Consider the following 56,024-nt stretch of genomic DNA (forward strand, 5'->3'; position numbering starts at 1 on the left):
GTGATTTCCCGTTCGACTTCGCGGCCAACGCCATCGTGACCACCGCCGCCACCATCCAGCGCACTGGCGGCTCCGCCTGGATCAGAAAGAAGACCTAAGCCATGCCCTTGTCCCTCGAAAACCTCGCAAGCATGGGCGCCTTCACCGGCGCCCTGGTGGAGCGCGAAATCACCTGGCGGCAGGGCGCGGCCGAGCACCGCGTCACCGTCTACGTGCGGCCGCTGTCCTACCTCACCACCGTCACCGACCTGCGCGCCAGCCGCGACGACAGCGACCCGGTGGCCGCGCGCATCGCCGCCAGCATCTGCAACGCCGAAGGCAAGCCGGTGTTCACCGTGGGCGACATCACCGGGGACGCCAACCCCGAGCGCGGCCCGCTCAACGACCAGCTGGCGCTGGCCCTGCTGGTGGCCATCGGCGAAGTGAACCAGCTGGGAAAGACCAAACGCTCAGCGAGCTAGACGAGCTCTGGCACGAGCTGGTGCTCAACGGCATCGGTGGGCGGACCATAGTCGAGGCCCAGCAGCGGCTCAGCTACCGCGAGTTCCTCAGCTGGGCGCGCTTTCGCAACAAGCGCGGTTCCCTGCACCCCGGCATGCGCATCGAGCGCGGCACCGCGCTGCTGGCCTCCCTCCACGCCAACACCCATGGCAGGGGCGGCTACAGCCTCTATGACTTCATGCCTCACGAGCAGGCACCCGCGCTGACCCTGGAGCAGGCCATGGCCACCTGGGCCTGACCGCCCACAACCGGAGTGATTCATGGCGACCCGATCCCTCGGCCAACTGACCCTGGACCTGATCGCCCGCATCGGCGGCTTCACCGGGCCCATGGACCAGGCCGCGCGCAACGCCGAGAAAAACGCCAGGCGCATGCGCCAGTCCGCCAAGGGGGCGGCGGTGGCCTGGGGCGAACTCACCAAGATCGCCGCCGGTGTGGCGGCCGGATTCTCGGCGCTGTCGGTCATCCGCAGCGTGATCGACAACACCCGCGCCCTGGAGCAGGAACAGGCCCAGCTCGCTGCCGTGCTGCGCTCCACGGGTGAGGCGGCCGGTTTCAACCGCGCCCAGCTCAACGCCATGGCCGAGTCCCTGGCAGGTGTGAGCGTCTACAGCACCAACGAGATCAACCAGGCGCAGACCACCTTGCTCGCCTTCAGCGGCGTGGTGGGCAATGAGTTCACCCGTGCCATGCAGGCCAGCATGGACATGGCCACGCGCACCGGCATGTCCGTCAGCGCCGCTGCAGAGATGGTTGGGCGTGCGCTGGATGTGCCATCCCAGGGCCTCACCTCGCTGAGCCGCCAGGGCTTCCGCTTCAGTGCCGAGCAGAAGCGACTCGCCGAGCACCTGGAAGCCACCGGCCGCACCGCCGAGGCCCAGGCCATCGTGCTGGAGGCACTGGAAGAGTCCTACGCCGGCTCCGCACGTGCCGCCCGCGACACCTACGGCGGTGCGCTCAGTGCGTTGCGCAACACCCTCGACGGCCTGCTCACCGGCGATGAAGCAAGCATGGAGGCCGCGCGAGAGGCGGTGGAGCGCCTCAACGACGTGCTCTCCTCGGAAGACACAAAGGTCGCCTTTGCCGACTTCATCGCCGGCGTGGCGGATGTCGCCACCGAGGTGGCCACCGCGACCGCCCAGCTCGCCGAGTTCGTGCACTGGGTGCATGCCGCGGGCGTAGGCGCCAAGGCCGCGTTCGAGCTGGCCGGCAAATCTGCAGGTGCCGTGGCGGCCATCACCGAGACGGCCACCCTGGGCACCCACTGGTGGGAATACCTCAGCCTGCAGACCGCCCCGGCTGCCATCAGCCGGGGGCTGATCAGCAACTGGAAGCAGACCCGCGAAGTCATCGACGCCGCCGGCGAAGACCTTGCCGCCACCACCGAGCACTACGCTGCGCGGATCGACGAGATCCTCGAACGGCCGGTGGACGGCTCGGCGGTCGAGCAGCACACCCGGGTCATCGACGGGCTGCTGGGTGATGTTGCCAGCAGCGCAGGGGATGCCGCCGAGGCCTTAGCGGCCATGGACGAGCAAGCCCTGCGCGCGGCACAGCGGGCCTTCGAGGCCCTGCAGAAGCAGGTGGACGCCCTCAGCCTGCAGGCCCGCACCCTCGGCATGGCGGCGGATGAGGAGAAGCTCTACCGCCTCGCCGTCGAAGGCGCCACCGAAGCCCAGCTCGCCCAGGCCAAGGCGGCCCTGGAGCAGATCAGCGCCTTCGAGCAGCAGAAGAAGATTCAGGAGGACTACCGCCGCCTGGTGGGCGAACTGCTCACCGACGAGGAGAAGCTCACCGAGCAGGCCCGCGCGCGCCTGGCCGTGCTCGATGCCATGCGTGACATCAGCGCCGAGGAGCGCGAGCAGCAGGCCGGCCGCATTGCCGCTGCCGTGGTCACCGATGCGCCCAGCTTCGGCGGCCTGGCCCCGGAGGTGGGCGGCCCCATGGGCGAACTGGGCAAGCTCGACCAGGCCGAGCAGGAGCTGGAGCGCTGGTACGCCACCCAGCTCGACATGCTGGAGCAGTTCCGCGCTGAGCGTGCCGACATGACCGAGCAATGGGATGCCCAGGAACAGGCCGTGAAAGCCCAGCATGAGGCACGGCTGGACGAGATCGAGCAGGCCCGCCAGCGGGCGCGCATGGCGTCGGGGGAAGCCTTCTTCGGCGGCATGGCCGGGCTGGCCAAGGCCTTCTTCGGCGAGCAGTCCTCGCTCTACAAGGCCATGTTCGCCGTCGAGAAGGGCTACGCCATGGCCAAGGCCATGATCAACGTGCCCAAGGCCTACTCCGAGGCCTATGCCGCCGTGGTCGGCATCCCCGTCGTGGGGCCGGTGATGGCGCCGGTGGCGGGTGCGGCCGCAGCCGTCGCGCAGATGGCCCAGGCCTCCAGCATCGGCTCCATCAACCTCGCCGGCATGGCCCACTCAGGCCTCGACGAGATCCCACGCGAGGGCACCTGGCTGCTGGACCGTGGCGAGCGGGTGGTAGACGCCCGCACCAACGCCGACCTCAAGGATTTCCTCGCCAGCCGCCAGGCCATCGACAGGCCTGCCAGTGCCCCGGTCGTACAGGTGACCGTGAACGTGGACAGAGATGGCAACTCCAGCACCGAGGCCACGGCACCGCAGGAGTACGAACGCATGGGCCAGCAACTGGGCCAACTGGTGGACGAGGCCGTGCGCCGCGCCATCCAGCAGGAGCAACGCCAGGGTGGGCTGCTCGACCCGACACGGGAGCGACGCTGATGGAAACCTTCGACTTTCCCGTTCTGGTCGGCGCCAGCGGCGAGGTGCGCCAGGCGGTGCTGGAGAACCGCTTCGGCGATGGCTACGTGCAACGCATCGGCGTCGGCCTCAACAACCAGTCGCAGCAGTGGTCGGTCTCCGTCACCGGCACCTTCGGGCAGCGCAATGACATCGCCCCGGTACGGGCCTTCCTCGACCGCCATCAGGGCTGGCGCAGCTTCATCTGGACGCCACCCGGCGGCGAACAGGGGCTGTATATCGCCAACGGCTACCGCACACGCGCGCAAGGCAATGGCGTGTTCACCCTGAGCTGGACCTTCGAGCAATCCTTTCATCCCTGAGGCAGAGCATGAGCATCGAACCCATCGACCTGGGCCTGGCCCCGGACGGTGAAAAAGGCGACAACGCCCGCGAAGCATTCGACAAGGTCAACCGCAACCTGCAGGCGCTCGAGGACGGCAAGCAGGCCAAGGCGCAGAACCTCACTGCCCTGGCGGAGCTGCAGGGCGCGGTGGACCGCCTTCCGTACTTCACGGGTGCCGGCGCACTCAGCCTGGCCGTGTTGACCCAGGCCGCGCGGGATTTTCTCGCCGCCCCCAGTGCTGCACAGCGGCAGCAGGCACTCGGGCTGGGCAGTGCGTCCCTCCACGCGATACTCGATGGCAGCGAGGATCGCACGCGTGGGCGGGTCATACGGTCCGGCGATGCAGGCATCGCCGGCTACTTCGACATGCGCGGGACGGTCTATGAAACCGGCACGCCGGCCGATGTCGCCGGCCATGGCTTTCAGGTCGGCTTTTCCCAGGGCGCCAATATCGGCGTTCGCGGAGGCTACTGGGAGGCGAGCCCCTACGGGGTACTGACGGTAGTGGCTCCGCTGCCGGGGATCACAAGCAACCCTGCCATCGGCGCGACGCATCAGCGCATCTACAGCTCCTATGACCGGACCTTCGTGCAGTACGCCGCCAGCCCCAAGGCCTGGTCTGGCTGGATGGAGACGATGCACTCGGGTAGCTACGCGCGTATCGCCAGTGACATCGCCGTCACTTTCAAGGCACGGCAGACCTTCGACGCCAGCAGCGCCAACAGGCTCGATTACTTCTGCGCGGAGTTCATCACGTCTGCCGGCACCACCAACGCGGGGAGGGTGTTGTTCAGCCAGAGATCCACCTATGGGCTGGCTCTGGCCATGAACGGCTCGGGTAGTGAGTCGGCATCTGCCACCTTCCAGTGGGTTCGTTGTAGAGATGGGGCGCTGCAATCCAGCCCGCTCACCTTCACCTACAGCGGCAACGTCCTGGCCCAGGGCTACGTGCGCCTGGGAGCGGATGCGCCGGCCATCAAGCAACGCAAGCTGACCGGTACGACGCCCGGCAAGGCCGGCACGGCCGTGGTCATTGCCCATGGCTTGCCCGTGGCGAAGATCCTGGCCGTGGAGGTGCTCATCGAATACCTGCCCAACCAGCTCATCCCGGCCCTGACCGCAGGCGCCGCTCCCGGCATGGCCGGCTTCCAGATCGAGTGGTACGTGCTGTCGAACGGTATCCAGCTGGTGGCCACCGCCGATGGGTCGGATGAGGTGCTGTCCAAGCCCGTCCGCATCCTGGTCACCTACGAGGAGTAACCGTGTTCAGCGCCGATATCCAGCGCCTGCAACCAGGCAGCCAGGTACGCCTGTTTGAAGTGGATTGCACGCCGATGGGGGGCGAGGTCCTGCGCTTCCATGGCCATGCAATCGCATCGCGGCCCGAGCAACTGGAAACAGACGAGAACGCTCTCTACGCCGGCTCGCTGCACTGGAAGGCCGGTGACTCATCCAAGCGGGCGGGGCAGGGGCGTTCCATCTCGTATGAAGTGGGCCGCGCCGTACCCATCATCTGGCAGGGCGAGACCTACAGGGCCATCAGCATCGACGCCCAGGGCTTCGACCTGCGCGGGGAAGGGCGCCAGGCTGCGCCCACGCTCAGCATCGGTAACCTCATCGACGGCGTGCAGGGTGCAGTATCGGCCTTGTGCCTGGCGCTGCGGGATCTTGCCGGCGCCAAGGTCACCTACCGCGAAACCTTCGTCCACTACCTCGATGCGGCCAACTTCGAAGGCGGCAATCCGGAGGCAGCCCACCAGGAGCGCGTCAGCATCTGGTACATCGAACAGAAGGTGGATGAAGACGAGCAGCGCGTGCAGTTCGAGCTCTCCGCCCCGACGGACCTCCAGGGCATCCGCCTGCCGCTGCAGCAGATCACCAGCCGCTGCCGCTGGGCGCACATGGGCCAGTACCGTGGCGAGGCCTGCAACTACCTGGGCACGGCGCTCTTCACCAAGCGCAACGAGCCCACCGACAACCCCGCCCTGGACCGCTGCCGGGGCGACTGGCGCGCCTGCAAGCTGCGGCGCAACACCGCCCGCTTCGGCGGCGCCCTGGCCTCCAGCCTGCTGCACAGTTCGAGGTAGCCATGATCATCAACAAGCACCTGCGTGCCGCCATCCGTGAGCATGCCGAGCGCGAGCACCCGCGCGAAGCCTGCGGTCTGCTCATCCGCAGCGCTGAGCGGCGCGAATACGTGCCTTGCGGGAACATCGCCCGTACCCCCAGCGAGCACTTCATCATCGACCCGGCCGACTGGGCCCAGGCCGAAGACCGGGGCAGGGTGCTCGCCATCATCCACAGCCACCCCGACGCAACCGCCGCCGCCAGCATGGTCGACCGCGTGGCCTGCGAGCTTCATGGCCTGCCCTGGGGCATCGTCAGTTGGCCGGGTGGGGACATGGAGTGGATTCAGCCCAGCGGCTATAGCGCGCCGCTGCTCGGCCGCGACTTCGGCCACGGCATGCTCGACTGCTGGGCCGCCTGCCGCGACTGGTACGCCCGCGAAGCCGGCATCCAGCTCCCCGACTTCCAGCGGCCCGACCTCTGGTGGGAAGACCCGCACAGCCCCAGCTTCTACGAAGACAACTACGCCGCCTGCGGCTTCGAGCGGGTCGAACAGCCCTGGCGCGGCGACTTGCTTGTGCTGCAGATCCCCAGCCCGGGACGCCCCTGCCATCACCCCAACCACGGTGCCATCTATCTGGGCGACGACCCCAGCTTCAGCAGCGAGCCGGCCCCGCCGCTGGGCGGCACCGGCCCCTTCATCTTCCACCACCTGTACGGCAGCGCCTCGCGCCGCGACGTGTTCGGCCACTCCATGGGCCAGCGCGTGCGGCTCATCCTGCGTCACAAGGAGTACCCGGTATGATGCGCACCATCCGGCTCTACGGAGTACTACGCCAACGCTTCGGCCGCGAGTACCGACTCGACGTCATCAGCCCCGCAGACGCCATCCAGGCGCTGTGCCAGATGCTCCCCGGCTTCGAGCGCTTCCTCGCCACCGCCGAAGAGCGTGGCCTGGTGTTCGCCGTCTTTGCCGGCAAACGCAACCTGGGCGAGCACGACCTCAGCCTGCAGGGCGCAGACGAAACCGACATCCGCATCGCGCCCATAGTCGCCGGCAGCAAACGCGGCGGGCTGTTTCAGGTCATCGTCGGCGTGGTGCTGATCGTCGCCGGCGTGTTCACCGGCGGTACCAGCTCGGCGGCAGGCCTGGCCATGCTCGGCGCGGGCGCCGGGCTCGCAATCGGCGGGGTGATGCAAATGCTTTCACCCACCCAGGGGCAGGTCAGGGCACGGGAGGAGGAGGGCAACGCCGCCAGCTACGGCTTCGGCGGCGCTGTCAGCACTATCGCCCAAGGCAACCCGTGGCCCCGGCTCTATGGGGAGCGGGAGATTGGCGGGGCCGTGGGGAGTGCGGGGATTTATGCGCAGGATCAGGTTTGAACTTAGACGTGTGCGACTGGATCATGCCGGAAGTAGTGCCTGGCACCGCAAACACTCTTGGGGTCGTCTTTGAGAACGGTCCAAAAGGAAGATGTCAGCGGCCTCTTTACCGTGAAAAGGCAAATGAATTGGCCTTCATCCAGATCATAGACAACTCGTTCTACGACGGGAGCCTCTTCGCCCCGGGAAGTCTCCCAAAGTGTGCAGCTTGTGCCTTGCTCAAAGCGCATCCCCAGAGAGGGGATGAATGGCAGTTCTAGATTATGGGAGTAACCACCAACTACGTCCCCATCCTCAACCAGTCGTGCTACAAACATGATCTTAAACATATGCGTTCCTGTGGCATGCATGCCTTTGTCATTGAGGGCTCATGCTAACTCAGCTTTTGAGCTTAATCGAGCGATCTGACGGCGGACTGATTTCACTTTAAGTGAACATGCTTTCTAGCTCTGAATGGCTGGTTCAGGGATACCTGATTTCACTTGTCCAGCGTGAGGCTACATGTACGCCGGGTCATGTTGGCGAATGTTATAAAAGCAAACGCCAAAACTCTCCTTGGTTGGATCGCTTTTATAGTCGAAGTCCATGCAAATATTTGTCGATCCATAACTTGCAATCCAAGTGCCGCTGGTAAAGCTGTCATCGCTGAAAATGACTCTAATTTTATCCTTGGTGAACTGTTCGTATTGCTTGAGTCCTGCTTGAAAGATTATGTTTTCTATACGTTTTCTTTGGATAATTTTCTTTTCTTGAATTCTGGCGTTTTGTCTGAGCTTTCTTGTGTGTATGAGTAGGCTGTCAACTTGAAAAGATTTTCTGAGCCACATTATTTCGAAGTAGAATACTGGGATGGCGGCGAGTATAGTTAGCGGTTTGTCTATCTTTTCAAGCAGGGTCAATATATACCAAGAGGCAGTAGAGGTGCAGAAAAGTATAAGGAATGCGTAGTTTTTGGCTATTTCTCGGTTCACGGCAGTCTGGTCAAAGCGTATGGCTTTCACTTTTAGTAAGCTGTTACGAATGCCATGACGTAAAAATTTCCTTGTAGCTATTGCCGCTCTGCTCTTGAAGGCGGGTAGATGTTTAAGAATTCGGACAGCTAGAATCCAAATAGGCTTCATCCATTGAGGAGACAAGCCGATTATGATTGGAAGCCATACTTCAGTTTTACTTAATACAGAGATGATTTCTGATATTGACACGCCTCTCTCCCTGGCTTTGTAGTGGCATGTTGATGTTATCCGTTGTGCCTTTGTGAGCCAATATGATTGGACCAGAAGCCCGCCTAGAGCGGGCTTTTTCATGCCCGCAGGAAACCCATGACCGCACTCCAAGCACCCGCCACCGGCGCCAAGGGCGGCAAGAAAAAGCAGCGCCACCCCTCCATCGCCCGCGACAGTACGCCTTCGACGGCGGTCGCCAAGCTGCTCTACATCTACAGCTGGGGCGAGATAGTCGGGCCGGTGGATGGCCTGCGTTCGGTGATGATCGACGGCACGCCCGTGATGGCCGAGGATGGCAGCCTCAACTACCCGGATGTGAAGTGGCAGTTCCGCCCCGGCGCCCTGCATCAGGAGCCGCTGGAGGGCTTCCCCGAGGTCAACAACGAGCTGGGCGTGGGAGTTGAGCTGCGCTCCGGCACCCCCTGGGTGCGTGCGGTCACCACGCCTGAGCTGAGTGCAATCCGTTTGCGCCTGTCCTGGCCGCACCTGCAGAGCCAGGACAGCGCCGGCAACATCAATGGCTGGCGTATCGCCTATGCCGTGGACGTGGCCACCGATGGCGGCCCCTTCATCACGGCGCTGGAGAGCGAGGTCAGCCGCAAGAACACCACCAAATACGAGCGCAGCCACCGCATTGACCTGCCTGCAGGCAGCCGCTGGACGGTGCGCGTGCGGCGCCTCACCGACAACCAGTTCAGCTCGCTGATTTCCGACTCCATGTACGTCGAGTCCATCACCGAGGTGATCGACGCGGACATGACCTATCCGCTTACCGCCGTCGGCGCCATCGAGTTCGACGCCGTGCAGTTCGGCGGGCGCACGCCCAAGGTTTCCGTCCTCATGCGGGGTGCGATGATCCAGGTGCCCGCCAACTACGATCCCGAGCTGCGTCTGTATTCCACCAGCGGCCCAGGCACCTCCGGCGGGGTGTGGGACGGCACCTTCAAGGTCGCCTACACCAACAACCCGGCATGGATCTGGTACGACCTGGTCACCAACCCCTACCTCGGCCTCGGCCAGCGCATCACGGCGGACATGGTCAACCGCTGGGCGCTCTACCGCATCGCCCAGTACTGCGACCAGCTGGTGCCGGACGGGCAGGGCGGCATAGAGCCGCGTTTCACCTGCAACCTCTACCTGCAGCAACAGGCCGAGGCGCATGTGGTGCTGCAGGACATCGCCGCCATCTTCCGGGGCATGTGCTACTGGGACGGCCAGCAGATGGTCGCCACCGCCGACATGCCGCAAGACCCGGTCTACAGCTACACCCGCGCGAGCATCAAGGGGCCGATCAAGTACACCGGCACCCGCTGGCGCGACCGCCGCTCCCTCGCCCTGGTCAGCTGGGACAACCCCGCCAACGGCTTCGAGACCGAGCAGGAACCGGTGTGGGACGAGGAGGCCATGGCCGACTACGGCCTGCGTGAGCTGCGCATGGGCGTTGTGGGGTGCACCAGCCTCGGCCAGGCCCAGCGTGCCGGTGACTGGGCGCTGAAGACCGAGAAGCTGCAGACGCGCCCGGTAACCTTCAGCGTCGGCCTGGACGGCCATATCCCGCGCCCCGGACAGGTCATCACCCTCAGTGACGAGCTGCTCGCCGGCCGCGCCAACGGCGGGCGCATCCGGGCCGCCTCCGGCCGCATCATCACCCTCGATCGCGAGGTGGAAGTGCCCGCCGGCTCGCGCCTGCTGTGCAACCTGCCCAGCGGCCGCAGCGAGGCGCGTGAGGTGCGCTTCGCCAATGGCAAGCAGCTCACGCTGGCCGCGCCCTATAGCGAGCGGCCACAGCCCGAAGCCGTGTGGGTGCTGGATGCCGGCGACCTCGCCGCCATGCAGTTCTACATCTACAACGTTACGCGCCCTGACTGGGGCAGCTTCAAGATCGAGGGCATCCAGTACGAGCCCGGCAAATTCGAGCTGATCGACCACGGCGCGGTGATCGAAGAGCGCCCCATCAGCATCATCCCGCCCAGCGTGCAGGCGCCGCCCGGCAAGGTGGAAATCAGCCAGCACCTGGCGGTGGACCAGGGCCTGTCCATCACCACCATGACCATCGCCTGGAGCGCCGCGCCCAACGCCGTGGCCTACCAGGTGGAGTGGAAGTGGAACGACCGCGACTGGGTGCGCGTGCCGGATACCGGCGAGCTGTTCATCGACGTACCCGGCATCTATGCCGGGCAGTACCTGGCGCGTGTCAGGGCGATCAACGCCCTGGGCGCTGCGTCCCTGCCGGCCAGCAGCATGCTCACTCACCTCGAAGGCAAGAAGGGCGCACCGCCGGTACCGAGCTTTCTCGCCACCGACAGCCTGCTGTTCGGCATCGGCCTGCGCTGGGGCTTCCCCGAGGGCACGGCCGATACCCAGTACACCGAGCTGCAGCGGAACACCTCACCCACCGAAGAGCGCGCCCGGCACCTGGGCAACTTCGCCTACCCGCAGCGCGCCCACTCGCTCACCAGCCTGGCCGCCGGCGCCGAGCTCTGGTTCCGCGCACGGCTGGTGGACCGTGCCGGCAACATCGGTGCCTGGACGGAGTGGGCGAGGGGCCAGGCCAGCAGCGATGCTGGCCCCATCCTCGACTACCTGGGTAAGCAGGTCTCTGAGACCCAGCTCGCCAAAGGGCTGCTTGAGCGCATCGAGCTGGTGGATGGCCCCGCCAGCAAGCCCGGCAGCGTCGCAGCGCGGGTGAAGTCCGAGAGCGATGCGCGTATCAGTGCCGATAGCGCCCTGGGCAAGCGTATCGACTCGGTTGCTGCCACCTCCCTGCAAGCGGCTGCCCTGGTTCAGGGTGAAGCGACCGCACGCGCGGACGCGGACGCCGCCCTCGGTCGCCGGGTCGACTCGGTGAGCGCGACTGCCCAGCAGGCCTCAGCTGCGGTGCAGGCCGAAGCCAAGGCCCGTGCCGATGCCGATGGCGCCCTGGGCCGCCGCGTCGACACCATCCAGGCGGTGGCCAACAACGCCTCGGCCAGCGTGCAGCAAGTCAGCCAGGCGCAGGTGCGCACGGATGGCCGGCTCTCGGCGATGCACACCATCAAGACCGAAGTAGCCCGCAACGGCCAGACCTACATGGCAGGCATCGGCGTCGGGGTGGAGAACACCCCCGGCGGCATGATCAGCCAGGTCCTCATCTCTGCCAGCCGCTTCGCCATCATCGATCCCAACTCCGGCACCACCGTCTACCCCTTCGTGGTGGAGAACGGCCAGATCTTCATCAACGAAGCCTTCATCGGAAAGCTGGATGTGCGCGAGGCGCTGCTGGAGGCAACGCTGGAATCGAAGGCTCGGCTGCCGGACGGTTCACCGGTACTGAGCCTCAACTTCAAAACGGGCGAGGTGCGCTTCGGCAGCGCCATCCCAGGGGGAGGGCGTATGACGCTCAACAACCGACTGCTGGAGATCTTCGACGCAGCCGGTACACGTCGCATCCGGCTTGGGCTGTGGGGGTAAGGCATGCGCGCAGGGTTGCAGATCTGGGACGCCTCGGGCCGCCAACTGCTGGATACGGACGACCGCACCGGGCTGGTGCTGGGCTTCGTGGATACGGGCGGTGTGAGCGGGAGCAGGACGGTCCAAGGCCCACCGGGCCAGGTGTTCTTCTTCAGCCTGCCCCGTGGCTCCATCCAGCGCGGCGGCAAGACGGCGCGCGTGGTGGTCGAGAACCGGACCATCTCCTGGTCCTACATAGTCGGCAGGGGCGAGTACGCCGTGCCCGTACGCATCATCTACGGGGTGCGCTGAATGCTTGCGGGAATCGAGATCGTCAATGACTGGGGCACTACCCAGATCACCGAGGCCTACGCCAACTTCGTGTTCATCGGCAAGTACCAGGTGCCCCTCAGCAGCTACGTCGGATACTTCAGCATCCGCGCCACCAACCCGATTCTGGCCTTCCGAGGCGCTCGAGCCTGCGTCACGGCGTTCACCTTGAACGGCGACATGCATCACTTCACCTTGCGCGGTGTGGATAGCGGCATCACGGTCTATGTGTTCGACAGCCCTCCATCTGCTATGCCCAAGGCGCGAGAGGGGCTGCAGGTGTTCAAGGCGGACGGCAGTCTCGGATACGACTCCAGCTTCCCCTACATGAAGATCCTGCAGATTTCGCCCGTGCCCGCGCCGCTCCCTATAGACCGCTTCAAGCCTTACGACCATCGCGAGCTACAAGCTCCTGCAGGGCGCACCTGTGCTGTCTTCATCGGTTACCACCGTATGGGCGAATACCACATTCCCTTCACTGAGGTGCTCTACCTGAAGGATGCGGTTGGCATCATCGGGCAGACGGCAAGCATCGGCGCGCTGCCGTGGGGTAACCAAGGTGGGAACAACACGGGGAGCAGCGGGGTGCGCTACGACATCAACCCGCCGCCGGCGATTGTGTTTGTGGACGTAGAAGGGCTTTAGAATCGAGGCTGGGATGAAACACGAAACCCGACGAACGGTAGCTTTTTAACCCCTTGCATGTTCGAAAGAGTGACATAGCGTACGTATCGCAATTCAATTACGAGTGAGCGATACCTCAATGAAAGTACGTGTTAACCACACCCTTGGCGCCGTCGTCCTCTACCTTCTGGTCAATGGCTTCGATGTTCATCTCTCGTTTCGTCCAACTCAAGGTGCAGTAGCGCTGCTTGCTCACACGACGAAGCTCTAGCCCGTGCGGTGTGAGGCAAGCGAGCGGTCTGCCGAATATGATTCAGCCTTGCGTCGTCTCGTGAGGCCGCATCATCGGCGGGTTCAGTCGCGTATCCAGCCCGAACCTCTCCTGGCACACCACCTCATACAGCCCCTTCGCCAGCAGCGGATTGATCAACAGGTTCCAGCTGTGACGCGAAACGGAGGAGGGGATCAGCACAAAAGGGTGCTTCGCCAATAGCTCATCACCAAAGCGTTGCTGGCCGCCGCTTGGGATGCCGGGCACCAGCCAGTTCGAATTCGGAACGCTGTCCCCATCCACCCGGTGGATTGCGGAAGGTTCTGTTATCCGAGCACCGGTCAGGACGTGTGGCACGGTATCCAGTGCTTTGAAACCCTTGTGCACGGCGACCTCAAGAATCGCCGTTGCCGGGTCCAGGCTGCTGTAAACCGCTTTCACTCCCTTTGAGTTCCAGCGGCCGCCGACCAGCTCGGCTCCGATCCCGCTGTCCCAGGTACCTGCGTGCTGTGCAGCGTCCAATCGCCAGAAGTGAATCTCACCGCTCCCTGGTGTCGTGATCACTGATAGACCCCGTGTTCCAGGCGAGTGAGGAACTCATCCACCAGCTCGAACCCGATCGGGTTGGTAAGCAGGTCAACCGGCTTGTGGCCGTCCAACCCCATCACCGGCTGCGACATCCAGCGTTCGGCCTCGTCGCTGCTACCGAATACCAGCGTTGCTTTCTCCAGCACTTGGGCGAAGCGCACCGCTCGGGCGCTTTGGTCAGGATTCAGGGGCTCGTCCGGGTTCTTCAGCCGGCGGTGCAGGGTGCGCTCAGACAGGCCGAAGATCTTGATGAGTATCTGCTCGTCCTTCAGCAGCGAGACCGAAGACACGAAGGTGATCACGTCCGAAAGCGGGATGCCTTTCTCGGTCAGCTTGTAGATGGAAACGCGGTCATCGAAGCGAGCACGGCCCCGGAGCAGGATTTCCGAAGTGCTGTCCTTGCCATGCTTCAGCGACTTGGGGGCACGCTTGCCCTGCGGCTCGGCGGATGCGGTAGTGCTCATATTGCAAGCTCCTGTTTTGACACTTGGCTACCAGTGTACTGCCAAATGGCGAAGAATGGGGCGAAATGGTTCGCCCCACTTCTAGGGGCTACCGACGTGGGTTGCGATCCAGCCTCGGTTTGCATGCCGTCCGCACTACTCGGTTGCGCAAGTCTCTGGCACTGCGAGCCGTGCGCTCGATCCATGTATCCAGGGCCTCCATATGAGCCTTCATCGCATGAAGCTCCAACTCGCAGGCTTCCACCTCATAGCCCTCTTGTGACAGCCGATACAGCAACTGCCCTATGGGCGATTTGCTGTCCATGCCGTAGAGGCCGGTAATGGGAATCTGGATCTCGGTCACCGGGTAATGCCGCACGCTCTCGAAGCCTCTCGTGCTCTCGTCGATCCACTTGTCGAGGCTGTAGTTGATCTCCAGCCGGCCCACCACCTTCTCGGGCTCCGCAATCAGCAACTCGCCCTCCAGAGGCAGCCGCGCAATCAGGCTGATCGCCTCGGTGAACTGCGTCGGTTCGATCTCCTTGTAGGTGCAACCGAATTTGGTCTTGAGAGCGGACCAGCACTTGATCGTTGCTTTGGCTCGAAATTCCTCTGGCAATGATTCGGCGCGGGCCTTCACCAGCGCTTTCACCGCATCCTGCTGGTCGTGGGTCAGAATCTGCTTGGGCCTTGAAGAGTGAGGCGCCTCAGCCACTCCTTCCAGCACATCGAGCACCCAGTGGCGAAACTCCTTGGCGACCTTGGTGCGGGCGAACATGGCGAGGAGGTGGGCGCCGCGGAGGGAGAAGATACGAATCTCTCGTAGCTGACCTGCACCTCCGTTTCGGAGGTGCAGGTCTGGAAGCTTAACGAGATCCGTCATGCCCGTGCCGAACTCATCTGAGTGCGCCTCAAACAGCTTCCAGATCGCATGGTCCGGCTTGGCATAGCCTAGCGCCTTACCAACTTCGACCCCTCTCAGCCAAGGCTGGCCGTCGCGATCGATGATTTCGAACTGAGTGTCGTGGAAGCGGATTCCTTTCATTTTGATGATCCTCTGGAGTGCTGATCTCCTTTCCCGAGGCCAAGCGGGGGGCGGAGCCGTACGGGTTGGCCTACCGGTCAGAGGGAACCGATCACTCCTTCGAGTGCCCGCACGGTCCACCCATTACTCGGATGACTCCATGCGCCGGACACAAAAACCGCCTTTGCAGCGGTATGTCCGCCCCTGACGTTCTGGGAGGCCAATCCCAGGTCGCAATGTCTACCGCGACAGCAGCACCGTATTCGGCGTCGTGAACAGGGGCAATTGGAGCTAATCCCATTCGATTGTAAGACCGTTCTGGAAGTAGCGCTGATCAAGCTTATGAGGCGATGAGCCTCGCTATGAGTAACGGTGCGTAGTGGCAACTGGCCCATTTCTTATCTATTGCGCTAATCTGCAAGAAATCTGATTGGAACAGTGAGCCAGCAAGAGGGGCGGTTGGAATGTTAATGGAGAAGCATTTTGGTCGAGCAATAGATGATATCGTTGAGCATGGCGATAATGACACTTTACCTTTCGACGTAGATGTTAGCTTTATCCGAGAGGCAAGAGAGCGCCTTATAGATATCTCAAGAAAGCTTTCAAAAAACCTTGAAGATAATGGCAAGGATTACGCTAGAAAGAAGTTCGGGGAGATTCAGTTTTTCTCAGAGAGACTTCTTGCTCCTGCCGGCCCAGCCGGCTTTAGAGTGATTACGAAGATTCATCCCTTCTGGAATTTATATTTTAATGCCTTAGGGGTTGCTATCGCTGAAAGGCATGAGCCTTTGAGGAATGATCGAGCTCACTCCTATCGATTTGTCCCTGATGGTGCGGGTCTATTTGATGCTGCATATACTTGGAAGTATTTCAGGGAGTGCACCTTGCGGGACTCTGACGAGGCTCCGAATAATGCGGTAGTAATTCAAACAGATGTCTCAAGCTTCTATGAGCATATATATCATCATCGGGTGCAGAATTTTATCGATGAGCTTTTTCCTGATTCGCCAACAATGTCTGTTCAAGTTGATCGGATGCTTAGCGCGTTTTCCGCAGGGCGCTCTTTCGGCCTGCCTGTAGGTGGACAATGCTCAAGAGTTCTGGCCGAGTTACTAATGGCTCAGATTGACAGGAGGCTAAATGATGAGGGGCTGAGATGGAGGCGATATGTAGATGATTTCGTGATTATTTCTGATGATCAGAACTCTGCTTACCGTGATCTGGCCGTGCTCTCTCATGCTTTGGCTGATTACGGGCTGTCACTGAATAAGACTAAGACTAGTTTTCTAAGAGTTAATCATTACAAGGACTATATAAGGGCTCAGCTGGGTGGGGAGGACGATCAATCCCAGCGGTTGCGTGAGATAGACCTAAGGTTCGATCCATACTCAGATACAGCAGAGGAAGATTATGAAGAGCTGAAAGGAGTGGTTCAGCAGCTTGATATTATAAGACTAATTGATGGTGAGTTAGAGAAATCTCAACCTGATAATTTTGTAGTCGCTCAAATAAGTCGGACATTGAGGCTGCTTGCTCCTGAGGTGGCAATGAATGCCTGTGTTGCTTTGCTTGCTGAGACTAATCTGCATGCGTTTAGGGCGTCATTTTCTAAGATTATGCGCGGTATTGCTGCTCTTCGGGATGATCCCAAATACTTGGCTGTGTATCCCCAGATTGATGCTTCACTCGATTCTGTTTCTCGTCACTCTCTACATCTACTATCAGTGGATACTAATTGCCTTCACTACCTGAGAGCTTTGAAGTTTAAGCGCACTGATATACGCGCTAGGTACGTTGCTTCTGTATATGCGGAGGCACGAACAGAAACGATAAAGCGTGCTTGTATTGACTGTTGGCGTAATTGGAAGGATCGAGATAGGTTTATTCAAGTGCGTGCCAACTGGAATGCTTTGGGTAGAGAAGAGCAGAGAATGATGTGGTTGGCTGCGGCAGAGTTTGGTGACGATGGCGTTTTCATGCGTCGTCAGGTTAGGGGAGGAGTGCTTAATGCATGGGCGCTAGGGGATAGTGACGAATTCGCAAAAGCATATCTTCGCTGGTCTGAAGGTGTTGTATGAAGGGAAAACTAGTTGGCCGCGACCCAAGAACTGTAGCAAGAGAGATCTCAGGGGTCTTTGAGAAAGTGTTCCCGTATCTGATTCCCGGAATAGTTGCGAATATCAATAGGCTGAGTATGCCTGTTCCCGGGCTTCAACTAGTACCTCCTCAGTTGATGTTAGAAAGTCGTTTACAGAAAGCTATGCTATTTGAAGTGGCTATGGTTGTCGCAGAGTCGCGCCTTAAAGGTGAGGTTTTCCCAGGATGGGATCAGATGCTTGTTAGAGCTACCAATAAGCAGCGGTTTTTCTATGATGCCGATTTGCCCTTGACTTTGTCGGAGCCTGACAGGAAGGTCGCGACAATGGTTGCGGAAGGACTTGTGCATTCGCTTAATTATTATGCAGTCTTAAAGGGGGTGGATTTCGGGGGGTTAAAGATCTCCCCTAAAATCCCAGGTTTTAACTGGATCGCATCTGGAGTTGGGGACTTCTCTTTGGGGGACAGTCTGATTGAGGTTAAGTGCTCGGGTAAAAATTTCTCGTCAGCGGATTATCGCCAAGTTCTGATGTATTGGATTCTTAGCTATTTATATGCGCTTGAGACAGGTGCAGAGTATTGGCGCGTTTGTGTGATTATCAATCCGCGGTTGAATCGGATGTTGGAAATTGATTTTGATGACTTGCTAGGGTTCATGTCTCCTTGGGGGTCGAAAATAGAGTTGTTAGAAGCATTTCGCGCCTCTATTGATATATCTCCTGACTAGTGCCCGGTCTTCTATGCCGAGCCCGCTATTCGTTTTGTAGTTTAGCCCGCCTCGGCGGGTTTTTTCTTGTCTGGAGAAAATGAATGTTTCTAACTGAGCAGCGCCTGCTGCAGATCCTCCCCAACGCCCGCCATGCTGCGGGCGTTTTTGTTTCTCACCTCAATACGGCCGCTGAGCGTTGGCGTATCAACACGCCCCAGCGCTTGGCCGCCTTCCTTGCCCAGGTCGGCCATGAGTCGGGCCAGTTGCGTTTCACCCGCGAGATCTGGGGGCCGACCCCGGCTCAGGAGCGCTATGACGTGCGGGTAGATCTGGGCAATACGCCGGAGCGGGATGGCGACGGCAAGAAGTATCGGGGCAGGGGGCTGATTCAGATAACCGGGGCAGCCAACTACCTGCGCTGCAGCCTGGCGCTGTTCGGTGACAAGCGCTTGCTGGCCGAGCCCGAGCTGCTGGAGCAACCCGAGCACGCTGCGCAGTCGGCGGGCTGGTTCTGGTGGGATGCCGGGCTCAACGAGCTGGCGGACCGGGACGAGTTCACCCGCATCACCCGCCGCATCAACGGCGGCCTCAATGGTCTGGAGGATCGCCAGCGAATCTGGCGCCGCGCCCGCGAGGTGTTGATGGCGAAGGAGGGCGCATGAGGCTGTTCAGCCCTAGCGTAGTCATCGCCCTTTTGCTGGTGCTGCTCTCCGGCTGGGCCGGTTGGCAAGCCCAGGGCTACCGACTCGGTGAGCGACATGCACTCGACCTCGCCGGCCGGGACAAGCTGCACGCCAATGCCCTCGACGAAATCGCTCGCGCGGCTGAAGCCAGCAAAAGGGTAGAGCAGGGCAAGCGTCTTGCCCTGGAGCAGCAGCTGCAAAGCCAAGATACCCTTCATCACGGGAGACTTATCCATGCCCAGCAAGAAGCTGCTCGCCTGCGTGACCGGATCGCTACTGCTGATCTGCGGCTGTCAGTCCTTCTCGACGCAAGCTCTGCCGGCAGCAACTGTGGAGTGCCTGCCTCCACCATCGCCGGCAGCCTGGTTCATGCAGCCCCGCGAGCCGAACTTGACCCAGCGCATGCTCAACGAATTCTCGCCATCGTCGGTGACGGCGACCAAGGACTGATAGCTCTGGAAGCTTGCCAGAAGTACGTAATGCAGATATCTGGGCAGCGATAGCCCCATTGGATACCGAATTGGTAGGCCAAGTACACGACTTCGGCACACGCCAGACATTATCCATACCGCGGTAGCACACATACCCGCCACGCAGCTACGCGTTAATGGTGGATGTGAGTTCTTTTCCCACAGCAGCCAGTGCTTTGTCGTGTCGTCACTTGGTTCCTCCCGCCTTTGGATCGGCAGCTGTCTTTTGCCTACGAACTAGCTTTTCAAAGCCAATCGCAAGCAGCCTGAATGACGTTATTTCGTCCTCTCAAGCAGGCCACTGCATGGCTTCTTTAATCACAAGCAGGGAAGAATCATGAACGTGAAGATAAGAGCACTTATATTTTTCGTACTGTCGGCAATTTCATTCAATGCATTGGCGTTGACCATCACTCCTACCAATCTGGCATTCAGCGCCAAGGGTGTGCTGGTCATAAAGGCGGGGCTGCTGCCAGCCGTGACGTGCAATGTGGAGTTCATCGGCGTGACCAATAGCAACAACACCGCAACGATCAATTCGGTCAGCGTAACGGGAAGCGGATTGTGTGCATCCGTCACTGCATCGGGACTACCATGGACCTGGACGGCTACGAGCCTCACCAATGCCACGATCTCAGGGGTCAAGTTCTCAGTTGCAGGCACCACCTGCAGCAGCAGCCCTGTGACGTTGAACGCCGTTTGGTTGAATGCGGCGAACACGCTGATCATCAACCCTAACCAGCCTGTCGGCAGCTGCGTAATCCAGACCTTGAGCCTAACGCCCAATCCCCCGTTGGTAGTCGTGCCCGTTCCCTGAACCAGGAATGAGAAAGGCGCCTCACGGCGCCTTTCTCAATACTCCAACCGGGCCTTGCCCTTCTCCGCCACCAGGTGGTCGAGCTTCACCGCCCCCTCCGCGGCTATCTGCTCCACCTGCTGGATCAGGCTCGGGTTGCGGTCCAGCAGCGTCAGCAGCACCCATAGGGCACGAGGCGGTTCCACCTCCGCTCGCTCGTAGCGCGAGAAGGCGTTGTGCCCGCCGCCGGCGATGGCCACCATCTGCTTTTGCGTCCGGTTCAGGCGCTTGCGCATGCGCTTCATTTCTTCTGCCACCGCCTGGCGCGCGTCCTCGATCAGCTCATCGCCCGCCTTCGCATAGCGCAGGGCGCTGTCCGTATCGAACTCCACCTCGTCGCACTCACTGCATGCCCACCCGGCCAGGCCGGGCACCGTGCGTTTCAGGTCCTGGTAGCTCACCTCGAGGGCGCGCCCCTCGAAGCGCGCCATGCCCTGTGGTGCACCGCAGCACAGGCATTCACGTTTCATCTTCATGTCCGCTCCTTGAAGGAGATTACCGGCGGCCCCTCGGGGCGGCAGGTCACCTTCACATACAGCTCGATTCCGCAGTCCGTGGTGGGGTGGTACACGTCCTGCCACAGCCGGCTATCGGCATAGGTGGTCATCGACTTGTAGAACACCCGGCGGCTCAGCCCCTGGACGATCGCCAGCATCTCCGCACTGGTCAGCCCCAGCGCCCTGCCGCCATCCAGCGCGGAGCGCGTGAAGGCCGCCACCCCGAGCCGCGCCACATCGACCTTGACCACCTCCAGGTCGTAGTGAGGCTTGCGCTTTTCCATCCAACCCTCGACTCGATAAAAATTACCCTTAAAGGGTAATTTCATCAACCTGGATTGGCTGTCGGCTGGAGGTAGGAGAAGGCAGCGAGCGGATGTAGGCACCCATTCCAGCGACACGGCGGCATCTCTATACTGCTGGCCGCCCCACTCGGGCTATCCACCGCATCAAGGACGAACGATGGTTGTCTTCTACTGGCTGGTAATGGGCTACGTGATTGCGCCCGTTTTGCTGGGTCTGCTCTGCCGCACACTGATCAGACACCACCTCGTGCCAGATCTCATCAACCGTGTACCTGCTCGTGTCAGAGCCCTAGACGCCAAGGTACTGCTCGCCGGGGGGATCGTCTTCTTCCTGGGCGTGATGGGCATCATGGCCGGGCATAAGGCCAGCGGGGGCGATGCTCCTTTCTGGCTACTGATCATTGCGCCGCTGGCTATGTACGTGTGCACGGCGCGCCTGTTCTACCTTCGCTTCCAAAAGCTCATCGTCAAATACTCAGCCACCCGAATAGCCAAACTGCTTTTCGCGCTGCTGGTATTCATCGCCGTATGGCTGTCCAACGTCTATACCGATAGCGTTTTCCTCAACTACACACGCATTGCCCCATCCGACCTTCCTGCAGCCAAGACTGGAGTGCTGGCTATCGTGACGGTCTTTGTGTGGGTCACGTTGATAAGCCTGCTAACACTGATTCCCTACTTTTTGATGGCGGTTACCATGTGGGCAATGGCACCCAAGAAAGTGTCCGCCGAAGCGGTGTTGTGCTTGAGCCCGAGCACGCACCAGACTCCACAGCCCCCTCCACTTTCTGTCACTCTCATCCTTTTCGCTGGCCTGGCCTTCAGCAGCGTCAGCCCCCTTAACCTGGTGGACTACACAAGCAGAAACCCGGCTTTCGAGCCATTCGTACGCAAGCTCATTGCATTCGCCTCGTTTCACTTGAAAGACAGCCAATGTGCCGGCGATCAACCCACAGGCAGCGTATTTGCCCCTCTCGGTTACGAGCGACTGGCGATCGCAATTCCTGACGAAGAAAAGGGATACCTGTTCAAGACCTTCAAGTGCCCAAACGGCGATGCGGCAAAGGTCCGCGAGAGGAAGCCGAAGGTCACCGTACCCTTGGAGTTTGATCAGCAAGCGCTGTAGATGAGTTGTAGCGAGCAGCAGAAAGCCTACTGCCCGATATGAATATGAAGTAACTCTTTAGCTTGGTAGGCCTACTCAAGTAGAGGGGGCCAAACATCAATAACAATTGGCTTTCTCCCCACTCATACAGAAGGTAAGTTCATGGAAGAATACCAAAAACTGGTTTTTTGCATCTTGTCCGCTCCTGTCATCTCTTTTCTCATCACTTTCCTCATACAACGCACCCGCAATGAAAAACTATCCATATTCAGCTTTCAGCCCGAATACGGGTTGACCGCCCAAGGGCCTTTCGTCTTTTGGGTTTCCATTCCAGTAATCTATTTTTTTGTATTTGGCTTTCTAGGCTGGCGTGGCCATCACGTCTCGCTGACCTCTGACGGGTTTAGACATTTCCTCACCATAAGCACCTTGCCTCTAGCACTTTTGTCTATATCCATTCCTCTGGCAGCCTTGATATCCCGCCTACACGGCACCAAGCAGACAGCCGTTCAGATTCGCAACACGGGTACGCAAATTGATCTCACAAGAAACAAAAACAATATCGATGCCTTCTACGCGCACAGAAAAGCTCTGATCGACTACTTCGACTACATTGATGAAGCGACATACCCAGGCGAAGTAGTTGGAAAATTCAAGGCGCACCCGAGGCTCCACATCAAATTCTTCTTATCGGAGCAACCAGGCGCAGGCATTCCTCCAGTTAACCCGCACCGCTTCAAGCGATGCATTCTACGACTGAAAGTCTCAAGAGAGCGAATACATCGGCTTATCAACTACCGAACCTTCTCTGATGTCTCAGCTAAGGCCGCCGCCGCACACAACTATTCAAAGTTATGCTTAAACTTAAATAAAATTGCCGAAATTCTTGTTTTACCTGAAATATATAAAGACCTTAAAGGGTCCAGTCTGAAAATAGAGACAACCTTGGAAAATAAAGTCATTCAGCTTCATGCACTTGGAGACAGCCTATCCCATGCTATAGGTAGCTATCGATATTGCAGGTCTTTCATGCGTGTCCTCTGTGAGTTCTCTGGATACCCAGTAGATTTCTTCGCACACGGACGAACCATCGTTGACAAGGGTGACAACTACAAGGGGAAGGATATAGATCCCGTGGGCTCCTTGATATCAACACTTAAGATTTACGAGAAGCACAAGAAAAGCTGAGCAGCCATTCAGGCGTAGCGACCTTCGCTGCTACGGCCTCAAGGGCCCAGGTACTCCACCCTCCCACTTTCAGGTGGGAGGGTGGAGTCGTCCCTAGAAAAGGAGACTCTCTCTGTCCTGCCCTTGCACATAAATCCTGAATGAAAAGCCCCGCCTACACGGGGCTTTTTGTTGTACCACCAACCGGCCCACATCCACTGGATGGACGATTGGCACAGAGCCGCTAAACTCTCACAGGCATTACGTAACACCCACGGAAGGAGACAGCCATGCCGGAGAGCGACGTTCAACGCGACACAGAAAACCATCAACTCAAAAAGCAGACATTCATTAAGAATGTCAGCAACACGCCTATCTCTCTAATCTTCCCCAATAACTCCTTTCGTAGGCACTTTTTATTGACTGCCAAGAAAGGAACCGCAACCTCAAAGATGGAAAATCGGGCAACAAAGCGCATCATGATAAGCGGACCTGGAAGAGGCAGCTTTACAAGCACAGAGGACAAAGAGAAGATCAAGCTCTGGAAGAAGCGTTACACGGACGGCAGCAACTCAAACACAGTAATCAATCTCGAAATCATTGATTTCGATACGGCACTTACAACCATTGCCATAGCTGCTGTTACAGCGAACATAGGCATTGGTAGCTCAAGCAATGTAACGGTTCAATTTCCCAAAGCCTGCGTATGCACGGTTAATGCAACGATTACATCAACCCCTTCAGTAACACTGGCACATCAGCCCGAACAGCAAAGCATCAAGATAACCATTAAAAGAGCGACCGCAACGTCATTTGAACTTGGGCATGCCGTTGCCGTTTAACGGAAATCCCAGATCACCGATCCGTGAGCAACGGCCACCGATCATGAATCCAGCTGTACTCCTCAGGCGGATCGGTGGTCACCACATACACCCGCCGATCCTCTCCCTCGCCAATCACCACGCACTCCAGGGCCTGGCCCTCAGGCACATCGAACCAGTATGACGGCCGGTTCTTCTCGCCCTTGTGGCCTTCCTTCTCCATGAATCGCTGTACCAGGCCGAAGGCGCGGCGGGGCTGGTACTTCGCCCAGCCGCCGGCCTGCACGGTGCTGAGCCTGGCCCAGCCGCCCTGGGGGCCGGTGCCGGGCTGGCCTTCGCGGCGGCCCCAGCCGATCCAGTCGATCTGGCTGCCGCCATCGAGCTGCACCGGAATCGCTGCTTTGGGGTTGGGGAAGTAGATCTTCCACACCTTGTCCGCCTCTCTGGCTTCAACGCCGCCGCACATACGCGCCTCCGGTTTTGGGTGTCAGGCTTCAGCGTAGGACAGGCTGACGGCCTTCCTCCCGTCGGCTGACGGATTGACCGATCAGGGAACCTGAAAAATACTGTATCTATATCCAGTATTCGCGAGTGTGTGAGATGTCGCTTTCGATCCTTGCCCGGGGCCAGCGCCTGCGGGAACGCCTGCTAGCCGAGGCCGCTGATCTACGGATCACCGGCTTTCAATCCCCTGCCGAAGACGAGAAGGAGGAGGGCCTTTCCCTCGACCGCCTCACCGGTCTGGGTGCGCCGCACATCTGGGGCGTGCGGGTGCTGGATGGCTCGCTAGAGGGCTTCGGCGTCTTCCAGGGCGACCGCCTTATCGTCAACCGCGCGGCCAGCCATGTGGATGACCGGCTCGTGGTGGTGGACCTGGGCGGGGAGGGTTACCGGGTGCGCCTGGTGGTGAAGGACATGTTCGGCGGCCGCTGGCTGCGCGCCGCCGAGACGCACGTCCATGACATCCAGCTCGACGGCGACGAGCCCATCGAGATCTGGGGCGTGGTGACCTGGGTGGTCAGCCACGTGGCCCCATGAGCGGCCAGCGGATCTTCGCCCTCATCGACTGCAACTCCTTCTATTGCAGCTGCGAACGCATCGGCCAGCCGGAGCTCAAGCGCCGGCCGGTGGTTGTGCTTTCCAACAACGACGGCTGTGTCATCGCCCGTTCCGCCGAGGCCAAGGAGCTGGGCATCGCCATGGGCGCGCCGTTCTACCAGGTGCGCGAGCAGATGCGCCGCAGCGGCGTGGTGGCGCGCTCGAGCAACTACACGCTGTACGCCGACATCAGCAACCGGGTGATGCGGGTGATGGCCGAGATGCTGCCCGGCATCGAGGTCTACTCCATAGACGAAGCCTGGGGCGACATGACCGGCATCGCCGACCTCGAGGCGCATGGTCGCGCCATCCGCCAGCGCCTGGCGCGCGAGATCGGCATGCCCGTGGGCATCGGCATCAGCACCACCAAGACCCTGGCCAAGCTCGCCAACTGGGCGGCGAAAAAGTGGAAAGCCACCGGCGGCGTGCTCGATCTCACCGACCCGGCCCGCCAGGAGCGGCTGCTGCGCCTGGCCCCCATCAGCGAGGTATGGGGCATTGGCCACCGCTCGGCGGCGAAGCTGGCCGCGCTGCGCATCAACAGCGCCTGGGAGCTGGCGAACTTCGACATCGGCACCCTGCGCAAGACCTTCGGCGTCACCATGGAGCGCACCGCGCGCGAGCTGCTCGGCGTGAGCTGCATCGGTTTCACCCAGGGCCCGCCGCCGAAGGAGGCCATCTGCTCGAGCAAGATGTTCGGCGTGCGCCAGACCGAGCTAGCACCGATCCGCGAAGCCCTGGCCGCCTATGTGAGCCGCGCCGCCGAGAAACTGCGCGCCCAAGGTTCGCTATGCCAGACGATTCAGGTAGGCCTGCAGACGCAGCTCGCCGAAAGGGAAGGGCCGCGCTTCTGCGAAACCATCACCCTGGCATTGCCCGCGCCCACCAACGACACGCGAGAGATTCTCGCGCTCGCGCAGCGCGGGCTCGGTGAGATTTATCGACCCGGTTACCGCTTCTCGAAGTGCTCCATCCTGCTGATGGACCTGTGCCAGCCCGGGGAGGTGACGCCGGACCTGTTTGCGCCGCAGCCACGGCGTGGGGCGGAACGGCTGATGGAGGTGGTGGACCAGATCAACCAGCGGGAGGGGCGCGGCACGTTGCATATTGGGCGGGTGCCGGCTGCACCGGCCTGGGCGATGCGGCGGGACATGTTGAGCCCGCGTTATACAACACGCTGGGAGGAAGTAATTGGGGTTCGTGGGTGAGTGAAGGGGTCTTTGAGCTCCTTCCGTTAGGATCTGAAGCTCCGGTCATGATTGGCTGTTTTCGGCCGGTAGCGGCCTCTCTGCAAGGGCCGTATCAGCCCGAAAGCGTACGCCCGAAGAAGGCTTCTATCGCTTCCAAGTGAACATTCAGTTGGCAATGCATAGGTATCGACGAGGTTTAGTGTGTGCGAGTTGCTCTGCGAGCTTGTTGCAACCGCGACCCTTCTCTCAAGAGAATGGAAAGGATGGTAAATTTATGGTAATTTTTCAGTCGGTTAACTTACCATACCGAAAAAAGCTCATAATTACCGGGGTTTATAGTGGTAACGATATCTGATAAAGACCTCGAATCGCTTTACCGGCAAGGGATTCGAGGCAATGCGGCAGCCTTTGCTCTCATAGGTCGCCAGATCGTGAGCAAGCTTAAAAAGACTCAGCCAGTTCTTGCCTCCCGCCTGGCCGAGCTACTCGCTACCGACAGCGGAACGCGAGGTGCACCTCGCATAGCCACGCCAGTAGATTCGGACTCTCGCCATAGCCTTTTAAAAGAGGGAGCAGGCGTTCTACTTGAGTTCGAGCCCAAGTGGGAAAGTGCCATCGAGCAACAGCTGCTTGAAATTATTCAAGAGCGACAAAGTCAAAATGAGCTCCTAACAGCAGGACTTGAGCCTATACGCTCCATGATTTTTACCGGCCCGCCAGGCGTCGGTAAAACACTGGCGGCACATTGGATCGCCAGCAAACTCAATCTCCCCATTTTCACTCTCGACCTCGCGTCAGTGATGTCGAGCTTGCTTGGCAAGACGGGGACGAACATCAAAGCGGTAATCGAGCATGCCAAGACCATTCCCTGCATTCTGTTCTTGGATGAATTCGATGCGATTGCCAAAAGGCGAGATGATGAAAAAGACGTTGGTGAGCTCAAGCGGCTGGTTAACGTTCTGCTCCAGGCCATCGACGAGTGGCCTTCAACGTCAGTCCTGATAGCCGCTACAAACCACCCGGCCATGCTAGACCCGGCGGCTTGGAGGAGGTTTGAAGCAACGATTCGCTTTGAGAACCCCCCTGTCCAACTGATTGAGAGGCTTCTAACTGATGCACAGGTGTCTCCCAAAATTGCTCAACAGTTGGCTGCCCATCTGCTGGGATGTTCGTATTCAGACATCAACAGAATCGTTCTTACTGCCAAGAAAAGGGCTGTTCTGGATCAGCGATCAATCAATGGCACTATTATTGATATCTCTCTCAAAAATCTCGCCTCTAGCGAGTCGGCGCACAGCACCAGAGACATGAAGATCGTCCAGCTCTCTTTGCAAGGTTTATCTCAGCGAAAAATCGCTAGCGAGCTGAGCGTATCCCACCCCACTGTTGGAAAGGTATTAAAGGAATTCAAGGAGAGTACCAATGCCTGAGCGGAATCTGCTTCTAGGGAAGGGCGAGGCGCTGACAACAGCGCAAACTATCAAGCGCGGCTCAGGGCCAAAGAAATTCCCTTACACTATTGAGGAGGTCCGCTCCGAAATCTCTGCTTCTCTTGAGCAGGTTCAGCACTCTCTTTCCGCCCTTCCGAAATCAGCCAAGCCGCGCGGGGAGGGTGTGTTTGAGCTAACTCTACATCCCGCTTTTTTGGGTAGATCCTATTTTCCCAAAAATATTCTCAAAAAAGCCGGGCTTCGTGACGTCGGGAGCAAAGAGACATCGATTATTCCAAGGAGGGTTACGGATATTCGCGACGCCGGGAAGACCCAGGCTACCGCCACCCTCTTCATTGCCGGAACTGAAAGCGCTGTAGCCAACCTGCGTAGCCTACTCAGAGCAAGCTCCATCCCCAGTACGCTGGAGAAAGAGTTAAAGGAAATTGAGTCAGTTCGCTGGATTAACAACGAAAGCAAAATTAGGGGTCAGCTTCCACAAGATGACGGAACACACGCCTTTGAGGTCGCTCTGCATGCTGGGGCCGATGAGGAAGACATCGTTGCATCTTTCGCCGAATTTGTGAGAGCTCACTCAGGCAAAGCCGATCTTAAGCGGAGAATTAAGGTTGGAGGGCTCACCTTCATACCAGTCTATGCGTCCTCCGAGGCTATGGTAGCGATTGCCAGTCATACCTTCCTGCGGGTAGCGAGGCCTATGCCGGAGCTCCGCGTCGCGCATCCCTCCATGGCTCGCTCTACATTACTTAACTACAGCACGACGCTGCCCAACCAAGCTGCTATCGCTCCAGACAGAGCTGTAGCGATCTTTGATGGCGGCCTAGGCACAACGGATTTGTCCAGATGGGCGACCGAGTACTATTACGAAGATACAGACGAGACAAATGGCCAACTGCTTATGCATGGTAACGAAGTCACGTCGACCTTTCTTTTTGGCAGGCTCGGTTCTAAAGCTGATGAGCTCAAACGCCCCTATATGAATGTTCATCACTACCGCGTGCTGTCGCCTATCTCTGGCCGAGATCCCGACCTTTTCGACGTGCTGATCAAGATTAGGGATGCGCTGGATTCTGGTGAATACAAGTTTGCCAACCTGAGCCTTGGCCCTCGTATGCAGATCAATGATGAAGAGGTGCATGCCTGGACCGCAACGCTTGACCAGGTTTGCTCGCGCCACGGCATTCTGGCTACTGTCGCGGTTGGTAATGATGGTGAAGTAGACGGAGCTAACAGGATTCAACCACCAGGGGACATGGTGAATGCGCTGGCGATAGGAGCTGCAGACACCAGCTGCGCCAGATGGAAACGAGCTGAATACAGCTGTATTGGCCCCGGAAGAAGCCCTGGCTACGTAAAGCCCGACGGAATTGCCTTTGGTGGCTCTGACTCCGAACCCTTCAAGGTATTCAACCCTCTTCTCGGAAGCGCCGTAGGTGTTCAGGGGACCAGCTATTCAGCTCCGCTGACGCTGAGGACCGCAGCGGGAATTGCCAGTTCGACGTCCTATGAGATGACTGCTATCGCTCTCAAGGCTTTACTCATTCACCATGCCGAGTACAAACGCAAGATCAGCCGCAACGAAATTGGCTGGGGTCGGTTCCAAGAGGATGCACTTGCTCTTCTTGAGTGCGAGGACGGCTGTGCAACCATTATTTTTCAGGGTCAGTTGGAAAAGGGGCAATATCTCCGCTGTCCTATTCCCTTCCCAGATATTCCAATTACGAGCAAAGCGAAGATTAAAGCCACATTTTGCATCCAGGCACATACCGACCCAGAGCACACTATCAACTACACGCGCTCTGGGATGGGGGTGGTTTTTCGCCCAAAGGCTGGTGCTGGCATCGAAACAAGCAAAGACTTCTTTGGTCGCGGCTCCCAGTACAAAATGACTGAAAGGCAGTATCGGGATGATGCGCACAAGTGGGAAACTTGTTTGCATCGGGACAGGAGTTTTGACGGCGAGGACTCCCTGATTGGTCCGGTCTTCGATATCGAGTATCACGCACGCGAGAGCAGCCGTGGCGTTCCACCAAGCTCGGCGCCGGACGTCAACTACGCGCTGATTATTAGCGTTCAGGCTGACGAGATTCCTGATATCTATAACTTAATCAGGCAGAAGTATCAGGTGCTTCAACCTGTCGAAGTGACATTGGAAAACACAATTACAATCTGAAAGCTGTGATGCCCATGTGTTGGTGCTAATTTTCAGTTAAATTAATAAAATGGCTTGATAAAAGGGTAAAATTGCAGGTCTCTGGCGAGACCTAGCTAAGGTGAATTTGTGAAGCGGCTGGTGCTTATCTTTATGCTCAGCTAAATAGATCGAGGTAAATATGGAGGTGGATCGGGAACGGCTCGAACTTGTGGCGTCCGCCTGTCGTCGAGGTCTCCTGAAGTTGTCCTGTAATAACGGCTCCGTCTTTCATGGGTTTCCCAGGGCTGCATGCGGACCTGCTTCCGATATACTTGGGCGACTTCTGAAAGAAGAGTTTGGCTACGATGGTGTCTACGTTTGCGGGCAATATCATCCCTATTTGGGGCAAGGGCAATCTCATGCTTGGTTTGAGGTGGGCGAGTCCCTAATTGACATAACCCATGATCAGTTTGAAGGAACCGGTCTCAGCGGTTGGGTATTCGAGCGCGGGAATGAATGGCATGCCCTATTTAACGAAAGACACCCGCGGAAAGGTTTCTGTATGCCATCAGACTGGCCTTGCTATCCGCACGATGGGTATCAAGCCGCAATGGTAGAGCTCAAAAAGGTTCCTCTGAGAGGGTAGGGGAGGCGCAATGGCCGAGATCGGTGCGTTCGAGCGGCGCAAGCTCGAAAAGCTGTTAGGTATGGGAAATGGCTATGTTCTGGACTTCTCGGATCGCACCTATGCGGAGTTCTTCATCGACTTTAGGGTCGATATCGATGCGCCCCAGTTTCGGATTGGGGGATACTCCAAGGCCAAGAGGATGCGGACCTTCTGGGAAATCGATTCGAACCACACGGTTGGCAAGGTGCTTGAAGGGCTCATTGCCTATGGCGTGCAGAGTGACAGCCTGGGCGACAGCAACCCGCTGCTTGTCGATGACTGTCGTAAGATCGTACAGCGCTTACTCAGCGACGGGCCGGTCACCGATCTGGATGCTCTGACCGCCATTGCAGATGAGCGTGACTTCGAAGTGGTGGCTCAACATGTACGCGAGGCAATCGAGAGGAACCAGCCCGAGGGCGGGCTTGATCGCCTACACACCTTCGTCAACAAGTTCATGCGGGTCACCTGTGAGCTGCATGGCATCACGATTAGCCGTGACAAACCTCTGCACAGTGTCTTCGGCGAGTATGTGAAAGCCCTGCGCGGAAGCGGCCATCTTGAGTCAGTCATGACTGATCGTATACTCAGATCCTCTATTTCTGTGCTCGAAGCCTTCAATGATGTGAGGAACAACAAGAGTTTAGCCCATGACAATCCCATTCTAAACTACGATGAGAGCTTGCTCGTATTTAATCATGTGGCCTCATCCATCCGATTCATCAAGTCACTTGAAGCACGGATCAAGACGAAGAGTCTTCAACAAGCTACAGTGCCAGCTTGGGATGACTCAATACCGTTTTAGGAACATCACATAGGAAAGTGAGTTCATGGCAGACAACAGCCTCAAAGTTAGCGGACTGGCCCGGTTCGCTAGGAATCTGGAGAATTTCTCCAAGACTAGCCCTGAAGATGCGATGTACCACCGCTTTCACGGAATCTTGGAAGGCCAAATCGTCACACTGCAATGCTGCGGGGTGATAACGAGTCAGGGAGCAGTCAAACTGCATGAGCAGATGTTAGAGGTGATCCGCATCAAACGCGATACTGCGCAGCAGTCTGCAATATCCAAATAGAGAACTGTATCCAATTTTTCAAATGCGCTATGGCTGCTCTTGGCCAATTTCTGTCCGTTGTCACCTGCAGCAATCGGCTAGAAGCTGTCATTTGAGTGATTCGTCCGATGAGCAGCGAAACCGCGGCAGTGATCACCTGCTCTATCCCTTGGCAGGTGGTCACATGCTCAATGAACGACGTTCTTTCTAGATAATCTGGTTGAAACCGTTGTTTGGCTGAGCGGTAACAGACGTACTGTCGAGCTATATCCTGCAGCGAGTGATAACCGATAAAGCAATCCGCTATAGCTGGGATTTATCAGGAACAAATAACTGGCTCTTGATCAATCCTGGCAAAGCGCAGACCGCGGATCAATGACGCAGCGCTTCCTGCGCGGCCATCGTGTCTGCACGTTCAGCATCTTCCCGCCACGACTGCGCAATAAGCTCGAGCATTGCGTGGGTACGTACGAAGTCCAACGACGCCTGCGCCCATTCTTGTGCTTGTTGAGCCAAGCATCGCTCTTGGTCACCACCCTCTCCGAACGCTTTGCAGAACACGCCTCGCATGTTGACCCTTTCAATGCGAATTCCAAGTTCTACATGCGATGAAGCGATCTCCTCGATGGCATGCCGAACGGCTTCGTGTGGCCAGGCTCCATCCGTAGGGCTCATTGGCGCGTGCGCCAGTACTTGGCCTATCAGTTGATCGGTGATGTCTTGACGATTCTGTTCCGCTGCCAGGCATCGGAGCTCAAGACACCACGCCAGCAAGGCATCCTGATTAATCTCTTGATCCGTCTGACCTGGTAGGGACTTCAAGCTTTTCAGCAATTGATACGCATTAGTGGCACGGCTCTTCTGCAATTCTGAGGCCTCTGCCGGCTCTGCTCCCTTGGCCCTGAAAACCAGACATACCAGTTGCATGAAGAAGCTCGGCTGCTCAAGCAGCATTCGATGCAAAGCTTTGGGGTCATGGCGCAGCATGGGTAGGTAGGCAAACTCCAGGCTCGCTATTTGTTCCAGCGTCATGTCCGGTCGCTCGGCCAACTCCCCGATTACCTTTTCAATGTCAAAGAAACCTGTGGCCAGTCGAGCACCAGCCTTGGCGTTCTGCTCTGCAACGCCTTCCATCAACAGCGACACGACTTCTTCTGTCGGAATTTCACCGAGTCTACGAGATGCGGCGCTCAAGGCGGCAACAGGACGTCCCACCTCTCGGTATTTTCCCACTGCATAGAGCAGCTCATCGGTGCTCACTTCGAGGGGGTATGGTGATTTTTCAGACCAGTAAGCTCGCGCTACTTCATCGCCGAAGGATTCGACGTACAACCATGTTTGCCTATCCTCTGGGATACCCTCGATCACCCTCGCTACACAATCAGAAGGCAGGCTACTGCCCCGAAGCGCCGAACGCGCCTCCTCTTTCCACCTCTCCTCGAAGCGTACGATCCCATCCGCCATAACTGCTCCAGCTGCGAGCTCGCGCTCCTGCACGGCACTCGCGAGCAGGCCTGTAAACAACGCAATGCGCTCGTCATAGGACAGCTCAAGACGCAACGCGGAGTAAATTACGAAGTGCGAAATCTTAGCGCGTCCTGCCAACTGCAGGACGCCCTGAACGCCTAGCGTCTCATGCACCGCCTTCATAGCCTGCAAGCGGGCGTTTTCAACGAGCTGGACAAAATCGGCACCCTCGTCATCCAAGCCGTCTACAGGGGGCGTCCAGTCATCGAACAACCAAGTATGCTTTTCAACAGGCGTATCGGGTGCGTACAGGTCGATCAGCGGCATCAAGCGTTCAATCCGCTCCGTGGACATCGCCCAATTTGCGCTCGAATACTTCTGGTGATGCTTGACCTGCACGTTCAAGGCCTTCCAAATTTGCGTTCGATTATCAGCGTCGGCGACGCTCAACACCTCACCGAGCCGCTCGACGGCAGACTCGAATGAATCCAGCTGGAAACTTTGGAATGAATTAATTAAGGTCATCCAGCGCTCTGGCAGCGAACCTGCAGACTCGATCGCAAGCGCAAGGATCTTAGCCTCGCTCTCCCAGACCAAACCATAAGTCAGGGTTTCACTGTGATCCTGCCCATACTCCCGAAATTTCGGCTTTTCGGTTGGTGAGCTGGTATCCCCTAAACTGGGAAGCAAGCTAGAGAGGAGCGGCCAAGCAATGCTCGGAACAGTATTCACGGTGGATTGCAAGACGGCCAACCGACGCTTCGTCCTCACAGAAGTGCCCGGTGCCCAAGAGAGGAAGATGGCGCGTAGGCTGTTGATGGGGCGGTTACTTAACTTGCCGCCAGGGTCGATCGCCGCAAGCTTGGCAAGGCACAGCACTGCCCGCTCAAAGTAGCTGGCATCCCAAGCGATCACTTCCAGCGCCCACAATAGCCCGCAGTGGTATGTGACAGGCGTCAGCATTCCAGGGTGCTCGTCGAAAATGGGCAATATGCTCGGCGAGGCGCCCTCAAGCTGGCGCTCGAGGGCCTCAAGAAAAGGGCCGGGAGATGCCTCTGCAAGTAGCACGAGATTCTGGCCCAGACTGGCCATCAACGTAGAGTCGCTCGACAGACCAGGAATCGATCTGACCAAGTCGTCTACAAAGGATTGCGGATTACCACCGGCCACTGTGAAACCCGCATGTCGATGCAGGACGGCCATGTGTAGCAGCGTTGTCATCAGCCCGTTTCTGAGCTGTTCGCTATGAGAATTATCCTGGCCGTTCTTGCTGCGAAGCACGAAGGGTTCGTCTGCAGTGGGAGGTTTATGCGACGCTACAGCGGTCTGGAAAACGGCGAGCAAAGCCGCTCTAAACTGTTCAAGGTGCCGGCGCCCAACCCGGTGGGCAAGGTGCAGAAATGCATCAACCGGGGCTTTTGTGGCCCACAAATTCTCAACGCGCTCGATGGGCGAATCCTGCATGACTAGGAATCTAAGCAGTTCGTCCTCGGTCTCGTCATAAGGTTTCTGGCTGAGCGAGCTGAGGATTTGTTGATCATGTTCAATATCGCAGACCCATGCACCCGCCAGCATCGCAGGTATCAGTGCGTCAGCATCGCCGACCCACTTGGGCAATTCGGCGGTACCACTTGGCTTCTGTCGAGCCAAGACCGCCAGACTGCGACCACAGCTACGAGCAGCGTCATACCCTTCGCTTTCAGACATGCCCATGCCGGTGAACGCTTTGCCAAGCTGAGTACTGGTGGGGCGTGCCAGCTCAACATGATCGTTCTTTTTGTCCTCTGCTCCGGCGCTTATTACTGTTGGTCCCGAAGCCTTCAGAATACCAACACAGCTGCGCGCGGCTAGTCGGGGCAAGTAAATGAGACTGCTCGTGTTAACTAGGTGTCGAGCGGCTTCCTCCGTCTCAACGATCAAGGTCCGTGCTTCCAGCGGCTTGCGCACTAGCTCAGGTGCTTTGCGGATAGCAGCGACCGTAAAGGCGATCACCTCATCTGTAGTGTCTGCGGCAAATGCCAATCGCCCACGTCCCTGTGTCAGATCTCGAAGCAAGTCCTCTGCCTGGGATTCGCGTCCAGCAAGCAGAACATCTTCGACTAGGGCAGGATCGAAACGGCGGGAAAAGGACTCCCAGAATTCATCCGTGCTGAGCACGCCGTGTTGGGGGGCCCGCTTGAATGCATGCCGTGCCCACCGCGAGGCAACAGCCGGGCTTTGTGCCAGCCAATCCTCTAGTAGCGGGCCATCAAGGTAGACGACGTGCTTCCACTCACCTAGCTTGTTTTTTTCATCAAGCCAGTCCTCAACTTTTATCTGTGGCGTGTCCCAGGTCCTGGGCGAAATGATGACTAAGGTGCACTCAGCACGATCCTCAGGAGTGACCTCTTTGGTGCGCTTACTATAATCACCTTCGGCCTTGGTTTTACCGGCACCGTTGGTTCCGAACTCCCAAATCGACTTTCCGTCGGGTACGAACGGGGATGTTGCATCGACGTCGAGATAGCCATCGAAGCCTCGAACTTGCCCCATGTCGCCGTGCAGAAAACGAAGCCGGCGCACCTTGGAGGCGGAGGCCCAGATGAGGTCAGCCACCAGTTCGGGCACTTTATCTCTTCCTTGGAGTGTGTCGGCCCACTGCCCTAGTTCAAGCGCACTAATCCACTTCAATATTTTTCTCCTTTCACATGGCGCAGCGGTGGTGGTCGAGACGGCATGCCCCCTGGCAGAAGCGACTCTAACGCACGCCAGAATGAAACTGCTAGGCACTCAGCATGGCTACACAGCGGCTTGTGCCATGCATCGGTAGGTAAGTCTCCAATGGAATAGGTGGAAAAGAGGGCGTGTGTATTTATCGATCAGACTGGCAGCTTCTGGCCGAAATCTGACCGCCAGTTCGTCGATCAACGCAACAGACCATTGCTACAAATTTGCCACATGCTTGAAGGTGTTGGAGCTAGAGCGCTCGAGTCTATTGGGCTTTCATCGGCAATCCGTCCAATCCATCATCGGCGCAACGGAGAAGCGGCGGGACAGCGCAGGGCGCGTGGTTGCTGGGCTTGAGGCTATTTCTTTAAGCATTTTCGTACAGCTGATAAAGGGCGGTTTGGGGCCGTTTCCGGGGGCATGGCGACGCTCAGGAAACGAAAGCGCAAGGACGGAGCAGCGGCCTATTTGGCCCAGGTCCGGATCATGCGAAAAGGGGTGCAAGTCTATCAGGAAGCCTGGTCTTTCGCTGGCTGCACAGAGCCAGCGCCCGGGCGCCTAGGTGGTGTTTGCACCAGGCAACGCTTTCTGCCCGCTGTGATCATCCTGTTGCCATTGGTGGTTCCAGGTGTCGGGCAACTGAAAGTACACAGCGGCAGACGGAAGTCGGGCTGGCCTAGTACTTGTATCCCATGTAAACCGCCGCATTCTTATTGAGTTCGCGGACTTCGGACTCTCGAATGCGCATTCCATATGAGTAATGCACCGAGTCAGAACTGCTGGAGCTTTCGTCATCCTCCACCGCGTGCGCGCTGGGTATCTCGCGGGAGATATTCGTTTGAACGGCGTGGTGTACCTTGTTTCCGCTTTTTGATGGGCCCGAGACGCTGTACATCGCCCTGTAGTCAGTCCCCCTGGAGGCATCAGTAACAATCTCGGACCACTTCGCTTCGTTTAGCCAACCCCAATAGCTGTTGTTATTGACCTGTTTCGTAAGAGAAAAGGTGATGTCGGTACGTTCTGCCTGGCCCTTTGTCAGGAAGGTGCCGGCATCTTCGATCGTGAACCCGGCGTAACGGCAAAGGTATGCGATGAGGGCGAAGGAGGTCCTGCTGTTACCGTTAGCGCAATGTACCGTCGCGGAGCCCCTGGTTTGCAGTTCCGAATGGATGATGTCCGCAGCCGCTATGAAACAGGGGATGCATTTATCTGCGGTGTCATCCATGCCATGGCTCATATGGCGCAGATCCACTCTGTTCGCGGTCTTCGAAAGGTCGTGATGTGTTCCGAAGTAGATGGTTTCCCCTCCCGGGCCTTGGATGACTCCTCCTCTGTAACCTGCCGAGATTGTCCAGCCACTCTTCTCGTATGGCATGACCTGCCTCCATTCTCGCCACTGTTCCCTGTATGCGCGCGCCGGGTGCTGCCCCGCCAGTGCGCTGAATCAATCTAGTAGCCGGAGCGGTATGCCGCCAGCGATCCGGAGGAGGGGCAGCGCTCAGGCCTGGCGATGTGACGCATCGATCGGTAGCTCGATCTTGAAACGGGTTCCTTCGCCTTCATGGCTTTGCACCGACAGGGTGCCGCCATGCTTCTGCACGATCCCATAGGAGAGCGAAAGCCCCAGGCCCGTGCCCTTGCCGACCGGCTTGGTGGTAAAGAATGGATCGAAGATGTGGGGCAGCACATCATTGGGAATGCCACTGCCGTCATCCGCTATCTCGATCCCCACCCGCCCGTCGCCCGCCCAGGTGGTGATCACGATTCTTCCTCGTGCCTCCCCCATGGCTTGCGCTGCGTTGACCACGAGATTCATGACGACCTGGTTGATCTGCGAGGGCAGGCATTTCACCTCCGGCAGGTCGCCGAAGTTCCGCACTATATCGGCGCGGTACTTCACCTCGCTCGCCACGATATTCAGCGTCGACTCTATGCCCTGATGGATATCGGCCCATTGCCACTCCGTGTCGGTATCGACGCGGGAGAAGTCCTTCAGGTCCTGGATTATCTTGCGGACCCGGCCGATGCCTTCCCTCGTTTCATTCAGCAGCGAGGGGATGTCGTCCTTGAGGTAGTCCAGGTCGACGCGCTTGCGAAGGGCGCTCACCCGCGCCTTCAAGTCCTCGTCTGCGATGGATGGCTCCGCCGATTCATAGGCCTGCAGGACTTCAAGCAGTTCGCGGAAGTAGGTTTCCAGCGTGCTGTGATTGGATGAGATGAATCCGATCGGATTGTTGATCTCATGCGCCACGCCAGCGGCGAGCTGCCCGATCGATGCCAGTTTCTCGTTCTGTATCAACTGGCTTTCCAACTGTTTGCGCTCGGCTATCTCCTGCTGCAGGACGCTGTTGGTACGTGTCAGGTCCTCGGTCCGGACCCGCACCTGGTGTTCGAGGCTTTCCATCTGCTGCTGCAGGCGCTGGGTCATGTCCCACTTGGCGGTGAGCGAACAGGCGAGCTGGCTGACTTCGATATTGTCGAAGGGCTTCTTCAGGATCAGCAGCCTGTCGGCCACCCGGAGCCTGGCGAGCAGCTCTTCCCAGGAATAATCGGCATATGCGGTGCAGACGACGACTTGCAGTCGCGGGTCCGCCTGCCAGAGGTGTTCGATGGTTTCCACCCCATCCCACCCCTGCGGCATGCGCATGTCGACAAAGGCCATCGCATAAGGCCTGCCCTCGGCCAGTGCCTTCTCCAGCAGCTTCAGGCCATCCTGGCCGCGATAGGCCGAATCGATCTCGAATTCTCTCGCCTCCGTGGTCGGGCCCGTGCCGAACAGCTGCGCTTCGAATGCATCCAGCGCCTGGGTATCGCTGGGCTCCGGCGCGAGGATCTTGCGAAAGTCGTCGTGGATGGACGGCGTGTCGTCGATCAGCAGAATGCGGCGGTTACCCGGGTTGTCCATGCGCCAGCCCTCTCTTCTTCATAGGGATTTCCAGGGTGAAGCAGGCCCCCGCCCCCGGGCCGTCGCTCTCGACCCGCAACGAGCCGTCCATCTCGATGGCGGCGAGCGCGCAACTGTGAAGCCCGAAACCGTGGCCGTCTTTCCGGGTGGTGAAGCCATGGGCGAAGATGCGCGTCAGGTTGGCCTGCTCGATCCCCTCGCCGTTGTCCCTGACGCGGATGGTCAGGCTGGAGGCTCCCAGTTGCACGGACAGGGTCAGGCGTCGCGGCCGATCCTCCTGCGTACTCATGGCCTGCTTGGCGTTACTGATCAGGTTCACCAGGATGAGCAGGGTGCGGTGCTTGTCCAGGACGACCTCCGGCAGGTCGTCATATTCCTTCACGATCTCGACGTGGTGTCGAACCAGCGCGTCGGATTGCATGCGCAGCGCATCTTCCATCAGCTCATTGATGCTGATGGGTTCGACGATGCTGGAGGGGCCTGCGTAGGACTGCTGCGTCGAGACGATTTCCTTGATGTGATTGACGCTCCGTGTCATCTGCTCGAGCTCATTGACAATGCTCTCCCGCTCCGACGAGAGCGCCTCCGATACCTGGGCGATGTAGCCGGGCAGCAGCTTTCCCTTCTCGTCGTGACTGATGAAGACGCCGAGGTCGTCCTGGTGCGCCGTCATCATCTCCACCGCCCTGGCCAGGCCGAGCGCTTTGGAATTGCGCACCCGGCGGGCCACCAGGTCGGCGGAGATATTCACGCTGTTCAGCACATTGCCGACGTTGTGCAGCACGTTGGTCGCGATCTCGGCCATGCCCGCATGCCGGGCAGCGGCAACCAGCTCGCTCTGGGCCCGTTGCAGTTCGTGGGTCCGTACCTGTACTCGCCGTTCGAGCTCGTCATTGGCGGCTTGCAACGCCTTGTTCATGCGGTTGATCTCCGCATAGCTGCGCAGGAGCCAGTAGCCCAGGAATAGCAGCAGCGCCGCCAGGATGGCCGCGAACACCAGCAGGTACCGGTGGGAGACCTGGTCCTGGGCGGCGGCCGCCAACTGCTCCCCGCTCAATACTTCGATCAGCGCGTCCAGACGCGTGGCCACCGGCACGGCGGCGATCTGGTTGAGCAGGGCGTTGACGTGCTTCTGCTCGCTGAGAACGGTCCGGACATGAGCCGAGAACAGGTCGATGGCGCTGCCGATGTCAGGGCTCAGCCCGGCCTTCTGTTCCTCGATCTTCTGCAGTCCGAGCTGTATCTCCTCGGCCTTGTCGTCCGTGGTGACCTGCGAATACTCCATCGTGCTCAGGAGTGCGTCGAACACGTAGCCGGACGTCGTGTCGAGCACCATGCTGCTGCGCTGGTCACTGATCAGGTTCTGCACGTCATCTTCGGCGGTGGGTAGAAAATTCAGTGAATTGCGCAGGATGGCGTTATGCGACTTGAACGCCTCGATCAGGCCGGACTTCTCCTCCAGCGCCGTCCTGTACAGTTCCGTGTTCCGTTCCCAGCGCTCCGGGTTGTGCAGGGGCGCCTCCGCGAGGCGTTGTTCGAGGCGCTGCCAGTTGCTCTCCATTTCGCTGAGCGGGTCGACCAGCAGGTCGTAGTCGAGGTTGATGCCGATACGCGAGCGCAGCACCTGGACTTCCCATTGGGCGTCGCTCTGCTTGATCTGGCGGAGTATCGCCAGCGACCCGAAGTAGCGGGCTGGCTCGTAGGCATCCGCCCGGAGGAACAGGAACAGGAGCGTGCCGGCGAGCGCGAGAGCGGCGCCCACCAGCACGATCCAGAGGTTACCCCTGCGGATATCGCTCACTGCGCACCTTGCATTTCGCCCGTCAGTGTTTTCAGGAAGAGGATGATCAGCCGCCTGTCCTCCGGGTCCGCCTTGCGGCCCAGCTGGTATTTGAACATCACGTCCACGGCGTCCTCCAGGGTCTGCGCCGAGGCGTCGTGGAAGTAGGGCGCAGTGAGCTCGACGTTGCGCAGGCCCGGCACCTTGAACACATGACGGTCCTCGTCCCGGCCGGTGACCAAAAAGCGCCCGAGGTCGGCTTCAGAGCTGCTCCCCTTGTCCTTGAAATAGTCCCCCATGACCCCGAATTTCTGGAACATGTTGCCGCCCACGTTCATGCCCTGGTGGCAGGAGATGCATCCGCTCTGCTTGAAGCGCGCATACCCCGCCTTCTCCTCATCGCTGATGGCCGTGGAGTCGCCCTCCAGGAACAGGTCGAATCGAGCCTTCGGTGTGAGCAGCGTCCGCTCGTAGGTCGCGATGGCGTTCTGGACGTTCGCCTGGGTCACCCCATCCGCGTAGCTAGACTCGAAGGCATCCCTGTAGGTCTCGTCCGCCGCCAGGCGCGCGAGCAATGCAGGCCATTCGGCCCCCATTTCCCTGGGGTTGCGGATGACATCGTCGATCTGCGCCTCCAGGCTCGCGGCGCGGCCATTCCAGAATTGGCGGAAGTTGAGGCTGGCATTGAACACGGTGGGTGTGTTCACCAGCGTCAGGTCACCGATGAGGCCGACGGACAGGCTCTTGCCATCGGCCCCGCCCCGGTCCAGCTGGTGGCAGCTGGAGCAGGCCACGGCACCGTTGGCGGAGAGGCGCGTGTCGTTGAACAGCCGGCGGCCCAGCTCGGCTCGGCCCGCGTCTTCGGTATGCCAGCGCGGCAAGGGCTTGATCGGTTCATTGAGCGGTGCGGCGACGCAAGGGGAGGCCAGCGGCAACACCGCCAGTGCAAGGTGCAGGATGCGCCGCTTGATGTCGGCGTTCATCGTTCCACTCCGGCGTGGCCGTTGCGACGTCTGGCGAACTCGGCGAATTCGGCGGCCGGCAAGGCCCGTGAAAAGTAGAAGCCCTGGGCTTCATCGCAATGCCGGCTCGTCAGAAACTCCAACTGCTCGGCGGTCTCGACCCCCTCGGCCGTGACGGTGAGCCCGAGGCTGTCGGACATGGCGATGATCGCGGCGACGAGGGCCGCGTCCTTCTCATGCACGCCTATGTCGCGGATGAACGACTGGTCGATCTTCAAGGTATCGACCGGGAACAGCTTCAGGTAGCCGAGATTGGAATAGCCGGTGCCGAAATCGTCGATCGCCAGCCGTACCCCGAGCGACTTGGCGCCCTGCAGCACGAGGGCGCTGTCTTCATGATCCTGCACCAGCAGGCGCTCGGTTATCTCCAGCTCAATGCAGCCGGGATCGACGCCCGAACTCTCCAGCGCTTGCTTCAGTGCCGAGAGGAAGTCGTCCTGGCGGAAGTCCACGGGGGAAAGATTGATCGCGGTACAGAGCGGGCCGAGCCCATGAAGGTTCCACAGGTGCGTCTGCCGGCTCGCCTCCTTCAGCACCCATCGGCTCAAGGGCACGATGAGGCCGGACTCTTCCGCTATCGGGATGAAGCAGGTTGGCGGAATGGCCTCGCCGTTGGGCTGGAACCACCGTATCAGGGCTTCGCAGCCGATGACGCGGTCGGTGCGCAGGTCGATCTTGGGCTGGTAATGGAGCACGAACTCTTCGTTTTCCAATGCGCGTCGGATCGCCACTTCCAGCGACTGTTGGTCCCGGGCGCGCTGCTTGAGCATCGGATCGTAGAGCCGTGCCGTGTTGCGCCCCTGGCCCTTGGCCTCGTGCATGGCGGTCTCGGCCCGCTTGATCAACATGCGCGGGTCGTCGCCGTGGCCGGGGTAGCGGCTCACCCCGACGCTCGCCGTCACGGCCAGCACTTCACCTTCAATGAGGCGCGGTGTGGCGATGGCGGCCAGGAGCTGGGCGGAAAATGCGGTGTCGCCCCCTCTGTCGGCGAAGTCGCCCACCACCACGAATTGGTCCGAGCCTGGCCTGTAGAGCACGTCCTCGTCCTTCAGGGCGCGCTGGATGGCGGTGCCGCTCGCCTGCAGCACGGCATCCCCGAATGGATAACCCCAGGCGTTGTTTATATGTTTGAGACGGTCGAGGCCGATGTACAGGAGAGAGAATCCGGACGTCGGCGATGTGCGGATGCACCGCACCAGCCGGTCCCGCAGAAGGTTCAGGTTGGGTAGCCCGGTCAGTGCGTCGTATTGCAGATGGTGCGCGAGTCTCAGCAACTCCGATGCACGGTGTTCGATCGTGATCTCCATGGCCTTGACCCTGATCTTGTTCTCTTGCATGGCCTGCCACTTGGCCGTCAGGGTGTTTGCAATCTGGCGGATTTCGATGGCATCGAACGGCTTCTTCAGCACCAGCAGCCGGTCATTGAGGTTCAGGCGTTCGCTCAGTTCGTCCCAGACCAGGTCGGAGAACGCCGTGCACAACGCGATCTGCAGATCAGGATCGAGCCGCCAGAGCCTTTCGATGGTTTCCAGGCCGTTCCAGCCCGGGGGCATGCGCATGTCGACGAAGGCCATCGCGTAGGGGCGGTATTCGGCCAGCGCCTGTTCCGCCAGGGCGTGGCCGTCCAGGCCCTGGTAGGCATGATCCAGTTCGTAGCGGATGGAGGGCCTGGGTTCCGCTACTCCGAAGAGCAGGGACTCCATCGAGGAGAGGCCCTGTGTCGCCTCGGGGCTGAGGATCTTGCGGTAGTCCTCGTGCATCGAAGGGGTGTCGTCGATGATCAGGACGCGCCGATTTCCCGCAGGAATGTAGTGGCTCATGGCAGCGCACGCGGTCGATGTCGCCGCGCCGCCCCACTGGCTGGAAACAATACGCGCATCGGTTGCCACATCCCTGCAATTGGCCCGTCCCTTACTTCTTAAAGTACGGGCTTGGCCATTGTTCAAGTTCACTCGCCGGGCGGTGGCACGGTGCAGTTCGCAAGCGCCAGGGTCGATGGCGGGAAAACCTGGATGGTTCCGCTACACGCTCACGGGTGCGTACAAGTCATGTCCAAGTGTTCCGTTCCTGTCGATCTCCATCCTGCAATTGCCCATGGCTCGCCGCTTTACGGGCAGTGAAAGCGACTACGCTGAAAAACATCTTCGACCCGGCTCCGATGCGAGCCATGGCAAGAGCGGATGGCATGGAAGACAACACACCCACGGATGCGACCCGTTTCACTGTGCTTCTGGTTGACGATGAGGTCTTCATCCTCAACAGCCTGAAAAGGCTTCTGCGCAGCCAGCCTTACGATCTCCTCCTGGCGGAGAGTGGCGAGCAGGCTCTCGAACTGCTCGCCAGCCACCCCGTCGATCTGGTCGTGTCCGATGCCCGCATGCCATCGATGGACGGTGCGACGCTGCTGGCGGAAATCTATCGACGTCATCCGCAGACCATCCGCATCCTGCTCACGGGCTACACGGACATGCCGACCCTGATCAAGGCGATAAACGAAGGGCGCATCCATCGCTACCTGAGCAAGCCCTGGGATGACGCGGAGCTCCTGTCCACCCTCGAACAGTCGCTGGCCCACCTGCACTCCGAGCGTGAGCGCCAGCGGCTCGAGAAGGTGACCCTGCAGCAGAAGGCCGCCCTCGAACAGCTCAACGCGACGCTGGAGAAACGCGTCGAGTCGCGTACCGCAGAGCTCCAGCAGACGGCCGACATGCTCGACCTGGCCTACGCGGAGCTCAAGCGCAGCTACGTGGTCAGCACCGAGGTCTTCTCCCTTCTGGTCAACCAAAGGCTTCCCCAGGGCAAGCAAACCAACCAGGCGCTCAACGAACTGGTCCGTGCCTGCTGCAATGCGGGCCTCGTGGAGCCCTCGCTGGAGCACGACCTGATCATGGCCGCCGCCCTCTATAACGTGGGCAAGCTCGGCTGGAGCGACAGCATGCTGGCGAGGCCGTCGGACCTGATGCACCACCATGAGCGCGACACGTTCAGGGCCTACCCGGAAACCAGCGAATCGCTGCTGATGTCGCTCGAGCCGATGCAGGATGCGGCACGGCTGATCCGCCACCATCAAGAGCGCTGGGATGGCAGCGGCTTTCCGGACCACCTCAAAGGCAGCGCCATCCCCCAGGGTTCGAGATTGCTCAAGCTCGCTGTGGACTTCGTGGAGTTGCAACGAGGCCTGGTGCTGGAGCGCAACATGAACCGGGACGAGGCCCTGATGTTCATTCGCAAGTACGCGGGACGTCTGTACGACCCCGACATGATCGAGCCCTTCGTCCAGGTCTGCGCCTCATACCTGACGGACATCACGCTCGCCGATCCCCGCGTGCGCGGGCTGGGTACGCGCGACCTCGAAGGCGGCATGGTGCTGGCGCGCAACCTCAACGCGGACAACGGGATGTTGCTGCTCAACGCGGGCAAGGTGCTGACCCCGGCGCTGGTGGAGAAACTGATCGCCTTCGAGGCGATGGAAGGCGCGCGCTACACCGTATTCGTACGCGTTGCAGAAACTGCCTGATTTCACTGGAGGTACCCATGGCACGTATCCAGTTGGTCGACGATGACCCGTTGATCCTCCGCACGCTCCAGCGAGCGATGCGCGATGCCGGCTGGGAGCTGGAACCCTTCGACGATCCGGTCCTGGCGTTGCACGCCCTGGCGGAAAAACCCTATGAGGTGATCGTCTGCGACCACCATATGCCCGACATCGATGGCGTCACCTACCTGCAGTTCGCCAAGCAATGCCAGCCCGCCAGCATCCGTATCCTCCTGAGCGGCATGGCCGATCACCAGGCGCTGATGCAGGCGATCAACCAGGCTGAAATCTATCGGTTCATCCCCAAGCCCTGGGAAAACGAAGAGCTGCTCGCCACCGTGCGGGGGGCGTTGACCCTGTACCGGACGCGCGAGCATGACCGCAGGGAACTCGACCTCCTGCAGATCCACAAGCACCGCGGCGAAGCCGAGCGCATGCAGATCAAGGTGCTCAAGACCCGCCACGGTGAGCTGTACGAAGTGCAGCGAGATGAACAGGGCCGCATCGTGCTGGACGGGGAGGATTGAGCTCCGGCGCTACGGCCCACCCGTCCTCCCCATCACTCCTCGTCGGCCCCGTGGAACCACGCCCGGGAGCCTGGCCATGGATCATCCCTGCCCGTGCCGGACTTCCTGCCTGCGGCCATCGCCTCGCAGCGGACCCTGGCCCGGTTTCGCCGTCTTGCCAACAGCGTCACGAACCCGAGCACGTGCGCCCCGGAGAGTGCGGCGATCCATGCGCCGGATCAATGGCGGCGGGTTTCGAGTCGCTAGGATGCGCCCGAATCCAACCACGAAAAGGAGTTCTTCATGTCAGATCGGGTTTCCATTCACCTGGCGGGCGCTCCGGGTATCCAGGCTGCGGAGAAGCTGCTCGAGCTGGATGGTTACGGCAGTTTCAGGCAGGTCATGAGCGGGGAGATGTCCGCGGCGCTGGACGAGGAGTGCTACCTGCTGGCCCTCGAGGGCGACTACGTCGGCTTCGCCGTGATCCGAGGCGCTTCCGCCGGCAACTCGGGCTTCTTCGAGATCTTCCGGCTGTTCGTTGCCGTACCCGCGCGCGGCAAGGGCGTGGGCAGGCGCGCGGTCGCCCAGCTCATCGAGTTGCTCAAGAAGCGGGGCAAGGATGAGCTGGTGCTGGAGGTCGAGAGCGAGGCCGCAGCAGCGTTCTGGGAGGCCGTGCTGCAGGGCTACAAGGTCCACGACCTGCATAACGGCAAGCGCATCGTCCATCTCTACCCCGCCTGAACCTCCCGGCCCGGCGCGGCATCGCTGGCGGATCGGGTTCCGCGATGCCGCTGTCCCGGTGGTGCCGCCGCCAGGCTCAACCGGTGGCCGTGAATTGTGCGGGCAGGTCGAGGCGCTGGCGCAGGTCGCGGAAATGGGCGAGCGAATCGCGGAAGAAGGCTGCCGGCAGCACCCCGTAGTGCCGCAGCGCATGCTCCACCCGGTCCAGCCCGGCCCGCTCGGCCAGCTCATAGGCGCGCATGCCCTTTTCGATGCGCTCGGTGGTGCTGGCGAAGTCGGCGAACTTCATGTCGCGGCTGCTGGGGAAGTAGGCGAATTCGATGCGCGGGCGTAGCGCCACCCGGCGGATCAGCGGCCAGTCCAATGCCGCCAGGGCCCGTTCCACGGCCGGCCCGACGATGGCGGCCTGCTCCCACAGGAAGAACGCCTCGAACAGTTCGCGCCGCTCCGGTTGCGACAAGGGCTCGCCCAGTGCCTGGGCGTGGTGGCAGGCGTCCAGGGCGGCCAGCAGGCGGGGCTGCAGGAAGCGTGTGGCCCCCGGCGCCTGGCCATGCAAACGGCTGAAGTGGTAGGCCGTGTAGGCCTCGACACAGACCTGCCGGTTGATCTCGCGGAAGGCGTCGGCGAAGGCGTGCAGCTGGCGCAGCTTGTCCTGGCTCAGGGCGGGGGAGAAGAGGAACTGGGCGGAGAGCAGGGCGCCGACCCGCATGCCGAGGGCGAAGTAGCCGGCACCCCACAATGCGCCGTGCGCGGCGATCAGCGGGAAGACGTTGCGTCCGCCGGAGCATTCATAGAGATGGTGATAGACCGAGGCGCGCTGCCCCAGGTCGGTGATGGCGCCGGCCAGGAGCGTCGCCTCCTGGTGAATCCGCTGGTGGTCTCGGGTGAGGGTGTCGCCGTCGCTATCCATATGCAGGGCTCCAGAACGAATCGTCTGGATTAAATCTATGCAGGCGCGGCTCTACCAGCCTCGCGGCAAATTGCCTCAGGGTTCGTCACGGCTCCAGGCCCCTCGCAGATTGAAAGGGTGACGACGGCCTCATTGCGCGGCGTGCGACGGCATTGTCAGCAGGTCCTGCCGATACGCCCGCTGGTCGGGCCGGCATCGGCTTCGCGGCGAAAGGCCAGTACTCTCGCGCGCCTGTCTGTTCCCTGGCGGGACGCCTGTCCGCATGCGGCGTCGGCGCGCCATCCGGGAGCAAGATCCATGGAGCCGTAGTTGCAGGACATTGGATGTCGTCTTCACCCCTCGCATGGCCGGTTTTTTTCCGGCCCATTCGCTGCGCCCCGTACCGATCTCGCGTTGCACCTGGGGCCCGTCGCCCGATGCCGTCCGGCATTTCGTCGACACAGTCACGTTCGGCAGATTTCCCTGGGCGTGCCTGTGGGGATTTCGCCCTGCTGTCCGTCTTCAGTCTCATCGCCCTGTCGATCCAATCCGCCAACGCGCCGCTGCCCGCCGGGCTGACGTCGCCGGCACCTTCCGTTCGTTCAAGGAGAACCCCATGAGCATCGTCTCGAGAACCGCTCTGCTGCCGCTACTGGCAGCCGTGGCACTGGCCGGCCTGTCGGGCTGCGCCACCGAAACCTCCACCGCCGTCGCGGTGCAGCAGGTCGAAAGCGTCAACCGCCCGTATAGCGGCCCGCGCTCGCCCATTGCCGTCGGCAAGTTCGACAACCGCTCCAGCTACATGCGCGGCATCTTCTCCGACGGCGTCGACCGCCTCGGCGGCCAGGCCAAGACCATCCTCATCACCCACCTGCAGCAGACCAACCGCTTCAGCGTGCTGGACCGCGACAACATGAGCGAGATCCAGCAGGAGGCGGCGATCAAGGGCCAGGCCCAGCGCCTCAAGGGGGCCGATTTCGTGGTCACCGGCGACGTCACCGAGTTCGGTCGCAAGGAAGTGGGCGACCACCAGCTGTTCGGCATCCTCGGTCGCGGCAAGACCCAGATCGCCTACGCCAAGGTAGCGCTGAACATCGTCAACATCTCCACCTCCGAGGTTGTCTATTCGACCCAGGGCGCGGGCGAGTACGCGCTGTCCAACCGCGAAGTGATCGGCTTCGGCGGCACCGCCAGCTACGACTCCACCCTCAACGGCAAGGTGCTGGACCTGGCCATGCGCGAGGCGGTGAACAAGCTGGTCAATGCGGTCGACAGCGGTGCCTGGAAGCCGCAGAACTGAAATCACGGATGCTCTAGGGAATGACAATGGAAATGCGCAAGACCATCGCCTGCTCGGCGGCATTGCTGGGCAGCCTGATGCTGGCCGGCTGCAGCGGGCCGAAGACGCTGTACCAGTGGGAGGGCTACCAGACCCAGGTCAACCAGTACTTCAAGGGCGAGGCCCGGGAGGCGCAGGTCGAGGCGCTGGAAGCCGACCTGCAGAAGATCAAGGCGAAGAATGGCGCGGTGCCGCCGGGCTACCACGCCCAGCTCGGCCTGCTGTACTCGACCCTCGGCAAGGATGACCGGATGATCCAGGCGTTCCAGACCGAGAAGGCGCTGTTCCCCGAGTCCGCCTCGTACATGGACTTCCTGATGAAGAACGCCAAGGGAGGCGCACAATGACCCGCCTGTTTTCCCGCATGCTGGCCTGCGCCGTGCTCGGCGCGCTGATCAGCGGCTGCGCGCCGACCAAGAGCGTGGATTACTCGGCCTTCAAGGAGGCGCGCCCGCGTTCGATCCTGGTGCTGCCGCCGCTCAACGAGTCGCCCGACGTGAAGGCGACCTACAGCATGCTGTCCCAGGTCACCTATCCCCTGGCCGAGGCCGGCTACTACGTGCTGCCGGTGGCCCTGGTGGACGAGACCTTCCGCCAGAACGGCCTGACCGCCGCCGGTGACATCCACCAGCTGCCGCCGGCCAGGCTGCGCGAGGTGTTCGGTGCCGACGCCGCGCTCTACGTCACCGTGAGCGAGTACGGCACCCAGTACATGCTGATCAGCAGTGCCTCGATCGTCACCGCCAGCGCCCGCCTGGTCGACCTGAAGAGCGGCACCACCCTGTGGACCGGCTCGGCGACCGCCTCCAGCGAGGAGGGCAACAACGGCAACAGCGGTGGCCTGGTCGGCATGCTGGTGACCGCTGCGGTGAAGCAGATCATCAACAGCTCCATGGAGGACGCGTCCTATCCCATCGCCGGGATGACCAGTGCGCGCCTGCTCTCGACCGGCCGCAACGGTGGCCTGCTCTACGGTCCTCGTTCGCCGAAGTACGGCACCGACTGATCGGATCGCCGGCGCACCGGCCGGTGCGCCGGCTCCTTCTTCTTTCAGCTTGGCCCCGCATCGCCATGGCGGCGTTTGCGCTCAATGGCTCTCGATGCGATTGCGGCCGTTGGCCTTGGCGCGGTAGAGCGCCAGGTCGCTGCGCGACAGCGCGGCTTCGGCCGTGGCGTCGTCGGCGCTGATGCGGGTGATGCCGATGCTCACCGTCAGGGGGATCACCTCGCCCTGGTGGCGCAACGGGGTCTCCGCCAGCTGCTGCTGCAGGCGCTGGGCGAACACCAGGGCGCTGTCGTGGCTGGCATCGTTGAGCACCACGGCGAACTCCTCGCCGCCCATGCGCCCGGCGAAATCCACCCGCCGCATCTGCTGCACCAGCAGGGTCGCGAAATGGCGCAGTGCCTCATCGCCCACGGCATGGCCCCAGCGGTCGTTGATCACCTTGAAGTGGTCCAGGTCGAGCATCAGCAGGGCGGCGCCATGGCCGGTGGGGCGGCGCAGCCGGGCCAGTTCTTCCTCGATGCGCGACATGAAGTGACGGCGGTTGGGCAGCTGGGTGAGGAAGTCGGTGGTGGCCAGTGCCTGCAACTCCGCCTCGATGCGTTTGTGTTCGGTGATGTCGGTGACGAAGCCGTGCCAGAGCACGCTGCCGTCAGCCAGGCGCTTGGGGTGTGCATTGCCCTGGCGCCAGCCGGTGTCGCGGCCGGGCACCAGCACCCGGTACTCCATGTGCCAGGGGGTGAGGGCCACTGCCGAGGTCTCCAGGGAGTCCTGGTAGGCGGCCAGGTCGTCCGGGTGGATCAGCGCCAGGATGCGCTCGCGCCCCGTCGGCAGCTTCAGCTGTTCGGGGGAAAGGCCATAGACGTCCTGGCTGCCGGCGCTGACATAGCGGTAGCTGCCGCTGCCGTCGGCGAGGCGCAGGTACTGGAAGACCATGCCGGGGATCTCGTTGGTCAGGTCCGTCAGCAGGTCGAGGTTCTGCTGCAGGCGCTCGGCCATGTGCCGGGTCCGGGTGATGTCGGTGGTGGTACCGAGCATCCGCAGGGGGCGGTCCTGGTCGTCGCGCTCCACCACCTTGCCGCGGCTGATCACCCAGATGTAATGGCCGTCCTTGTGGCGCAGGCGGTGCTCCACCTGGTAGTCGGGGGTGCGTTGCTCGAAATGCTCGAGGATGCTGCGCTTCACGTAGTCGAGGTCATCGGGGTGGACGCGGGTGTAGCTGTCCTCGATGCGCGTGCCGATCTCGTCGTCGGCATAGCCCAGCAGTGATTTCCAGCCGGGCGAGTAGTGGATCAGCCCATTGACCACGTCGCGGTCCCAGATACCGGTGCCGCTGCCGGCGACGGCGAGGGCCAGGCGCTGTTCCTTTTCCCGTAGCACCCGCAGCCATTCGCGCATGCCCAGCACTTCGCGGTGCCGGGTGAACAATTCGCTCGCCAGGTTGGCGAATTCGGCCAGTGCGACTGGGTCCACCTCGCGGGGCTGGTCGTCGAACAGCAGCAGTTCGCCGCCGCCATCGGCGATGGGGCAGCGGGCTAGCGGTTGCGGGGTGCCGGAGACCAGCACCCGCGCGGCCCTTTGCTGGTCGATGCCGTCGCAGGCGAGCGGGCCATCGGGCTCGATGAGCACGACGGCACCGATGCCGAAATGCAGGCGCACGAGATGCAGCAGGGAAGAGAATCGGTTGGCCGTGGTGCTCACATCGGTACCTCTGGAACGGCTATCTGCTCTGGATGAAGTGGAGGCTCAGCGTTCCGTCCATGGTCCGCTGGCGGCAGTGCGATCCTGCCGCGCGGCACTGTGTCATCGACCTTGCAATGAATGTAACAGGGTGTGACTTCAATCAAGGGGTTCCCTTGCTTCTGGATGCTAGCTTAGTGCTATTAACTTGCCATGGAAGGGTGGGCCCGTGCAGCAGCAAGTGCTTGCCGCTTCCGATTTTCCGATGCCGCGCTTGGCTTTCCATGGTTATCCGGGCGAGTCGTACGCCTGACGCCGCCCTGGCATGCCAGGGCTCCAACCGGAAGGGACGCCATGATCAGCTTCAAGACTTCGCCCGAAACCCACCGCACCCTCAGCAAGGTGTCGATGATCCTGCTGAGCCTCGCCGCCATGATCGGCGCTGGCTTCCTCATCGTCACCGCGATCCTCAACTACCTCGATGCCAACGCCATCCTCAAGGACCATTCCGAGGTGGTGGCGCCGGTGAGCCTGGACGCCGTGACCGAGGAACACCACCGCCGCGGCCGTACCAGCGAGACCTACCACTTCCACTATGTCTTCGAGGTGGCTGGCAAGGCCTACGACGGCACCTTCGAGACCTCCGCCGCCAATGCCGAGCCCTATCTCAGGGAGGGCGCCTCGGTGAAGGTGGCCTACGCCAATGCCGCGCCGTCCCGTTTCGGCCGCCTGGAGGTGCTGCAGAGCCAGGCCGATTTCGGCTCCAGCATCACCCGCGCGCTGACGGCGATCCCGCTGGCCGCGCTGATCGCCTTCGTTCTCCACCTGATGCTGACCCGCCGCCTGTTCGTGCCGCGGGAAACCTCGGCCTGATGCGCAGAACCCCGCTTGCGCGGGGTTCTTTGCTGGCTGGGCAGGGCGTCTCAGGCGCCGCAATCGTTCTGCAGGGTGGCCTGGGTGATGTTGCTGTCCGCCGGCACGCTGCGGGTCAGCCAGACGTTGCCGCCGATGACCGAGCCCCTGCCGATGGTGATGCGCCCGAGGATGGTCGCGCCGGCGTAGATCACCACGTCGTCCTCGACTATCGGGTGGCGCGGCTGGCCCTTCTGCAGGTTGCCCGACTCGTCCGAGGGGAAGCGCTTGGCGCCCAGGGTCACCGCCTGGTAGATGCGCACCCGCTCGCCGATGATCGCCGTCTCGCCGATCACCACGCCCGTGCCGTGGTCGATGAAGAAGCTCTTGCCGATGGTGGCGCCGGGGTGGATGTCGATGCCGGTGGCCGAGTGGGCGATCTCCGCGATGATGCGCGCCAGCAGCGGCAGGCCGTTGCTGTAGAAGTAGTGCGCCAGGCGGTGGTGGATCACCGCATGCACGCCCGGGTAGCACAGCAGCACCTCGTCGACGCTGCGCGCGGCGGGGTCGCCCTGGTAGGCGGCCAGCACGTCGGTGTCCAGCAGCACGCGCAGTTGCGGCAGCGCGGCGGCGAAGCCCTTCACCACGCGGATCGCCTGGCACTCGCTGTCGCCATCGTCGGCGCTGCCGTTGCGGGCGGCGTAGCCGAGCTCGCGGCGCACTTCGATCACCAGCGCGTTGAGCGCCGTGTCCAGGGTGTGGCCGACGTAGAAGTCTTCGCTCTCCTCGCGCAGGTCGGTGGGGCCGAGGCGCATGGGGAAGAGGGCGCCACTGATGGCTTCGATGATCTGGCCGACCGCGACGCGCGACGGCAGTTCGCGACCGCCACGGTCCTGGGTACGGCCATGGCGGTTGCGCCACTCGGCGCGGGCGGCGCGCAGTTCGGAGACGATCTGGTCCAGCTGCCAGCTGACCTTGGGGCAGCCGCTGGGGCCGGGAGTGAACTTGTTCATGGTTGATCCTGTTGGTGCGCAAGGCTGGCGATAGCCTTGCGCAGGAGGGCGCTTCTCGGCAAGAAGATTCGCAGCGGATCAGTCGGCGGGGATCAGCCCTTCGGCTTCCTGGCGGCTCTTCATGCTGGCGGTGGTGCCGATGGAGGCGAGGATGATGGCGCCGATGGCCAGCCATTGCAGCAGGGACAGGCGCTCGCCGAGGAACAGCAGGCCTGAGAGGGCGCCCAGGGCCGGCTCGATGCTCATCAGCGTGCCGAAGGTGCGCGCCGGCATGCGGGTCAGGGCGTACATCTCCAGGGTGTAGGGGATGGCGGTCGAGAGCAGCGCCACGCCGAGCGCGGTGGGGATCAGGGCGAGGTTCAGCAGGTCCGTGCCGGCGTGCACCATGCCGAAGGGCGCGGCGACGAAGGCGGCCACCATCACGCCCAGGCAGGCGCTCTGCATGCCGTGTTCGGCCCCGGCGCGCTGGCCGAAGATGATGTAGAGCCCCCAGCAGACCCCGGCGCCCAGCGCATAGGCGGCGCCCAGCGGGTCGATGCCGGCGGCGCCTTCGCCGATGGGCAGCAGCAGCGCCAGGCCGGCCACGGCCAGGGCGATCCAGACGAAGTCCAGCAGGCGACGGGAGGACAGGATCGCCACCGCCAGCGGGCCGGTGAACTCCAGCGCCACGGCGATGCCCAGCGGCACCGTCTGCAGCGACATGTAGAACAGCAGGTTCATGAAGCCCAATGCCGTGCCATAGGCCAGGACGCTGCCCAGGGCGCCGGTGTTGGTGCGGGTGCGCCAGGGGCGCAGCACCAGCAGCAGGAAGAGGGCGGCGAAGATCAGGCGCAGGCTGGTGGTGCCCTGGGCACCGATGACGGGGAAGAGCGACTTGGCCAGGGAGGCGCCGCTTTGTACCGAGGTCATGGCGACCAGCAGGATGCCGACGGGAAGCAGCGTCGAGGTGAGGGTGCGGGAATTCATGGAAGGGTCCGGATCAGGCAGTGGCGAGGAGGTGACGCTTGTTCTGGTTGGTTATGTGCAACATAATGCGCAAAATTCAGCCTTTGAGCAATATATTGCCCAACACCATGGACCGACCCAACGTACTCGAACACGTCTCCGGCAATGTGCGCCGGCTGCGCAAGGAACTCGGCCTCAGCCAGGATGCCCTCGCCACCGCCTCGGGGGTGAGCCGGCGGATGATCGTCGGCATCGAGGGCGGCGATGTGAACGTCAGCCTGGCCACCCTGGACCGCATCGCCGAGGCACTGGGCGTGCTCTTCCCCGACCTGGTGCAGGCGCCGAGCCGGCCCGACCGCTCGCGCATCGAGGCGGTCGCCTGGGTCGGCCGCGACCCCCGCAGCCGCGCCACCCTGCTGGCCAGCGCACCGGCGCGGCGCGAGGTCGAGCTCTGGGCCTGGTCGCTGGAGCCGGGGGAACGCTATGTGTCGGAGGCCGATGCCGAAGGCTGGCGGGAGATGGTCTACGTCACCGAGGGCGAGCTGACCCTGGAATTGCCAGGCGGCGAGGTGCGCGTCGGCGCGGGGAACTTCCATGTCTTCGCCAGCAGCCAGCCCTATGGCTATGCCAACCGTGGCGAAGTCGCGGTGCGTTACATCCGCAACGTGGTGAGCTGAAGCCTCAGCCCCGGTCGATTCCGTCGTCGTTGGCGGCCTCGTCCGGCTCGTCGTCGTTGCTGCCACTGAAGGCTTCCATGCACACCAGGCTGTGCGGGCCCTGGTCGTCATGGATCGTCCAGGCGCCCTTGTCCCCGTCGAACCGCGCCGCCAGGACCTGCTCCGCGCTGAACTGCCAGCGGCGCTGGGTACGGCCATCGACGCACTCGACCAGCAGGGCACCGGCGTCCAGCTCGAACTGCCAGGCGTGCAGGCCATCGATCTCCAGCATGTCGCTGTTGGCCAGGCGGTTGAGGAGAGTGATTTCGTTGCTCATGGGCGGGGCTCCCGGGGTGAATGGCCGGCGATGATAGTGCAGCGCCGGCCCGGGTGCGACCTCAGCGGGTGCGCAGGCCTTCCAGCAGCGCCTCGTGGAACACCTCCGGCGCCTGGATCTGCGGCGAATGGCCGAGCTCGGCGAAGGTCACCAGGCGGGCATTGGGGATGCGTTCGACGGCTTCCTGGCCGAGCACCTTGTAGTTGCCCAGCCGGCCGCGCAGCGCTTCGGGCGCGGCGTCCTTGCCGGGGGCGGTGTTGTCGGTCTGGCCGATGAGCAGCAGCACCGGTATGCGTAGTTTGTCGAACTCGTGCACCACTGGCTGGGTGTAGATCATGTCGTAGGTCAGCGCCGAGTCCCAGGCCACCGCCTCGCGCCCCGTGCCGCGGTACATGCCGGCCTGCATCTCCACCCATTTGTCGAACTCCGGCCGCCACTGGCCCGAGTAGTAGGTGTTCTTCTGGTAGGTACGGATGGCCTCGTCGGTGGTCTTCAGCTCGCGCTGGTACCACTCGTCGACGCTGCGCCAGGGCACGCCCTTGGCCTTCCAGTCCTCCAGGCCGATGGGGTTGACCATCACCAACTGCTCGACCTGCTCCGGGTACTGCAATGCATAGCGGGTCGCGAGCATGCCGCCCATGGAATGGCCCAGAAGCGTGACCTTCTCCAGCCCCAGGCTGGCCAGCAGCGCATGGGTGTTGGCCGCCAGTTGCTGGAAGCTGAACTGGTAGCGCTGCGGCTTGCTGGACTTGCAGAAACCCACCTGGTCCGGCACCACTACGCGGTAGCCGGCCTGGACGAGTACCTGGATGCTGCCCTCCCAGGTGGCGCCGCAGAAGTTCTTGCCGTGCAGCAGCACCAGGGTGCGGCCGTTGGGCTTGCCGGGCTGGACGTCCATGTAAGCCATCTGCAGTTGCTCGCCCTGGGATTCGAAGGCGAAGCGCTTGACCGGGTGCGGGTAGTCGAAGCCCTCCAGTTCCGGTCCGTAGGCGGGCGGTTCGGCGGCGAGGGCGGGCAGGACGAGGCTCAGCAGCAGGGCGGTGAAGGCGATGCGCATGGTGGGGGCTCCTTGGTCCGGTACGGGGGTGGGCAAGGGTTTTGCCAGACAACGGTGCGCCGCGACAGGAAAAGCAGCCGTGGCGCTGTAACCGTTCTTTTCGATCAGGGCTTGCGGGGCTCGATCAGGCTGTCGGCTTCGCTGAGGTAGGCCTTGCCGGTCTTGCGCTGGTACAGGCACAGCTCGCGGCCCGCGCGGTTGTTCATGTGGGCCTGGGGGTAGCGGCCGCTGAGCACCAGGGCGGTGAGCCCGAGGCGATCGTCGAAGAGCACCGGCTTGCCGGCGGCCCTCACCT

At 60.9% G+C, this 56,024-nt stretch carries 54 protein-coding genes (2 of these 54 running past the window's edge); 34 read left to right on the forward strand and 20 right to left on the reverse strand.

The features are described from left to right. The 9 genes in view from WFQ67_RS22635 to WFQ67_RS22675 are tightly spaced (at most 22 nt apart) and all read left to right on the forward strand, a layout consistent with a single transcriptional unit that may run on beyond the window. Window positions 1–98 carry the final stretch of a phage tail tube protein gene (locus tag WFQ67_RS22635; protein WP_213629642.1) on the forward strand. Its footprint begins 397 nt before the window's first position, so the window shows 98 of its 495 coding nt (coding positions 398–495); its start codon lies beyond the left edge, outside the window; its stop codon occupies window positions 96–98. A 3-nt stretch (window positions 99–101) separates the two neighbouring features. Then, window positions 102–461 carry a phage tail assembly chaperone family protein, TAC gene (locus tag WFQ67_RS22640; protein WP_213629644.1) on the forward strand — a complete coding sequence of 120 codons (360 nt, stop codon included), beginning with the start codon at window positions 102–104 and terminating at the stop codon, window positions 459–461. Between the two features lie 20 nt (window positions 462–481). After that, window positions 482–739, forward strand: a complete 258-nt coding sequence (locus WFQ67_RS22645; protein ID WP_213629646.1) for a phage tail assembly protein T — start codon at window positions 482–484, stop codon at window positions 737–739. A 22-nt stretch (window positions 740–761) separates the two neighbouring features. Further along, complete coding sequence (locus WFQ67_RS22650) at window positions 762–3,245, forward strand: phage tail length tape measure family protein (RefSeq protein WP_337058272.1); 2,484 nt, start codon at window positions 762–764, stop codon at window positions 3,243–3,245. Beyond that, entirely contained in the window at window positions 3,245–3,586 is a 342-nt protein-coding gene (locus WFQ67_RS22655) for a phage tail protein (protein ID WP_337058273.1), read from the forward strand. Before WFQ67_RS22650 ends, WFQ67_RS22655 begins: the two co-directional genes overlap by 1 nt. An 8-nt stretch (window positions 3,587–3,594) precedes the next feature. Next, window positions 3,595–4,869 (forward strand): hypothetical protein, encoded by a 1,275-nt coding sequence (locus WFQ67_RS22660; protein ID WP_337058274.1) that lies wholly within the window; start codon window positions 3,595–3,597, stop codon window positions 4,867–4,869. Window positions 4,870–4,871: 2 nt separating this feature from the next. After that, window positions 4,872–5,696: a phage minor tail protein L gene (locus WFQ67_RS22665; protein WP_337058275.1), complete on the forward strand. Its 825-nt coding sequence runs from the start codon at window positions 4,872–4,874 to the stop codon at window positions 5,694–5,696. A 2-nt stretch (window positions 5,697–5,698) separates the two neighbouring features. Next, a complete protein-coding gene (locus WFQ67_RS22670; protein ID WP_337058276.1) occupies window positions 5,699–6,481 on the forward strand; it encodes a C40 family peptidase in 783 nt (260 codons plus the stop codon). Further along, on the forward strand, window positions 6,481–7,059 hold the full coding sequence (locus WFQ67_RS22675) for a tail assembly protein (protein ID WP_442969622.1): 579 nt from the start codon (window positions 6,481–6,483) through the stop codon (window positions 7,057–7,059). The genes WFQ67_RS22670 and WFQ67_RS22675 overlap by 1 nt, the downstream gene beginning before the upstream one ends. A 497-nt stretch (window positions 7,060–7,556) precedes the next feature. Here WFQ67_RS22675 and WFQ67_RS22680 read toward each other — a convergent pair whose 3' ends face one another. Beyond that, entirely contained in the window at window positions 7,557–8,261 is a 705-nt protein-coding gene (locus tag WFQ67_RS22680; RefSeq protein ID WP_337058278.1) for a hypothetical protein, read from the reverse strand. Between the two features lie 117 nt (window positions 8,262–8,378). Here WFQ67_RS22680 and WFQ67_RS22685 point away from each other — a divergent pair, with 117 nt between their 5' ends. Genes WFQ67_RS22685 through WFQ67_RS22695 form a run of 3 tightly spaced genes read left to right on the forward strand, consistent with a single transcriptional unit; the run spans window position 8,379 to window position 12,686 of the window. Then, window positions 8,379–11,732 carry a host specificity protein J gene (locus WFQ67_RS22685; RefSeq protein WP_337058279.1) on the forward strand — a complete coding sequence of 1,118 codons (3,354 nt, stop codon included), beginning with the start codon at window positions 8,379–8,381 and terminating at the stop codon, window positions 11,730–11,732. Window positions 11,733–11,735: 3 nt separating this feature from the next. Then, window positions 11,736–12,023 carry a hypothetical protein gene (locus tag WFQ67_RS22690; RefSeq protein ID WP_213629657.1) on the forward strand — a complete coding sequence of 96 codons (288 nt, stop codon included), beginning with the start codon at window positions 11,736–11,738 and terminating at the stop codon, window positions 12,021–12,023. After that, complete coding sequence (locus WFQ67_RS22695) at window positions 12,024–12,686, forward strand: hypothetical protein (protein WP_337058280.1); 663 nt, start codon at window positions 12,024–12,026, stop codon at window positions 12,684–12,686. A gap of 292 nt (window positions 12,687–12,978) precedes the next feature. On the opposite strand, the gene WFQ67_RS22700 is transcribed toward WFQ67_RS22695, so the two are convergent. From WFQ67_RS22700 to WFQ67_RS22710, 3 genes are all read right to left on the reverse strand, one after another. Then, the gene (locus tag WFQ67_RS22700; RefSeq protein ID WP_213629660.1) at window positions 12,979–13,500 is read right to left on the reverse strand and encodes an RES family NAD+ phosphorylase; all 522 of its coding nucleotides are present in this window, start codon (window positions 13,498–13,500) and stop codon (window positions 12,979–12,981) included. Then, entirely contained in the window at window positions 13,497–13,988 is a 492-nt protein-coding gene (gene parS / locus WFQ67_RS22705; protein ID WP_213629662.1) for a type II RES/Xre toxin-antitoxin system antitoxin, read from the reverse strand. Before parS ends, WFQ67_RS22700 begins: the two co-directional genes overlap by 4 nt. Window positions 13,989–14,076: 88 nt before the next feature. Then, complete coding sequence (locus WFQ67_RS22710) at window positions 14,077–15,012, reverse strand: BRO-N domain-containing protein (protein ID WP_337058281.1); 936 nt, start codon at window positions 15,010–15,012, stop codon at window positions 14,077–14,079. A 449-nt stretch (window positions 15,013–15,461) separates the two neighbouring features. On the opposite strand from WFQ67_RS22710, the gene WFQ67_RS22715 reads away from it, so the two are divergent. From WFQ67_RS22715 to praB, 5 genes are all read left to right on the forward strand, one after another. Beyond that, window positions 15,462–17,069 (forward strand): RNA-directed DNA polymerase, encoded by a 1,608-nt coding sequence (locus tag WFQ67_RS22715; RefSeq protein ID WP_337058282.1) that lies wholly within the window; start codon window positions 15,462–15,464, stop codon window positions 17,067–17,069. Then, window positions 17,066–17,815 carry a hypothetical protein gene (locus WFQ67_RS22720; protein ID WP_337058283.1) on the forward strand — a complete coding sequence of 250 codons (750 nt, stop codon included), beginning with the start codon at window positions 17,066–17,068 and terminating at the stop codon, window positions 17,813–17,815. The genes WFQ67_RS22715 and WFQ67_RS22720 overlap by 4 nt, the downstream gene beginning before the upstream one ends. Before the next feature lie 83 nt (window positions 17,816–17,898). Beyond that, the gene (locus WFQ67_RS22725) at window positions 17,899–18,459 is read left to right on the forward strand and encodes a glycoside hydrolase family 19 protein (protein ID WP_337058284.1); all 561 of its coding nucleotides are present in this window, start codon (window positions 17,899–17,901) and stop codon (window positions 18,457–18,459) included. Further along, on the forward strand, window positions 18,456–18,983 hold the full coding sequence (locus WFQ67_RS22730) for a lysis system i-spanin subunit Rz (RefSeq protein WP_337058285.1): 528 nt from the start codon (window positions 18,456–18,458) through the stop codon (window positions 18,981–18,983). The genes WFQ67_RS22725 and WFQ67_RS22730 overlap by 4 nt, the downstream gene beginning before the upstream one ends. A 304-nt stretch (window positions 18,984–19,287) precedes the next feature. Next, entirely contained in the window at window positions 19,288–19,767 is a 480-nt protein-coding gene (gene praB, locus WFQ67_RS30500) for an alkane oxidation protein activator PraB (RefSeq protein WP_373874015.1), read from the forward strand. 35 nt (window positions 19,768–19,802) lie between these two features. Here the strand turns inward: praB and WFQ67_RS22740 are convergent, their stop codons facing one another. Beyond that, complete coding sequence (locus WFQ67_RS22740) at window positions 19,803–20,282, reverse strand: type II TA system antitoxin MqsA family protein (protein ID WP_337058286.1); 480 nt, start codon at window positions 20,280–20,282, stop codon at window positions 19,803–19,805. Then, entirely contained in the window at window positions 20,279–20,587 is a 309-nt protein-coding gene (locus WFQ67_RS22745) for a type II toxin-antitoxin system MqsR family toxin (RefSeq protein WP_337058287.1), read from the reverse strand. Before WFQ67_RS22745 ends, WFQ67_RS22740 begins: the two co-directional genes overlap by 4 nt. A gap of 178 nt (window positions 20,588–20,765) precedes the next feature. On the opposite strand from WFQ67_RS22745, the gene WFQ67_RS22750 reads away from it, so the two are divergent. The 3 genes from WFQ67_RS22750 (at window position 20,766) to WFQ67_RS22760 (ending at window position 23,722) form a co-directional block, all read left to right on the forward strand. Continuing rightward, the gene (locus tag WFQ67_RS22750; RefSeq protein ID WP_337058288.1) at window positions 20,766–21,734 is read left to right on the forward strand and encodes a hypothetical protein; all 969 of its coding nucleotides are present in this window, start codon (window positions 20,766–20,768) and stop codon (window positions 21,732–21,734) included. Window positions 21,735–21,875: 141 nt separating this feature from the next. Continuing rightward, a complete protein-coding gene (locus WFQ67_RS22755; RefSeq protein ID WP_337058289.1) occupies window positions 21,876–22,901 on the forward strand; it encodes a hypothetical protein in 1,026 nt (341 codons plus the stop codon). Between the two features lie 269 nt (window positions 22,902–23,170). After that, complete coding sequence (locus tag WFQ67_RS22760) at window positions 23,171–23,722, forward strand: hypothetical protein (RefSeq protein WP_337058290.1); 552 nt, start codon at window positions 23,171–23,173, stop codon at window positions 23,720–23,722. 13 nt (window positions 23,723–23,735) lie between these two features. Here WFQ67_RS22760 and WFQ67_RS22765 read toward each other — a convergent pair whose 3' ends face one another. Next, window positions 23,736–24,167, reverse strand: a complete 432-nt coding sequence (locus WFQ67_RS22765; RefSeq protein ID WP_337058291.1) for a hypothetical protein — start codon at window positions 24,165–24,167, stop codon at window positions 23,736–23,738. A 134-nt stretch (window positions 24,168–24,301) separates the two neighbouring features. On the opposite strand from WFQ67_RS22765, the gene WFQ67_RS22770 reads away from it, so the two are divergent. The 6 genes from WFQ67_RS22770 (at window position 24,302) to WFQ67_RS22795 (ending at window position 31,317) form a co-directional block, all read left to right on the forward strand. Further along, the gene (locus WFQ67_RS22770; RefSeq protein WP_271105879.1) at window positions 24,302–24,739 is read left to right on the forward strand and encodes a LexA family protein; all 438 of its coding nucleotides are present in this window, start codon (window positions 24,302–24,304) and stop codon (window positions 24,737–24,739) included. Further along, window positions 24,736–26,007, forward strand: a complete 1,272-nt coding sequence (umuC, locus tag WFQ67_RS22775) for a translesion error-prone DNA polymerase V subunit UmuC (protein WP_337058292.1) — start codon at window positions 24,736–24,738, stop codon at window positions 26,005–26,007. The genes WFQ67_RS22770 and umuC overlap by 4 nt, the downstream gene beginning before the upstream one ends. A gap of 413 nt (window positions 26,008–26,420) precedes the next feature. Next, on the forward strand, window positions 26,421–27,419 hold the full coding sequence (locus WFQ67_RS22780) for an AAA family ATPase (protein WP_337058293.1): 999 nt from the start codon (window positions 26,421–26,423) through the stop codon (window positions 27,417–27,419). Then, window positions 27,412–29,613, forward strand: a complete 2,202-nt coding sequence (locus WFQ67_RS22785) for a S8 family peptidase (RefSeq protein WP_337058294.1) — start codon at window positions 27,412–27,414, stop codon at window positions 29,611–29,613. Before WFQ67_RS22780 ends, WFQ67_RS22785 begins: the two co-directional genes overlap by 8 nt. Window positions 29,614–30,230: 617 nt before the next feature. Further along, entirely contained in the window at window positions 30,231–31,046 is an 816-nt protein-coding gene (locus tag WFQ67_RS22790) for an abortive infection family protein (protein ID WP_337058295.1), read from the forward strand. Between the two features lie 25 nt (window positions 31,047–31,071). Beyond that, window positions 31,072–31,317 (forward strand): hypothetical protein, encoded by a 246-nt coding sequence (locus WFQ67_RS22795; protein WP_337058296.1) that lies wholly within the window; start codon window positions 31,072–31,074, stop codon window positions 31,315–31,317. A gap of 351 nt (window positions 31,318–31,668) precedes the next feature. On the opposite strand, the gene WFQ67_RS22800 is transcribed toward WFQ67_RS22795, so the two are convergent. The 6 genes from WFQ67_RS22800 to WFQ67_RS22825 form a co-directional block, all read right to left on the reverse strand. Continuing rightward, the gene (locus WFQ67_RS22800) at window positions 31,669–35,370 is read right to left on the reverse strand and encodes a hypothetical protein (protein WP_337058297.1); all 3,702 of its coding nucleotides are present in this window, start codon (window positions 35,368–35,370) and stop codon (window positions 31,669–31,671) included. A 775-nt stretch (window positions 35,371–36,145) separates the two neighbouring features. Beyond that, a complete protein-coding gene (locus WFQ67_RS22805) occupies window positions 36,146–36,844 on the reverse strand; it encodes a dual specificity protein phosphatase family protein (protein ID WP_213629700.1) in 699 nt (232 codons plus the stop codon). Window positions 36,845–36,967: 123 nt separating this feature from the next. Then, window positions 36,968–38,374: an ATP-binding protein gene (locus WFQ67_RS22810; protein WP_213629702.1), complete on the reverse strand. Its 1,407-nt coding sequence runs from the start codon at window positions 38,372–38,374 to the stop codon at window positions 36,968–36,970. Continuing rightward, window positions 38,358–40,175, reverse strand: a complete 1,818-nt coding sequence (locus WFQ67_RS22815) for a DAHL domain-containing protein (RefSeq protein ID WP_337058298.1) — start codon at window positions 40,173–40,175, stop codon at window positions 38,358–38,360. The genes WFQ67_RS22810 and WFQ67_RS22815 overlap by 17 nt, the downstream gene beginning before the upstream one ends. Further along, window positions 40,172–41,137, reverse strand: a complete 966-nt coding sequence (locus tag WFQ67_RS22820; protein WP_213629706.1) for a cytochrome-c peroxidase — start codon at window positions 41,135–41,137, stop codon at window positions 40,172–40,174. The genes WFQ67_RS22815 and WFQ67_RS22820 overlap by 4 nt, the downstream gene beginning before the upstream one ends. Next, window positions 41,134–42,996: a putative bifunctional diguanylate cyclase/phosphodiesterase gene (locus WFQ67_RS22825; protein ID WP_337058299.1), complete on the reverse strand. Its 1,863-nt coding sequence runs from the start codon at window positions 42,994–42,996 to the stop codon at window positions 41,134–41,136. The genes WFQ67_RS22820 and WFQ67_RS22825 overlap by 4 nt, the downstream gene beginning before the upstream one ends. A 365-nt stretch (window positions 42,997–43,361) precedes the next feature. Between WFQ67_RS22825 and WFQ67_RS22830 the strand changes: the two genes are divergently transcribed. The 3 genes from WFQ67_RS22830 to WFQ67_RS22840 all read left to right on the forward strand — a co-directional run bounded on the left by WFQ67_RS22830 (window position 43,362) and on the right by WFQ67_RS22840 (window position 45,958). Beyond that, window positions 43,362–44,693 (forward strand): HD domain-containing phosphohydrolase, encoded by a 1,332-nt coding sequence (locus WFQ67_RS22830; RefSeq protein WP_213629710.1) that lies wholly within the window; start codon window positions 43,362–43,364, stop codon window positions 44,691–44,693. Window positions 44,694–44,710: 17 nt separating this feature from the next. After that, window positions 44,711–45,238, forward strand: coding sequence for a response regulator (locus WFQ67_RS22835; protein ID WP_337058300.1), 528 nt, complete (start codon window positions 44,711–44,713; stop codon window positions 45,236–45,238). Between the two features lie 282 nt (window positions 45,239–45,520). Beyond that, a complete protein-coding gene (locus WFQ67_RS22840; RefSeq protein WP_213629714.1) occupies window positions 45,521–45,958 on the forward strand; it encodes a GNAT family N-acetyltransferase in 438 nt (145 codons plus the stop codon). A 76-nt stretch (window positions 45,959–46,034) separates the two neighbouring features. Here the strand turns inward: WFQ67_RS22840 and WFQ67_RS22845 are convergent, their stop codons facing one another. After that, window positions 46,035–46,868, reverse strand: coding sequence for a hypothetical protein (locus WFQ67_RS22845; protein ID WP_337058301.1), 834 nt, complete (start codon window positions 46,866–46,868; stop codon window positions 46,035–46,037). A 595-nt stretch (window positions 46,869–47,463) separates the two neighbouring features. On the opposite strand from WFQ67_RS22845, the gene WFQ67_RS22850 reads away from it, so the two are divergent. From WFQ67_RS22850 to WFQ67_RS22860, 3 genes are read left to right on the forward strand one after another with little or no spacing between them, the layout of a single operon-like run. After that, a complete protein-coding gene (locus tag WFQ67_RS22850; protein WP_213629718.1) occupies window positions 47,464–48,147 on the forward strand; it encodes a CsgG/HfaB family protein in 684 nt (227 codons plus the stop codon). Between the two features lie 32 nt (window positions 48,148–48,179). Continuing rightward, window positions 48,180–48,533, forward strand: a complete 354-nt coding sequence (locus WFQ67_RS22855; protein ID WP_213630537.1) for a DUF4810 domain-containing protein — start codon at window positions 48,180–48,182, stop codon at window positions 48,531–48,533. Continuing rightward, window positions 48,530–49,192 (forward strand): DUF799 domain-containing protein, encoded by a 663-nt coding sequence (locus WFQ67_RS22860; RefSeq protein WP_442969620.1) that lies wholly within the window; start codon window positions 48,530–48,532, stop codon window positions 49,190–49,192. Before WFQ67_RS22855 ends, WFQ67_RS22860 begins: the two co-directional genes overlap by 4 nt. Before the next feature lie 81 nt (window positions 49,193–49,273). Here WFQ67_RS22860 and WFQ67_RS22865 read toward each other — a convergent pair whose 3' ends face one another. Then, window positions 49,274–50,890, reverse strand: coding sequence for a sensor domain-containing diguanylate cyclase (locus WFQ67_RS22865; RefSeq protein ID WP_244863030.1), 1,617 nt, complete (start codon window positions 50,888–50,890; stop codon window positions 49,274–49,276). A 333-nt stretch (window positions 50,891–51,223) separates the two neighbouring features. Between WFQ67_RS22865 and WFQ67_RS22870 the strand changes: the two genes are divergently transcribed. After that, entirely contained in the window at window positions 51,224–51,742 is a 519-nt protein-coding gene (locus tag WFQ67_RS22870; RefSeq protein WP_337058302.1) for a DUF3592 domain-containing protein, read from the forward strand. Window positions 51,743–51,792: 50 nt separating this feature from the next. Here WFQ67_RS22870 and epsC read toward each other — a convergent pair whose 3' ends face one another. Continuing rightward, on the reverse strand, window positions 51,793–52,734 hold the full coding sequence (gene epsC, locus WFQ67_RS22875) for a serine O-acetyltransferase EpsC (protein ID WP_213629724.1): 942 nt from the start codon (window positions 52,732–52,734) through the stop codon (window positions 51,793–51,795). Between the two features lie 78 nt (window positions 52,735–52,812). Further along, window positions 52,813–53,700, reverse strand: a complete 888-nt coding sequence (rhtA, locus tag WFQ67_RS22880; protein ID WP_337058303.1) for a threonine/homoserine exporter RhtA — start codon at window positions 53,698–53,700, stop codon at window positions 52,813–52,815. A 65-nt stretch (window positions 53,701–53,765) separates the two neighbouring features. Between rhtA and WFQ67_RS22885 the strand changes: the two genes are divergently transcribed. Continuing rightward, complete coding sequence (locus tag WFQ67_RS22885) at window positions 53,766–54,356, forward strand: helix-turn-helix domain-containing protein (RefSeq protein WP_337058304.1); 591 nt, start codon at window positions 53,766–53,768, stop codon at window positions 54,354–54,356. A gap of 4 nt (window positions 54,357–54,360) precedes the next feature. On the opposite strand, the gene WFQ67_RS22890 is transcribed toward WFQ67_RS22885, so the two are convergent. The 3 genes from WFQ67_RS22890 to WFQ67_RS22900 form a co-directional block, all read right to left on the reverse strand. Further along, window positions 54,361–54,672 (reverse strand): DUF5629 family protein, encoded by a 312-nt coding sequence (locus tag WFQ67_RS22890; protein WP_337058305.1) that lies wholly within the window; start codon window positions 54,670–54,672, stop codon window positions 54,361–54,363. 61 nt (window positions 54,673–54,733) lie between these two features. After that, window positions 54,734–55,729 carry an alpha/beta fold hydrolase gene (locus WFQ67_RS22895; protein WP_213629730.1) on the reverse strand — a complete coding sequence of 332 codons (996 nt, stop codon included), beginning with the start codon at window positions 55,727–55,729 and terminating at the stop codon, window positions 54,734–54,736. Between the two features lie 104 nt (window positions 55,730–55,833). Next, window positions 55,834–56,024 carry the 3' portion of a hypothetical protein gene (locus WFQ67_RS22900; protein ID WP_244863031.1) on the reverse strand. It continues 133 nt past the right edge of the window, so the window shows 191 of its 324 coding nt (coding positions 134–324); its start codon lies beyond the right edge, outside the window — the gene reads right to left on this strand; its stop codon occupies window positions 55,834–55,836.

It is taken from the genome of Pseudomonas sp. USHLN015, from assembly GCF_037153275.1.
GTDB classification, from domain to species: Bacteria; Pseudomonadota; Gammaproteobacteria; order Pseudomonadales; family Pseudomonadaceae; genus Metapseudomonas; species Metapseudomonas tohonis.

What these genes read in the sequence shown, in the direction of transcription:
- WFQ67_RS22640 (WP_213629644.1), top strand. Translation starts at nt 102, where the DNA reads ATGCCCTTGTCCCTCGAAAACCTCGCAAGCATGGGCGCCTTCACCGGC.
- WFQ67_RS22650 (WP_337058272.1), top strand. Translation starts at nt 762, where the DNA reads ATGGCGACCCGATCCCTCGGCCAACTGACCCTGGACCTGATCGCCCGC.
- WFQ67_RS22655 (WP_337058273.1), top strand. Translation starts at nt 3,245, where the DNA reads ATGGAAACCTTCGACTTTCCCGTTCTGGTCGGCGCCAGCGGCGAGGTG.
- WFQ67_RS22660 (WP_337058274.1), top strand. Translation starts at nt 3,595, where the DNA reads ATGAGCATCGAACCCATCGACCTGGGCCTGGCCCCGGACGGTGAAAAA.
- WFQ67_RS22670 (WP_337058276.1), top strand. Translation starts at nt 5,699, where the DNA reads ATGATCATCAACAAGCACCTGCGTGCCGCCATCCGTGAGCATGCCGAG.
- WFQ67_RS22675 (WP_442969622.1), top strand. Translation starts at nt 6,481, where the DNA reads ATGCGCACCATCCGGCTCTACGGAGTACTACGCCAACGCTTCGGCCGC.
- WFQ67_RS22685 (WP_337058279.1), top strand. Translation starts at nt 8,379, where the DNA reads ATGACCGCACTCCAAGCACCCGCCACCGGCGCCAAGGGCGGCAAGAAA.
- WFQ67_RS22690 (WP_213629657.1), top strand. Translation starts at nt 11,736, where the DNA reads ATGCGCGCAGGGTTGCAGATCTGGGACGCCTCGGGCCGCCAACTGCTG.
- WFQ67_RS22695 (WP_337058280.1), top strand. Translation starts at nt 12,024, where the DNA reads ATGCTTGCGGGAATCGAGATCGTCAATGACTGGGGCACTACCCAGATC.
- parS (WP_213629662.1), bottom strand. Translation starts at nt 13,988, where the DNA reads ATGAGCACTACCGCATCCGCCGAGCCGCAGGGCAAGCGTGCCCCCAAG.
- WFQ67_RS22710 (WP_337058281.1), bottom strand. Translation starts at nt 15,012, where the DNA reads ATGAAAGGAATCCGCTTCCACGACACTCAGTTCGAAATCATCGATCGC.
- WFQ67_RS22715 (WP_337058282.1), top strand. Translation starts at nt 15,462, where the DNA reads ATGGAGAAGCATTTTGGTCGAGCAATAGATGATATCGTTGAGCATGGC.
- WFQ67_RS22720 (WP_337058283.1), top strand. Translation starts at nt 17,066, where the DNA reads ATGAAGGGAAAACTAGTTGGCCGCGACCCAAGAACTGTAGCAAGAGAG.
- WFQ67_RS22725 (WP_337058284.1), top strand. Translation starts at nt 17,899, where the DNA reads ATGTTTCTAACTGAGCAGCGCCTGCTGCAGATCCTCCCCAACGCCCGC.
- WFQ67_RS22730 (WP_337058285.1), top strand. Translation starts at nt 18,456, where the DNA reads ATGAGGCTGTTCAGCCCTAGCGTAGTCATCGCCCTTTTGCTGGTGCTG.
- praB (WP_373874015.1), top strand. Translation starts at nt 19,288, where the DNA reads ATGAACGTGAAGATAAGAGCACTTATATTTTTCGTACTGTCGGCAATT.
- WFQ67_RS22740 (WP_337058286.1), bottom strand. Translation starts at nt 20,282, where the DNA reads ATGAAGATGAAACGTGAATGCCTGTGCTGCGGTGCACCACAGGGCATG.
- WFQ67_RS22745 (WP_337058287.1), bottom strand. Translation starts at nt 20,587, where the DNA reads ATGGAAAAGCGCAAGCCTCACTACGACCTGGAGGTGGTCAAGGTCGAT.
- WFQ67_RS22750 (WP_337058288.1), top strand. Translation starts at nt 20,766, where the DNA reads ATGGTTGTCTTCTACTGGCTGGTAATGGGCTACGTGATTGCGCCCGTT.
- WFQ67_RS22755 (WP_337058289.1), top strand. Translation starts at nt 21,876, where the DNA reads ATGGAAGAATACCAAAAACTGGTTTTTTGCATCTTGTCCGCTCCTGTC.
- WFQ67_RS22760 (WP_337058290.1), top strand. Translation starts at nt 23,171, where the DNA reads ATGCCGGAGAGCGACGTTCAACGCGACACAGAAAACCATCAACTCAAA.
- WFQ67_RS22765 (WP_337058291.1), bottom strand. Translation starts at nt 24,167, where the DNA reads ATGTGCGGCGGCGTTGAAGCCAGAGAGGCGGACAAGGTGTGGAAGATC.
- WFQ67_RS22770 (WP_271105879.1), top strand. Translation starts at nt 24,302, where the DNA reads ATGTCGCTTTCGATCCTTGCCCGGGGCCAGCGCCTGCGGGAACGCCTG.
- umuC (WP_337058292.1), top strand. Translation starts at nt 24,736, where the DNA reads ATGAGCGGCCAGCGGATCTTCGCCCTCATCGACTGCAACTCCTTCTAT.
- WFQ67_RS22785 (WP_337058294.1), top strand. Translation starts at nt 27,412, where the DNA reads ATGCCTGAGCGGAATCTGCTTCTAGGGAAGGGCGAGGCGCTGACAACA.
- WFQ67_RS22790 (WP_337058295.1), top strand. Translation starts at nt 30,231, where the DNA reads ATGGCCGAGATCGGTGCGTTCGAGCGGCGCAAGCTCGAAAAGCTGTTA.
- WFQ67_RS22795 (WP_337058296.1), top strand. Translation starts at nt 31,072, where the DNA reads ATGGCAGACAACAGCCTCAAAGTTAGCGGACTGGCCCGGTTCGCTAGG.
- WFQ67_RS22805 (WP_213629700.1), bottom strand. Translation starts at nt 36,844, where the DNA reads ATGCCATACGAGAAGAGTGGCTGGACAATCTCGGCAGGTTACAGAGGA.
- WFQ67_RS22810 (WP_213629702.1), bottom strand. Translation starts at nt 38,374, where the DNA reads ATGGACAACCCGGGTAACCGCCGCATTCTGCTGATCGACGACACGCCG.
- WFQ67_RS22820 (WP_213629706.1), bottom strand. Translation starts at nt 41,137, where the DNA reads ATGAACGCCGACATCAAGCGGCGCATCCTGCACCTTGCACTGGCGGTG.
- WFQ67_RS22825 (WP_337058299.1), bottom strand. Translation starts at nt 42,996, where the DNA reads ATGAGCCACTACATTCCTGCGGGAAATCGGCGCGTCCTGATCATCGAC.
- WFQ67_RS22830 (WP_213629710.1), top strand. Translation starts at nt 43,362, where the DNA reads ATGGAAGACAACACACCCACGGATGCGACCCGTTTCACTGTGCTTCTG.
- WFQ67_RS22835 (WP_337058300.1), top strand. Translation starts at nt 44,711, where the DNA reads ATGGCACGTATCCAGTTGGTCGACGATGACCCGTTGATCCTCCGCACG.
- WFQ67_RS22840 (WP_213629714.1), top strand. Translation starts at nt 45,521, where the DNA reads ATGTCAGATCGGGTTTCCATTCACCTGGCGGGCGCTCCGGGTATCCAG.
- WFQ67_RS22845 (WP_337058301.1), bottom strand. Translation starts at nt 46,868, where the DNA reads ATGGATAGCGACGGCGACACCCTCACCCGAGACCACCAGCGGATTCAC.
- WFQ67_RS22850 (WP_213629718.1), top strand. Translation starts at nt 47,464, where the DNA reads ATGAGCATCGTCTCGAGAACCGCTCTGCTGCCGCTACTGGCAGCCGTG.
- WFQ67_RS22855 (WP_213630537.1), top strand. Translation starts at nt 48,180, where the DNA reads ATGCGCAAGACCATCGCCTGCTCGGCGGCATTGCTGGGCAGCCTGATG.
- WFQ67_RS22860 (WP_442969620.1), top strand. Translation starts at nt 48,530, where the DNA reads ATGACCCGCCTGTTTTCCCGCATGCTGGCCTGCGCCGTGCTCGGCGCG.
- WFQ67_RS22870 (WP_337058302.1), top strand. Translation starts at nt 51,224, where the DNA reads ATGATCAGCTTCAAGACTTCGCCCGAAACCCACCGCACCCTCAGCAAG.
- epsC (WP_213629724.1), bottom strand. Translation starts at nt 52,734, where the DNA reads ATGAACAAGTTCACTCCCGGCCCCAGCGGCTGCCCCAAGGTCAGCTGG.
- rhtA (WP_337058303.1), bottom strand. Translation starts at nt 53,700, where the DNA reads ATGAATTCCCGCACCCTCACCTCGACGCTGCTTCCCGTCGGCATCCTG.
- WFQ67_RS22885 (WP_337058304.1), top strand. Translation starts at nt 53,766, where the DNA reads ATGCGCAAAATTCAGCCTTTGAGCAATATATTGCCCAACACCATGGAC.
- WFQ67_RS22890 (WP_337058305.1), bottom strand. Translation starts at nt 54,672, where the DNA reads ATGAGCAACGAAATCACTCTCCTCAACCGCCTGGCCAACAGCGACATG.
- WFQ67_RS22895 (WP_213629730.1), bottom strand. Translation starts at nt 55,729, where the DNA reads ATGCGCATCGCCTTCACCGCCCTGCTGCTGAGCCTCGTCCTGCCCGCC.